This window comes from Arthrobacter sp. M4 (assembly GCF_020251205.1).
GTDB lineage: Bacteria > Actinomycetota > Actinomycetes > Actinomycetales > Micrococcaceae > Arthrobacter.
In genome coordinates this window covers 1-55,883 of sequence record NZ_JAIWYX010000019.1, presented here as the reverse complement: position 1 = coordinate 55,883, position 55,883 = coordinate 1, and the positions used below count along the sequence as shown (strand labels likewise).

At 63.7% G+C, this 55,883-nt stretch carries 58 protein-coding genes (1 of these 58 running past the window's edge); 19 read left to right on the top strand and 39 right to left on the bottom strand.

Annotated elements, in window-relative coordinates; translation table 11 throughout:
• The 11 genes from LD110_RS20690 to LD110_RS20640 form a co-directional block, all read right to left on the bottom strand.
• Window positions 1–1,260, bottom strand: the 5' portion of a protein-coding gene (locus LD110_RS20690) for a PH domain-containing protein (RefSeq protein WP_225501753.1). The gene continues 444 nt to the left of window position 1, outside the view; the window shows 1,260 of its 1,704 coding nt (coding positions 1–1,260); it begins with the start codon at window positions 1,258–1,260; its stop codon lies off the left edge, out of view.
• Window positions 1,257–1,769 (bottom strand): PH domain-containing protein, encoded by a 513-nt coding sequence (locus LD110_RS20685; RefSeq protein WP_225501751.1) that lies wholly within the window; start codon window positions 1,767–1,769, stop codon window positions 1,257–1,259. Before LD110_RS20685 ends, LD110_RS20690 begins: the two co-directional genes overlap by 4 nt.
• Window positions 1,750–2,271, bottom strand: coding sequence for a DUF3180 domain-containing protein (locus tag LD110_RS20680; RefSeq protein WP_225501748.1), 522 nt, complete (start codon window positions 2,269–2,271; stop codon window positions 1,750–1,752). The genes LD110_RS20685 and LD110_RS20680 overlap by 20 nt, the downstream gene beginning before the upstream one ends.
• Complete coding sequence (gene folK / locus LD110_RS20675; protein WP_225501746.1) at window positions 2,268–2,807, bottom strand: 2-amino-4-hydroxy-6-hydroxymethyldihydropteridine diphosphokinase; 540 nt, start codon at window positions 2,805–2,807, stop codon at window positions 2,268–2,270. Before folK ends, LD110_RS20680 begins: the two co-directional genes overlap by 4 nt.
• Window positions 2,804–3,163, bottom strand: a complete 360-nt coding sequence (gene folB, locus LD110_RS20670; RefSeq protein ID WP_225501744.1) for a dihydroneopterin aldolase — start codon at window positions 3,161–3,163, stop codon at window positions 2,804–2,806. The genes folK and folB overlap by 4 nt, the downstream gene beginning before the upstream one ends.
• Window positions 3,164–3,181: 18 nt before the next feature.
• Window positions 3,182–4,087 carry a dihydropteroate synthase gene (gene folP / locus LD110_RS20665; RefSeq protein WP_225501742.1) on the bottom strand — a complete coding sequence of 302 codons (906 nt, stop codon included), beginning with the start codon at window positions 4,085–4,087 and terminating at the stop codon, window positions 3,182–3,184.
• An 8-nt stretch (window positions 4,088–4,095) separates the two neighbouring features.
• Window positions 4,096–4,734 (bottom strand): GTP cyclohydrolase I FolE, encoded by a 639-nt coding sequence (folE, locus tag LD110_RS20660; protein WP_374200376.1) that lies wholly within the window; start codon window positions 4,732–4,734, stop codon window positions 4,096–4,098.
• Between the two features lie 10 nt (window positions 4,735–4,744).
• A complete protein-coding gene (gene ftsH, locus LD110_RS20655; protein WP_225501740.1) occupies window positions 4,745–6,805 on the bottom strand; it encodes an ATP-dependent zinc metalloprotease FtsH in 2,061 nt (686 codons plus the stop codon).
• Window positions 6,806–7,055: 250 nt separating this feature from the next.
• On the bottom strand, window positions 7,056–7,835 hold the full coding sequence (locus LD110_RS20650) for an ATP-binding cassette domain-containing protein (protein WP_225501738.1): 780 nt from the start codon (window positions 7,833–7,835) through the stop codon (window positions 7,056–7,058).
• A complete protein-coding gene (locus tag LD110_RS20645) occupies window positions 7,832–8,899 on the bottom strand; it encodes an ABC transporter permease (protein WP_225501736.1) in 1,068 nt (355 codons plus the stop codon). The genes LD110_RS20650 and LD110_RS20645 overlap by 4 nt, the downstream gene beginning before the upstream one ends.
• Window positions 8,900–8,913: 14 nt before the next feature.
• Entirely contained in the window at window positions 8,914–10,017 is a 1,104-nt protein-coding gene (locus LD110_RS20640; protein WP_225501734.1) for a substrate-binding domain-containing protein, read from the bottom strand.
• 166 nt (window positions 10,018–10,183) lie between these two features.
• Between LD110_RS20640 and LD110_RS20635 the strand changes: the two genes are divergently transcribed.
• Window positions 10,184–11,182, top strand: a complete 999-nt coding sequence (locus LD110_RS20635) for a LacI family DNA-binding transcriptional regulator (protein ID WP_225501770.1) — start codon at window positions 10,184–10,186, stop codon at window positions 11,180–11,182.
• A gap of 159 nt (window positions 11,183–11,341) precedes the next feature.
• Here LD110_RS20635 and LD110_RS20630 read toward each other — a convergent pair whose 3' ends face one another.
• The 8 genes from LD110_RS20630 to LD110_RS20595 form a co-directional block, all read right to left on the bottom strand.
• Window positions 11,342–13,789 carry a GH32 C-terminal domain-containing protein gene (locus LD110_RS20630; RefSeq protein WP_374200375.1) on the bottom strand — a complete coding sequence of 816 codons (2,448 nt, stop codon included), beginning with the start codon at window positions 13,787–13,789 and terminating at the stop codon, window positions 11,342–11,344.
• A gap of 513 nt (window positions 13,790–14,302) precedes the next feature.
• Entirely contained in the window at window positions 14,303–15,346 is a 1,044-nt protein-coding gene (locus tag LD110_RS20625; RefSeq protein ID WP_225501732.1) for a LacI family DNA-binding transcriptional regulator, read from the bottom strand.
• A gap of 136 nt (window positions 15,347–15,482) precedes the next feature.
• Entirely contained in the window at window positions 15,483–16,823 is a 1,341-nt protein-coding gene (locus tag LD110_RS20620; protein WP_225501730.1) for a right-handed parallel beta-helix repeat-containing protein, read from the bottom strand.
• A gap of 33 nt (window positions 16,824–16,856) precedes the next feature.
• Window positions 16,857–18,440, bottom strand: coding sequence for a glycoside hydrolase family 32 protein (locus LD110_RS20615; protein ID WP_225501728.1), 1,584 nt, complete (start codon window positions 18,438–18,440; stop codon window positions 16,857–16,859).
• Window positions 18,441–18,479: 39 nt separating this feature from the next.
• Complete coding sequence (locus LD110_RS20610; protein ID WP_225501726.1) at window positions 18,480–19,523, bottom strand: LacI family DNA-binding transcriptional regulator; 1,044 nt, start codon at window positions 19,521–19,523, stop codon at window positions 18,480–18,482.
• Window positions 19,524–19,573: 50 nt separating this feature from the next.
• The gene (locus LD110_RS20605; RefSeq protein WP_374200377.1) at window positions 19,574–20,497 is read right to left on the bottom strand and encodes a carbohydrate ABC transporter permease; all 924 of its coding nucleotides are present in this window, start codon (window positions 20,495–20,497) and stop codon (window positions 19,574–19,576) included.
• Window positions 20,498–20,523: 26 nt separating this feature from the next.
• Complete coding sequence (locus LD110_RS20600) at window positions 20,524–21,411, bottom strand: carbohydrate ABC transporter permease (protein WP_225501722.1); 888 nt, start codon at window positions 21,409–21,411, stop codon at window positions 20,524–20,526.
• 78 nt (window positions 21,412–21,489) lie between these two features.
• A complete protein-coding gene (locus LD110_RS20595) occupies window positions 21,490–22,770 on the bottom strand; it encodes an ABC transporter substrate-binding protein (RefSeq protein WP_225501720.1) in 1,281 nt (426 codons plus the stop codon).
• 482 nt (window positions 22,771–23,252) lie between these two features.
• Between LD110_RS20595 and LD110_RS20590 the strand changes: the two genes are divergently transcribed.
• The 3 genes from LD110_RS20590 to LD110_RS20585 all read left to right on the top strand — a co-directional run bounded on the left by LD110_RS20590 (window position 23,253) and on the right by LD110_RS20585 (window position 24,743).
• Window positions 23,253–23,441 (top strand): hypothetical protein, encoded by a 189-nt coding sequence (locus tag LD110_RS20590; RefSeq protein ID WP_225501718.1) that lies wholly within the window; start codon window positions 23,253–23,255, stop codon window positions 23,439–23,441.
• 97 nt (window positions 23,442–23,538) lie between these two features.
• A complete protein-coding gene (locus LD110_RS23975; RefSeq protein WP_308012466.1) occupies window positions 23,539–23,685 on the top strand; it encodes a hypothetical protein in 147 nt (48 codons plus the stop codon).
• Window positions 23,682–24,743 (top strand): NosD domain-containing protein, encoded by a 1,062-nt coding sequence (locus LD110_RS20585; protein ID WP_308012465.1) that lies wholly within the window; start codon window positions 23,682–23,684, stop codon window positions 24,741–24,743. Before LD110_RS23975 ends, LD110_RS20585 begins: the two co-directional genes overlap by 4 nt.
• Window positions 24,744–24,834: 91 nt before the next feature.
• Here LD110_RS20585 and hpt read toward each other — a convergent pair whose 3' ends face one another.
• The 4 genes from hpt to dacB form a co-directional block, all read right to left on the bottom strand.
• Entirely contained in the window at window positions 24,835–25,386 is a 552-nt protein-coding gene (hpt, locus tag LD110_RS20580; RefSeq protein ID WP_225501716.1) for a hypoxanthine phosphoribosyltransferase, read from the bottom strand.
• A 30-nt stretch (window positions 25,387–25,416) separates the two neighbouring features.
• Window positions 25,417–26,466, bottom strand: coding sequence for a tRNA lysidine(34) synthetase TilS (gene tilS / locus LD110_RS20575; RefSeq protein WP_225501766.1), 1,050 nt, complete (start codon window positions 26,464–26,466; stop codon window positions 25,417–25,419).
• Window positions 26,467–26,573: 107 nt separating this feature from the next.
• On the bottom strand, window positions 26,574–27,689 hold the full coding sequence (locus LD110_RS20570; protein WP_225501714.1) for a zinc-dependent metalloprotease: 1,116 nt from the start codon (window positions 27,687–27,689) through the stop codon (window positions 26,574–26,576).
• Window positions 27,690–27,755: 66 nt separating this feature from the next.
• Window positions 27,756–29,216 (bottom strand): D-alanyl-D-alanine carboxypeptidase/D-alanyl-D-alanine-endopeptidase, encoded by a 1,461-nt coding sequence (gene dacB / locus LD110_RS20565; RefSeq protein ID WP_374200374.1) that lies wholly within the window; start codon window positions 29,214–29,216, stop codon window positions 27,756–27,758.
• Between the two features lie 137 nt (window positions 29,217–29,353).
• Between dacB and LD110_RS20560 the strand changes: the two genes are divergently transcribed.
• From LD110_RS20560 to LD110_RS20530, 7 genes are all read left to right on the top strand, one after another.
• A complete protein-coding gene (locus LD110_RS20560) occupies window positions 29,354–29,842 on the top strand; it encodes an inorganic diphosphatase (RefSeq protein ID WP_225501712.1) in 489 nt (162 codons plus the stop codon).
• Between the two features lie 224 nt (window positions 29,843–30,066).
• Complete coding sequence (locus tag LD110_RS20555; protein ID WP_225501710.1) at window positions 30,067–31,044, top strand: WXG100 family type VII secretion target; 978 nt, start codon at window positions 30,067–30,069, stop codon at window positions 31,042–31,044.
• Window positions 31,041–31,820, top strand: coding sequence for a hypothetical protein (locus LD110_RS20550; protein ID WP_225501708.1), 780 nt, complete (start codon window positions 31,041–31,043; stop codon window positions 31,818–31,820). The genes LD110_RS20555 and LD110_RS20550 overlap by 4 nt, the downstream gene beginning before the upstream one ends.
• Window positions 31,821–31,847: 27 nt before the next feature.
• Window positions 31,848–32,495, top strand: a complete 648-nt coding sequence (locus tag LD110_RS20545; protein WP_225501705.1) for a hypothetical protein — start codon at window positions 31,848–31,850, stop codon at window positions 32,493–32,495.
• Window positions 32,488–33,147, top strand: coding sequence for a hypothetical protein (locus LD110_RS20540; protein ID WP_225501703.1), 660 nt, complete (start codon window positions 32,488–32,490; stop codon window positions 33,145–33,147). The genes LD110_RS20545 and LD110_RS20540 overlap by 8 nt, the downstream gene beginning before the upstream one ends.
• 140 nt (window positions 33,148–33,287) lie before the next feature.
• Window positions 33,288–34,025, top strand: a complete 738-nt coding sequence (locus tag LD110_RS20535; protein WP_225501701.1) for a hypothetical protein — start codon at window positions 33,288–33,290, stop codon at window positions 34,023–34,025.
• A 118-nt stretch (window positions 34,026–34,143) separates the two neighbouring features.
• Window positions 34,144–34,743, top strand: coding sequence for a hypothetical protein (locus tag LD110_RS20530; protein ID WP_225501699.1), 600 nt, complete (start codon window positions 34,144–34,146; stop codon window positions 34,741–34,743).
• A gap of 178 nt (window positions 34,744–34,921) precedes the next feature.
• On the opposite strand, the gene LD110_RS20525 is transcribed toward LD110_RS20530, so the two are convergent.
• Genes LD110_RS20525 through LD110_RS20515 form a run of 3 tightly spaced genes read right to left on the bottom strand, consistent with a single transcriptional unit; the run spans window position 34,922 to window position 36,884 of the window.
• A complete protein-coding gene (locus tag LD110_RS20525; protein WP_225501697.1) occupies window positions 34,922–35,485 on the bottom strand; it encodes a DUF3618 domain-containing protein in 564 nt (187 codons plus the stop codon).
• Window positions 35,482–35,922, bottom strand: a complete 441-nt coding sequence (locus LD110_RS20520) for a phage holin family protein (protein WP_225501695.1) — start codon at window positions 35,920–35,922, stop codon at window positions 35,482–35,484. Before LD110_RS20520 ends, LD110_RS20525 begins: the two co-directional genes overlap by 4 nt.
• Window positions 35,919–36,884 (bottom strand): hypothetical protein, encoded by a 966-nt coding sequence (locus LD110_RS20515; RefSeq protein WP_225501693.1) that lies wholly within the window; start codon window positions 36,882–36,884, stop codon window positions 35,919–35,921. Before LD110_RS20515 ends, LD110_RS20520 begins: the two co-directional genes overlap by 4 nt.
• A 169-nt stretch (window positions 36,885–37,053) precedes the next feature.
• Between LD110_RS20515 and LD110_RS20510 the strand changes: the two genes are divergently transcribed.
• Window positions 37,054–37,812 carry a GAF and ANTAR domain-containing protein gene (locus LD110_RS20510; RefSeq protein ID WP_225501692.1) on the top strand — a complete coding sequence of 253 codons (759 nt, stop codon included), beginning with the start codon at window positions 37,054–37,056 and terminating at the stop codon, window positions 37,810–37,812.
• Here the strand turns inward: LD110_RS20510 and LD110_RS20505 are convergent.
• From LD110_RS20505 to LD110_RS20495, 3 genes are read right to left on the bottom strand one after another with little or no spacing between them, the layout of a single operon-like run.
• On the bottom strand, window positions 37,809–38,192 hold the full coding sequence (locus LD110_RS20505; RefSeq protein WP_225501690.1) for a hypothetical protein: 384 nt from the start codon (window positions 38,190–38,192) through the stop codon (window positions 37,809–37,811). The genes LD110_RS20510 and LD110_RS20505 overlap by 4 nt on opposite strands.
• Before the next feature lie 13 nt (window positions 38,193–38,205).
• Complete coding sequence (locus LD110_RS20500; RefSeq protein ID WP_308012467.1) at window positions 38,206–38,805, bottom strand: GAF and ANTAR domain-containing protein; 600 nt, start codon at window positions 38,803–38,805, stop codon at window positions 38,206–38,208.
• Window positions 38,775–38,930, bottom strand: coding sequence for a hypothetical protein (locus LD110_RS20495; protein WP_225501688.1), 156 nt, complete (start codon window positions 38,928–38,930; stop codon window positions 38,775–38,777). The genes LD110_RS20500 and LD110_RS20495 overlap by 31 nt, the downstream gene beginning before the upstream one ends.
• A 446-nt stretch (window positions 38,931–39,376) precedes the next feature.
• Here LD110_RS20495 and LD110_RS20490 point away from each other — a divergent pair, with 446 nt between their 5' ends.
• Window positions 39,377–40,438 carry an aromatic acid exporter family protein gene (locus LD110_RS20490; RefSeq protein ID WP_225501686.1) on the top strand — a complete coding sequence of 354 codons (1,062 nt, stop codon included), beginning with the start codon at window positions 39,377–39,379 and terminating at the stop codon, window positions 40,436–40,438.
• Between the two features lie 4 nt (window positions 40,439–40,442).
• On the opposite strand, the gene LD110_RS20485 is transcribed toward LD110_RS20490, so the two are convergent.
• Window positions 40,443–41,492 carry an NAD-dependent epimerase/dehydratase family protein gene (locus LD110_RS20485; protein ID WP_225501684.1) on the bottom strand — a complete coding sequence of 350 codons (1,050 nt, stop codon included), beginning with the start codon at window positions 41,490–41,492 and terminating at the stop codon, window positions 40,443–40,445.
• A 141-nt stretch (window positions 41,493–41,633) separates the two neighbouring features.
• On the bottom strand, window positions 41,634–43,235 hold the full coding sequence (rfaE2, locus tag LD110_RS20480) for a D-glycero-beta-D-manno-heptose 1-phosphate adenylyltransferase (RefSeq protein ID WP_225501682.1): 1,602 nt from the start codon (window positions 43,233–43,235) through the stop codon (window positions 41,634–41,636).
• 126 nt (window positions 43,236–43,361) lie between these two features.
• Here rfaE2 and LD110_RS20475 point away from each other — a divergent pair, with 126 nt between their 5' ends.
• Complete coding sequence (locus LD110_RS20475; RefSeq protein WP_225501680.1) at window positions 43,362–44,519, top strand: glycosyltransferase family 9 protein; 1,158 nt, start codon at window positions 43,362–43,364, stop codon at window positions 44,517–44,519.
• On the opposite strand, the gene LD110_RS20470 is transcribed toward LD110_RS20475, so the two are convergent.
• The 7 genes from LD110_RS20470 to LD110_RS20440 form a co-directional block, all read right to left on the bottom strand.
• The gene (locus tag LD110_RS20470; protein WP_225501678.1) at window positions 44,485–45,195 is read right to left on the bottom strand and encodes an SDR family oxidoreductase; all 711 of its coding nucleotides are present in this window, start codon (window positions 45,193–45,195) and stop codon (window positions 44,485–44,487) included. The two genes, LD110_RS20475 and LD110_RS20470, sit on opposite strands and share 35 nt — an antisense overlap.
• A 63-nt stretch (window positions 45,196–45,258) precedes the next feature.
• The gene (locus LD110_RS20465; protein ID WP_225501676.1) at window positions 45,259–46,731 is read right to left on the bottom strand and encodes a PfkB family carbohydrate kinase; all 1,473 of its coding nucleotides are present in this window, start codon (window positions 46,729–46,731) and stop codon (window positions 45,259–45,261) included.
• Window positions 46,728–47,507, bottom strand: a complete 780-nt coding sequence (locus LD110_RS20460; RefSeq protein ID WP_374200373.1) for an SIS domain-containing protein — start codon at window positions 47,505–47,507, stop codon at window positions 46,728–46,730. The genes LD110_RS20465 and LD110_RS20460 overlap by 4 nt, the downstream gene beginning before the upstream one ends.
• Window positions 47,504–48,772, bottom strand: coding sequence for a glycosyltransferase (locus LD110_RS20455; RefSeq protein ID WP_225501675.1), 1,269 nt, complete (start codon window positions 48,770–48,772; stop codon window positions 47,504–47,506). The genes LD110_RS20460 and LD110_RS20455 overlap by 4 nt, the downstream gene beginning before the upstream one ends.
• On the bottom strand, window positions 48,769–49,839 hold the full coding sequence (locus LD110_RS20450) for a glycosyltransferase (RefSeq protein ID WP_225501673.1): 1,071 nt from the start codon (window positions 49,837–49,839) through the stop codon (window positions 48,769–48,771). The genes LD110_RS20455 and LD110_RS20450 overlap by 4 nt, the downstream gene beginning before the upstream one ends.
• On the bottom strand, window positions 49,836–50,924 hold the full coding sequence (locus tag LD110_RS20445; RefSeq protein WP_225501671.1) for a glycosyltransferase family 9 protein: 1,089 nt from the start codon (window positions 50,922–50,924) through the stop codon (window positions 49,836–49,838). The genes LD110_RS20450 and LD110_RS20445 overlap by 4 nt, the downstream gene beginning before the upstream one ends.
• Entirely contained in the window at window positions 50,921–51,454 is a 534-nt protein-coding gene (locus LD110_RS20440; RefSeq protein ID WP_225501669.1) for an HAD-IIIA family hydrolase, read from the bottom strand. Before LD110_RS20440 ends, LD110_RS20445 begins: the two co-directional genes overlap by 4 nt.
• A 109-nt stretch (window positions 51,455–51,563) precedes the next feature.
• Between LD110_RS20440 and LD110_RS20435 the strand changes: the two genes are divergently transcribed.
• Window positions 51,564–52,523: a glycosyltransferase family 9 protein gene (locus tag LD110_RS20435; protein ID WP_225501667.1), complete on the top strand. Its 960-nt coding sequence runs from the start codon at window positions 51,564–51,566 to the stop codon at window positions 52,521–52,523.
• Here LD110_RS20435 and LD110_RS20430 read toward each other — a convergent pair.
• Window positions 52,484–53,296 (bottom strand): sigma-70 family RNA polymerase sigma factor, encoded by an 813-nt coding sequence (locus LD110_RS20430; protein ID WP_225501665.1) that lies wholly within the window; start codon window positions 53,294–53,296, stop codon window positions 52,484–52,486. The genes LD110_RS20435 and LD110_RS20430 overlap by 40 nt on opposite strands.
• A 269-nt stretch (window positions 53,297–53,565) precedes the next feature.
• On the opposite strand from LD110_RS20430, the gene LD110_RS20425 reads away from it, so the two are divergent.
• The 4 genes from LD110_RS20425 (at window position 53,566) to LD110_RS20410 (ending at window position 55,792) form a co-directional block, all read left to right on the top strand.
• A complete protein-coding gene (locus tag LD110_RS20425) occupies window positions 53,566–53,862 on the top strand; it encodes a hypothetical protein (protein ID WP_225501663.1) in 297 nt (98 codons plus the stop codon).
• A gap of 72 nt (window positions 53,863–53,934) precedes the next feature.
• On the top strand, window positions 53,935–54,672 hold the full coding sequence (locus LD110_RS20420) for a GAF and ANTAR domain-containing protein (protein WP_225501662.1): 738 nt from the start codon (window positions 53,935–53,937) through the stop codon (window positions 54,670–54,672).
• A gap of 99 nt (window positions 54,673–54,771) precedes the next feature.
• Window positions 54,772–54,981, top strand: a complete 210-nt coding sequence (locus LD110_RS20415; protein ID WP_225501660.1) for a hypothetical protein — start codon at window positions 54,772–54,774, stop codon at window positions 54,979–54,981.
• Between the two features lie 55 nt (window positions 54,982–55,036).
• Entirely contained in the window at window positions 55,037–55,792 is a 756-nt protein-coding gene (locus tag LD110_RS20410; RefSeq protein ID WP_225501658.1) for a GAF and ANTAR domain-containing protein, read from the top strand.
• Window positions 55,793–55,883 lie beyond the last annotated feature (91 nt).

Below are 55,883 nucleotides of genomic sequence, written 5' to 3'. Positions count from 1 at the left end.
CGCGGTGAAAACCTCGTCCGGTTGCCCGGTTCCGGGGTCGGGCAGGACAAGGGACAGCATCGCGAACACGTCGTTCTTGAGCCCCACCGGAAGCAGCATCGTCCGCGAGCTGCTCTCGCTCGCGGCACTCGGGCCGCCGTACCCTGCCACGTTTACCTGCATCCGGTACCAGCCCAGCAGCCGCCATAGGGGTGGCTGGTGGATCTTGATCGCCTGGATACGTCCTGGCGGCAGCGTCTGCGCGCGGGTATCCAGGAGCCCGTAGCGGAGCCGGATGCCGTCGGGAGAAATTGCGGCCGTGAAGTTGAACCCCCGGTTGAACGAGCCCCAGTAATTCGCGGCGATACCCAGGATGGCGGGAATCAGGGCAAAGGCAAAAGCGACACTTTCAGTCAGCACCGACACCACCACGGAAGTCGCAGCGCCCAGGACGATGAAGACCGTCTGCTCGCTGAGCACGAGCGATCCCAAGAGGCGTTGAGGCGGCACAGTCAGCACACGCCACTCGGGGGCCTCACGTGGCAGGAGGGTCGGCGCAACACTGGCAGGTATCTGAGATCCAGGCAAGCCGGGACCCAACGACGCAGGAGCAGGTTCTGTCCCGCTCGCCGGGGCGTGGCCGGGCTCGGCCCCTGAACCGTCGATTCCGGCTAGGTCACCGTGGGGGCCAGCGGCACCGGGTGCGCCCTGTATGCGTTGAACGGCGGGCGGACCTGCTCCGATTACGCGAGCCGCCGTCGTTGTTTCTGCACCAGAAGCGCGGGCCAGGATGGTTGCCCTCAACTGCTTGGCGTCCTTCAACCTGAGGTAAGCCAGGCGCACGGCGGACTCGCCGGCGTCGGCCACTTCGAACTTCAGTTCCGCGAGCCCAAAGATCCGGGCCAGCAACGGTTGGACGATGTCGATGGCCTGGACGCGGTCAAGACGGGCCTGCCGGTGCTGGCGGAACAGCAGGCCGGAGGTGACTCGCACATAGCCGCCGGACACCTGATAGCGCGTGAAGAACCAGCTCAGCACGAAGCCCACCACGGTCAGGAGAAGCAGGGCCGCACCGCCCAATGCAAGCCAGAGCACGCGGGCGTTGAGGTAGTCATCGATGAGCGGCCTACCCTGGAGCATCCGTTCCAGGGTGTCGCGGCCGAAGAAGTAGGCAAACGCCGCAAGCGCGAACCAGCCGCGTACAAACGGCGAGGCGGGGTGGACACGCTGCCAGTCGTCGTCGGGCGCTGAACTGGCGGGCGTTGGGTTTGGTTCCGTCACAGTCCAGCCAGCCGGGCTTCGCCTCGGGCGGTCAATTGCTCACGCAGCCGTGCGCCTTCAGCGGCGGGCAGGCCGGGAATCTGTGCGCTGGTGGCAACTGAGGCCGTGTGCAGCTTGATGGTGCAGAGGCCAAGGCCCCTCTCCACCGGGCCAACCGAGACGTCGACATATTGCATCCGGCCATAAGGAACCACCAGGACGCGCTGGAAGAAAATGCCGCGGCGGATCAGCAGGTCGTCGTCGCGCTCGGCGTAGCCAATGGCCCGGACCTGGCGGGGAATAAGTACCAGCCGCCACAACGCCAGCAGGAACATGCCGGCGGGCAGCGCAACAGCCAGCCATAGCGGCAGCCACCTCCAGGCACCCAGCAGCACCAACAGCAGCGGAACACTGAAAAGTGCCACCGCCAGGAGGTTGCCAACTACCCACTCCACCAGCCGAACCGTAACGTATGTAGGAGATACCCGCAGCCACTGAATACCGGGAGGATCAATCGCCTCGGTAGGCATACTCCCCCTCGCCCTTGGACTGCCGCTGCGGGCCCGAGCGGCCTTGGCCCTCCGCATTGGTATCTTCCGGCGGGATCCGGCAGAACCGTTCCACAATCAGGCCCACAATGACCATCACCAGGCCACCGCTGCCCATTGCGACCGCCAGCCAGAAGATGTCCAAGTCGTTGCGGAGGTTCCAAACGCGCAGCAGGTCGAGGATGACGCCCGCGTGCCAGCCCAGCAGCACGGCTCCCGCATAGGCGCACGACTGGGCCAAGAGCAATGTGGTTACCGCGAAGAGCGGGTTGAGCAAGGTTTTCTTTTTAGCGGTCCGCCAACGCAGGATCCGCAGGCCCAGGATGAGTGTCAGCGCGGCAATAACGCCCATGGTGACCAGGCCCGACGGCGGAAGCACCGGCGTCGCCGCGCCGTAGCGCGTGCCGAGAAGCGTGGCCAGCCAGCCGCCCGCGGCGAGGATTACCGCGACGACTGCGAGCACCAGGATGCGCGTTGGTTTCATGGCTGCCCTGCCGAAGTGTTGGCTTGGGCGGGGTCTGCAGCGCCTTCAGTGACAGGGCGGATGTCACCCATGTCGGCCGCCTTGGCGGCGAGTTCAGCGACTTTCTGTCCGTCGAGTTCTGCGGACGGGTCCAGAAGCGACCACGGATACAACACAAACGCTCGCTGGGCCGCCCGGGGGTGCGGGAGCGTCAACTGGGGATCGTCGCTACGGACGTCGTCGTAAACGATGATGTCCACGTCGAGGGTACGCGGACCCCAGCGGACTTCGCGCATCCGGTGATGTTTCTGTTCCACTTCATGGCAGTGGGCCAGCAATTCCAGTGGCTCGAGGCTCGTCTGGATTGCGACAACCATGTTGAGGAAGTCCGGCTGTCCTTCCGGGCCGCCAACAGGCTTGGTTTGGACAACTGGCGACTCCCCCAGCAACTGGACCTCTGGCCGGGAGGTGAGGTCGGCAACGGCAGTGGCGAGGGTGTCGGCCCGCTCACCGAGGTTGCTGCCGAGGGCCAGGATGGCCTTGCGGTACGTACTCATGTTCGCTCCCGGTGGACGCTCACCGTGACGTCGCCAAACGGCACCTCGATTGGTGCCTTTGGCTTGTGAACGGTGACGTCAACGGCGGCCACGGAATAATTGGCCAAAACGTCTTCTGCAATACGTACCGCAAGGGCCTCGATGAGGTTCAGCGGCTCTCCCGTGATGTGCGAGGTGATGAGCTCGGCCACCTCGCCGTAGTGGGCTGTGTGCTGCAGGTCGTCGGTCTCCGCAGCCTTGGTGAAATCCGTGTACAGGACGGCGTCGACGACGAAGGGCTGGCCTTCGCGGCGCTCAAAATCAAACACGCCGTGGTGTCCGACGGCGGTGATTCCGGTCAGCGTAATTCTGTCCACGTGCGCGTCAATCCCCCTTTAGTGCCTAAGTCGCGCGGCGACCTTCACGGCGTCCAGGCTTGGACCGACGTCGTGCACCCGCACGGCCCACACGCCCTTGGCCGCGCTGATTGCGGTGAGGGCGGCTGTTGCCGCGTCCCTTTCCTCCGGTGCGGCGGCCTTGCCGGCCACGGACAGGAGGGTGCCAAGGAAGCGCTTGCGGGAAGCCGCAACGAGGACTTTGTGGCCGAGGTCCTGGAGCTGGTGGATGTTGCGCATCAATTCCCAGTTCTGCGCCTCGTTCTTGGCAAAACCAAGGCCGGGATCCACGATGATCTGCTCCGGTGCGACGCCGGCCGCGTAGAGCTTGTCACGGACACCCTTGAGCTCTTCCACTACGTCAGCCGCCACGTTGTCGTAATCCGTAAGGCTGTCCATGGTCTTGGCGTCACCCCGACGGTGCGTCAGGATGTAGGGCACTTTGGTGCGGGCCACCAGTTCAGGCATGTCCGGTTCGATGGTGAGTCCGGAGACATCGTTGATGATGGCGGCGCCGGCCTCGATGGCCGCGGCGGCGGTGGATGTGTGGGTGGTGTCGACGGAAACCAGTGCTCCGGCCTTCACCAGGGCGCGGATGACCGGGAGGATGCGGCGCTGTTCTTCCTCAGGTGTCACTTCCTCGGCGCCGGGGCGGGTTGATTCGCCCCCGACATCGATAATGTCTGCGCCCGAGTAGAACATCCGGAGTCCGGCCGCGATAGCCGAGTCGGTGTCCTTGTACTGTCCTCCATCGCTGAATGAGTCTGGCGTAACGTTGAGGATTCCCATTACCAGCGTGCGGTCCTTGGGGAGTCCTTCGAAAGTGGCGGCCGGGCGGGGTTTGCGGATAACCGGCAAGGGGCTCGTGGCGGGGCCGGTTCCGGGTGCTGCTGCGAGGGAGTCCATCGTTAGCTTTACCTTCCGAGTATGAGGCTCATGGCTTCGGCGCGGGTGGCCGGGTCATGGAGTTGTCCGCGGACGGCGCTGGTCACGGTCTTCGCGCCAGGCTTGCGGATGCCGCGCATCGACATGCACATGTGTTCGCATTCGACGACGACGATTGCCCCCCGAGGCTTAAGGTGCGTCACGAGAGCCTCGACGATCTGGGTGGTGAGACGCTCCTGGACCTGCGGGCGACGGGCATAAATATCCACCAACCGGGCCAGCTTGCTCAGCCCGGTCACGCGGCCGTCGTGCGACGGGATGTACCCGACGTGTGCGACCCCGTGGAACGGCACCAGGTGGTGCTCGCAGGTGGAGTAGAAGGGGATGTCCTTGACCAGCACAAGCTCCTCGTGGTCAAGGTCGAACGTGGTGGACAAGACGGCGGCCGGATCATGGTGCAAGCCGGCAAACACCTCGGCGTAGGCCTTTGCCACGCGCCGTGGTGTTTCCTTCAGGCCACTGCGGTCCGGATCCTCCCCGATCGCCAGCAGGATCTCGCGAACTGCTGCCTCAATGCGGGGGCGATCCACCTTATGGTGCCCATGGCCGTGGGCGTCGTGGGCAGGTTCGCCCACGACTTCCTGGAAGTCGTCGTCTAAATGAGTCACGCTTAGAAGCTTAGCCGTGGCGCCCGGTATCGGTCTCCGGGGTCCCTCGGAACGACTCCTGGCTGCCTACGCCCTGCGGGTGCGGGGGCTGTGCATCCAGCGGTTCGTCCCGCCGTGCGTCCCGGGCCTCCTCCTGCGCTTTGCGTTCCGCCCGTTCGGCAGGGCTTTCCACCGGCGGGATGGTCTGGACAGGACGGCTTTCCTTGGACAGCCAGATCTCGCGGAAGTCGCGCTTGCGGACGTCGGTGAAGATCTCGGCGATTTCCATCTGGTTCAGGGTCTCGCGTTCCAACAGCTCAAGCGCCAGGCGGTCGAGGATGTCCCGGTTCTCGGTGAGGATCGCGTATGCCTCGTCATGTGCCTGGTCGATCAGGCGGCGTACTTCCTCGTCAACGATGTAGGCCACGGAATCGGAGTAATTGCGTTCCTGGGCCATGTCGCGGCCAAGGAACGGCTCGCCGCCACCCTGGCCCAGCTTCACGGCACCGATGCGTTCGCTCATGCCGTACTGGGTAACCATCTTGCGGGCCGTGGCCGTGGCCTTCTCAATGTCGTTCGAGGCGCCGGTGGACGGGTCGTGGAAGACAATCTCTTCGGCCACACGCCCACCCATTGCGTAGGCCATCTGGTCCAGGAGTTCGTTGCGGGTGACTGAGTACTTGTCATCCTCCGGGACCACCATGGTGTAACCCAGGGCGCGTCCGCGGGGCAGGATGGTGATCTTGGTGACCGGGGCGGAATTCCGAAGCGCCGCTGCCACCAGGGCGTGCCCACCCTCGTGGTAGGCCGTGATCTTCCGCTCGAGTTCCTTCATCACGCGGCTGCGCTTCTGCGGACCGGCCATGACGCGGTCAATTGCCTCGTCCATGGCGCGGTCGTCAATGAGGTTGGCATTGGAACGCGCGGTCAACAGTGCGGCCTCGTTGAGCACGTTGGCCAGGTCCGCACCGGTGTAGCCGGGGGTCTTCTTGGCCACGGCCTTGAGGTCCACGTTGTTGGCCATGGGCTTGCCCTTGGCGTGGACGGAGAGGATCTGTTCACGGCCAATAAGGTCCGGAGCCTCCACAGTAACCTGGCGGTCGAAGCGTCCGGGGCGCAACAGGGCCGGGTCCAGGACGTCGGGACGGTTGGTGGCGGCGATCAGGATGACGTTGGTCTTGACGTCGAAGCCGTCCATCTCCACCAGCAACTGGTTAAGTGTCTGCTCGCGCTCATCGTTACCGCCGCCAATGCCGGCACCGCGATGACGGCCTACGGCGTCGATCTCATCCACGAAGATGATGGCGGGAGCGTTGGACTTGGCCTGCTCGAAGAGGTCGCGGACGCGGGACGCACCCACGCCTACGAACATTTCAACGAAATCAGAACCGGAGATCGAGAAGAACGGCACGCCCGCCTCGCCGGCAACCGCGCGGGCCAGCAGGGTCTTGCCGGTGCCGGGAGGACCATACAGCAGCACGCCCTTGGGGATCTTGGCACCCACCGCCTGGAACTTGGTCGGCTCCTGCAGGAACTCCTTGATTTCCTGCAGCTCCTCCACGGCCTCGTCAGCACCCGCGACGTCGGAAAAGGTCACCTGTGGCATGTCCTTGTTGACCATCTTGGCCTTGGATTTGCCGAACTGCATAACCTTCGAGCCGCCGCCCTGCATGCGGGACAGGAGGAACCAGAAGAGCACGCCAAGCAGCAGTACCGGAAGCAGCAGGGAGAACAGTCCGGAGAACCAGTTGTTCTCTACCGGCTGGTCCGTGTAGCCCTTGGACGGGTTGGCGTTGGTGACGGCCTTGACCACGTCAGGGCCGCGATCCGAGACGAAGAAGAACTGGACGTTCTTGCCCTTGTCCTGGCCGTCGATGACCAGGTTGTCCTTCAGGACCAGGTCCACACGATTCTCAGCATCGAAAATCTTGGCCTGTTCCACCTTGCCGCTCTCGGAGAGCAGCTGAAGGCCCTTCACGGTGTCGATACGGCTGGAGCCGCCGGGCGCCAGCGTGGCAAAAGCGAGCAGGAGCATGGCGACGACGACAACAATCCAGATGCCCGGGCCCTTGAAGAAATTCCTAGCTTTCATCTGATCCGGGGGCAGGCCCCGTCCCTCCTGGTAGTGCTGCACGGCGCCGTGCTGCGCGCGTGTGGTGCTTCATCAGCTTCTAGCTATACACCGTTCCGAGAGATTCACGCACAGTTAATGGGAAAAGTTCCCTCTCGGCGTAGTGGGATATGCCAGGGACCATTGGGCCGGGCAGAAAAGGTACGACGACGGCGCAAGCTGGCGTGCGCCGTCGTCGTACCTTAATACGCTGCAGGGGGTGCGGTGACCGCTAGGCGGCTGCAGCGCCGGTCATGATCGCCACGGCATCGGTCATGCTGTGCGTTTGCGGCGTGATGGTAGCCGCGCATTTGCCGAGGCGCTGCACGTGGATGCGGTCGGCCACATCGAAGACGTGCGGCATGTTGTGGCTGATGAGGATGACAGGAAGGCCTCGGTCCCTGAGGTCCCGGACCAGCTGCAGGACCTGGTTGGACTCGCGGACGCCGAGTGCCGCCGTCGGCTCGTCCAAAACCACCACCTTGGAACCGAAGGCGGCCGCCCGGGCCACCGCAACGGCTTGGCGCTGGCCGCCGGACAGGTTCTCCACCGGAACCGTGACGTCCTGGAGGGTGGAGATGCCCAAGCGGGTGAGCTCCTCGCGGGCCTTGCGGCGCATACCCTTGGTGTCCAACACGCGGAGGACGCTGCCGATCGGCCCCGGGACCCTCTCCTCACGGCCCAGGAAGAGGTTGGAGGCCACGTCCAGTGCGGGCGATACCGCCAGGTTTTGGTAGACGGTCTCGATTCCGTGGGCGCGGGCATCCTGTGGGCGCTTGAAATGCACGGGTTGGCCGGAAACGAGGAGTTCGCCGGAATCCGGGACCTCGGCGCCAGTGAGGCATTTGATGAGCGTGGACTTTCCGGCCCCGTTGTCGCCGATGATGGCCAGCACCTCGCCGGGGTACAGCTTGAGGCTGACGCCATCAAGGCCCACAACACGGCCGAAGGTCTTGACCAGGTTCCTGGCCTCGAGGATCGGTTGACGGGTTGCCGTTTCTGCCGCGGTCATGACTTCACCTTTCGGATCCACTGGTCGATGGACACTGCGAGGACCACAAGGATGCCCACCGCGAGGGTCTGGTAAAGCACGTCGAGTCCGGCGAGGGACAGTCCGTTGCGGAACACACCCACAATCAGCGCGCCCAGGAGCGATCCCCACACCGAGCCGCGGCCGCCAAAGAGGCTGGTCCCGCCGATCACGACGGCGGTGATCGAGTCGAGGTTGAGGTCCACGCCGGCGTTGGGGCTGGCCGCGTTGCTGCGGCCGATCTGGATCCAGGCGCCGATGGCCAGCACGGCGCCGGCCACGAGGTACACGCTCATGAGGACCCTGTTAACAGGAATACCGGCCAGCCGCGCGGCCTCCTTGTCGTCACCGACGGCATAGACGTGCCTGCCCCAGGCGGTCTTGTTGAGGACAAAGGCCACAATCACATAGAGCAGGAGCATCACCAAGACACCTGTGGAGATCCGGACGGGGCCAAGGGGGAAGGTGCTGCCCAGCAAGGTCAGGATGGACGGCATAGCCGAGCCCCGGACCGTCGAGCCGCCGGAATACAACAGCGTCAGGGCCACAAAGATGTTCAACGTTCCCAAGGTGACAATGAACGGCGGCAACCGCAGCTTGGTGACCAGGAACCCGTTTAGGGCCCCGGTGGCAAGTCCGACGGCGAGGCCCGCCACGAGTGCCAATCCGCCCGGCACACCGTTTTGGACTGCGAGCTGCGCCACCACCATGGAGGACAAGATCATCACGGCGCCAACGGAAAGATCGATCCCGGCGGTCAGGATGATGAGCGTCTGTGCGATGGCCAAGGTCCCCACCACGGCCACCTGCTGCGTGATGAGTGACAGGTTCTCCACCCTGAGGAAGCGATCGTTCAGCAACCCGAAGGCAACAACCGAGATGACCAGCACAATGGCCGGGCTGAGGGCGGGATAGCGGTGAAGTACATTGCGGATGCGGCTCAGCGGGGTCTGGCGGTCGAGGAATTCCTCAGCCAGGTCGACGTGCTTGGCCGTTCGTTCCTGCTGTTGCGCCTGCGTAGGTGGGCTTTCAGCTTGCTGCGTCATGCTTTTCTCCACTCCTACTTGCCCCAGCAGATCTTGGACGCAGCTGCGGTGTCGATGCTCTTGACCCCCGTGGCCGCTTTGTCCGTCACGAGTTCTACGCCGGTGTTGTAAAAGTCCAGGCCTTCGGAGACGCTGGGCTTCTTGCCGCTCTTGGCGAGGTCAACAATCGCCTGGACGCCGAGCTCGGCCATTTTGACCGGGTACTGCTGCGCCGTGGCTCCGATAACGCCGGACTTCACGTTGTTGACGCCGGTGCAGCCGCCGTCCACCGAAACGATTAGAACGTCCTTGTCCTTCCCAGCCGACTTCAGGGCCTCGTAAGCACCGGCGGCAGCAGGCTCGTTGATCGTGTAGACAACGTTGACATCCGGGTTGTGTGAAAGCAGTGTTTCCATCGCCGTCCGGCCTCCGTCCTCGGCACCCTTGGAAGCCTTGTTGCCGACGATTTGGTAGTCGCCGCCTTTGCCGCCGGTGTACTTGCCGGTCTTGGCCTCGTCGCCATTCTTCGCCTTGTCCTTGACGTCGATGCCGAGGCCGCTGAGGAAGCCCTGGTCCCGGTTGTAGTCAACGGACACGATCTTGTCGTCGAAGAGGTCAATGAGGGCGATGACAGCCTTTTTGCCGTTCAGTTGCGCGGCGGTCCACTCGCCAATTGCCTTGCCTGCTGCGAAATTGTCCGTGGCAAAGGTGATGTCCACGGCATTTGCCGGGTCCGGCGGCGTGTCGAGTGCGATGGTGTAGAGGCCTGCGTCGCGGGCTTTCTTGAGCGCATCCACGACGGCGGGGCCGTTGGGCGTGATGAGGATGCCTTTGTCCCCCTTGGAGATGGCATTTTCGATGGCCTGGATTTGGGTGTCTTCGTCGCCGTCGGCTTTGCCCGCGGCGAGTTTGAGGTCGATGCCGCCGGATTCAGCGGCTTTCTTGGCCCCGTCCTGCATCGACACAAAGAACGGATTCGAGGTGGTTTTGACGATCAGCGAAACGCCGATCTTCTCTGATGAACCAGAGTTTCCGGAACCCGAAGCCGGGCCACCGCACGCGGTCAATCCCAGGCTTCCGATGGTGAGGACGGCTCCAACAGTGAGCAGGCGCAACGTGCGCGAAGGGGTCAAACTCATCTTTGAATCTCCTGTCGTGATCGGGCACCCAGCGTGCCTGACAACGTTGTCAAGATCCTGTGTAATCGAGATCACACGATATAGTCAAGGGGGTTTCACAAGGAGGAGATGAAACTTGACAACGATGTCGAATCGTTACCCATCCGGACCACCTGCCCGCCCAACGATGCGGCACGTAGCGGCGCTGGCCGGCGTCGGGATCAAGACCGTGTCCCGAGTCATGAATGACGAGCCGGGGGTGTCTGAAGCCACCCGGCAGCGCGTACTGCAGGCCACCGAACAACTGAATTACGAGCTTGACCTGAACGCCGGCAACCTGCGCAGGACTGGACGGAGGACCCAGTCCATCGGGCTGTTGCTTCCGAGCGTGGCCAACCCCTTCAGTGGCGAGATCCACCGCGCCATCGAGGATGCCCTGGCGCCGCGCGGAATTGCGGTGTTTGCTTCCAGCCTGGACGACGACGCTGACCGCGAGCGCGCCTTGGTTTCCGCCTTCCTGCGGCGGCGCGTTGACGGATTGGTGCTCACCATTATCGCCAGGAGCCAGGCCTACCTAATGCCCGAGACCGCCCGGCAGCTCCCGCTGGTTTTCATTGACCGCGAACCAGTGGGACTGGACGCCGACGCGGTTGTCACGGACAACGCGGAGGGAGCAGCGACGGCGGCCCGTCATTTGCTGCGGCACGGTCACCGAAAGCTGGCCTACCTTGGTGACCGGCCGGACATCCAGACTGCCCGCGAGCGACGTCGCGGATTCCTCGAGGCCTTGGGTCACGAGGGAATCGCTACGTCAACCATTCCCGCCGTCGACGGCCTTCATGACGAGGAGTCGGCGCGTCAGGCAGCCCTGGCTTTGCTGCAGTCGGAGGACCCACCCACGGCGATCTTCTCCAGCCAGAACCTGGTGACCTTCGGAGCCATGCGGGCACTCCGGGAAACCGGGCGCGGCCATGAGGTTGCCTTGGTGGGCTTTGACGATTTCAAGCTGGCTGACATGGTTGAGCCGGGGATCACGGTGATCGCCCAGCATCCCGACCGCATCGGGGCAAAGGCAGCGGAGCGCATCCTTGCCAGGATCGATGGGGATCGGGAACCCGCCGAACGGTACGTGGTTCCGTCGGAATTGATCGTGCGGGGTTCCGGGGAGATTCCGCCAGCAAACTAAAGCGGCTGCAGCCGCCGCCAGTTTGTGTACGGTTTGTCCCCTTATGGTGCGATTTTAGGGGACCGAGCTGTACACAAACTCGATGCGGAGGGCTACAGCCGCCTTGCCTGCTGTTTCAGCTACTGTTTCAGCTACTGTCGCTTTTTCAGCCACCCATGTTTAGGGCTGAAACATGGCCGCTGCCAAGGGCGTGACCGTCAGGGATTTCAGCTGGGCCGTGCCGCCGGTGGCAAATAGGGCCATTCGGTTTGCACCCGCCACGGGGAAGACCTGGTCCGTGATGGTGTGAGTTCCGCCTTGAGCAAAGACCTCCACGGATGATCGGTCCAGGTAGATGCGGAGCGTAATGTCGCCATTCGCGTCTCGGGCCACTGCAGTCGATTCCACCGATGGGAACGCCGAACTGAAGGACGTATTGCCCGAGTTCCTCCGGTCGACGAAAAGCTTGGCCGTTCCGGCGTCGTAACCGATCACGGTGGCGTTGGCTCCGTCGTCGTCCATCACCCTAAGACCCGCGGTGGCGGCGGTCCCGGGCGAGAAGGTGATGTCAACCCGCTGCGTTTGGCCCCACGACGACGACGGCAGCGGCTGGGTGCCAGCCGTCATCGGCCCGGCGCCTTGCGTGTAGGACGGCGGTCCCGCCAGGGTGGCCATCTGGTCCACTGCCTTCTGGACGAGGCGCGGACCAGCGGGCGTCTGGGCCAGCGACACTTCGCGGGGCAGTGCCATCGCGCTGCGCCAGGGGCTGGTGGGGATACTTTGGCCGTAATCCCAGTTGTTCATCCACCCGAGCATGATGCGCTTCCCGTCGGGCACGTTGTTGAACGAGACCGAGGCGTAGAAGTCTCGGCCCCAGTCCAGCCATTCGTAGTTCTCAAGGCCCTTCCTCGCAGGCTCCGGACTCGCGAAGAACTCGTCCGCCAGGATGTGGCCCCAGCCGAAACGGTTGTTATCCACAATGGTGATCTTCGCCTGTCGGCCCGTGAACTCGGCAACGTCCCACGATGCCCAATCCAGGACTTCACTGTCAGAACCGGTGGCCGTGCGGACAACTTGGCCATCCACCACGAGGTTCACCGTGGTTTCGTCCGAGCGGGGCACAGCCGACTGGTCGGTCAGCATAATGTGATCCAGGGTCAAGTGGCCCCAAGGTCCTGTGGCCTGGTCCACAACCCGGATGCGCGCCTGCTGACCAAGGAACTGGGACACGTCCCAGCCCTTCCAGTTGAGGGCCCCTTGGTTGTCCCCCGCCAGTGTCCGCACCACGTTGCCATTGATGAGTAGTTCGACCTGCAGGGTCTGGCCGGATTCAGGCGAACGGTTTCCGCCGCCAACCAGCATGCTCATGAAGTTGCGGGTCACCGTGAACTCGGGAGAAGTCAAGGTGCCTTGACGATCGTCTCCCGGCGCTCCCCCGGTCTCATAGGTGTTCACCCTCTTGGCGCCAATGTAGTAGTCGCCGCCAACGGTGGCTGGCTGGAAGTTCGGGGCCAGGTCCGCAGTTCCGGTCCACCCGGCGTTGGCAAGCGTTGTGCCGTCCGGCACCTCGAAGCCGTTGAACAGGAGGTCGCCGGCAGGTGGATTGTTGTCCAGCTTGTTGGAAATCCGGGGGTGTCGGCCGCCGCCCACCAGGAAGTTGATGTATTGGCTGTTGACAGTGAACGACGGCGATTCCATCCGTCCCAGCGGCCAGTCGCCGTCGACGAAGGAATTCACGAGTCCGGTTCCAGCGAAGCCGGATACCGGGTTCTGGTTGGGCAAGGTTCCGGTTGCCGGGGCCGAGCCAAAGGGGCCATTAAGCCAGTTGCCGGGCTCGTTGCTCACCGTCCACCCCTGGTAGTTGCCGCCGTTGAAGTCAGCGATCCGGGTTCCCGCTGGCAGCGGGTCACCGTTGTAGCTGGTTTCAGAGTGGAAAGTGGTTCCGTCGAAAGTGCCCACAAAGTATTGGCCGGCCGAACCTCCTGCAACGCCGCCAGGGTTGATGTTCACCGTCATCACCCACTTCGTGTTGGCGGGGTTGCCGTCCACTGGAAGGGGGAAAAGGTCCGGGCATTCCCACTGTCCACCCGTGGCATTTTCCGGACCGAAATCGCTCAGATAGTCCCAATTCTTGAGGTTGGTGGATTTGTAAAGCAGAACTTTGTGGTCCATCGCCTCGACTGCCACCATGACCCAATAGCCACCCTGGGGTGAGTCGTACCAAAACACTTTAGGGTCGCGGAAGCTGGGTGTATTGCGGGTGAGCACAGGATTTCCTGAATACTTGGTCCACGTTTGGCCATTGTCCAAGCTGTAGGCCAGGGATTGTGCCTGCGTGCCGTTCCGCGGTGATGGAGCCTTGTAATTGCTGGTGAAAATGGCGACCAGCGGAGTTTGGCCCGGGCCACCCAAGCCGGAGGTGTTGTTGGTGTCAACCACCACGCTTCCGGAGAAAATGTCCTGCTCCACATCGTTGGGAATGGCCAACGGTTGCTCCTGCCAATGCAGCAGGTCCGTTGAGGTTGCGTGGCCCCAGGACATGTTGCCCCAGGTATTTCCGAATGGGTTGTATTGGTAAAAGAGGTGGTAGAGGCCGTTGTGGTAAACCAGCCCATTGGGATCGTTCATCCAGTTTTGCGCCGGCGTGTAGTGGTAGGCTGGCCGGTATTGCTCATCGCCCGGATTTGCGGTGGCCGCCGGGGCTGCCGCAAAAAGGCCTGAAAGAACCAGGCCGGTTGCTGTTATGGCGGAGAAAACGCCTCTCCTAATGCGTTTATTTTTGTATTTGAAACTCGATGTTCCGTTGGGTGTTTTTCTTGAAAGGAATGTCAATTTCAAATCATGCCCGCCCTTCTTCGCACGCGCCCTCAGAGAGAAGACAACGTTGTCAACGCGAGGAAATTAGGACATGTCCAGCGGACAAGTCAACGCTTTTTGAAGCTGATTGAGGGGCCAAAATGTTTGGCCTTCTTACAGGCCACATTGACCTGTTTGTTTCATTGGAATGGCTGCCCTTGTTGGGTGAAGCCAAGTTCGCAGTGCTAGTTTCGGCGGTGCTGATTTGGCGGTGCTAGCTTCGCGGTGCGGTGCTAGCTTCGCGGTGCGGTGCTAGTTTCGCGGTGCGGTGCTAATTTCCCGGTGCTAGTTTCGCGGTGCGGTGATGGAGTCGCGTTCCACGAGCGGGCAGTCAAGGATGGTGGGGTGGGACGCCAGGAGTGCAAGGTTGGTTTTGCCTTCGATGGCGTCGATGAGGCGTTCCGTGGCCCAGGCGCCCATTTCATAGTGGGGCAGGGCCACAGTGGTCAGACCTGGGTTGATGTTCGCGGCGATGAGCTCCTGGTCGTCGAAGCCCACCACTGACAGCTCCCCGGGGATGGTGATTCCCATTTCGGCAGCTGCCCGGTAGGCACCCATCGCCATACGGTCGTTGTAGCAGAACAGTCCGGTGGGCCGGTCGGGACGCCTGAACATGCGAAGCGCGGCCACGTAACCGCCCTGCACCTCAGAGTGCTCGGCCTCGACAGGTGCGTTGTCGCCGTCGAGCCCTGCCTCGTTCAACGCCGCCCGGAAGCCGCGAAGACGCTCGTGCGTGGCTGGAACGTCGTCGGTGTTGTTGAGGAAACCGATCCTGGTGTGTCCGGCGTCCAAGAGGCTACCGACCGCAATGCGGGCGCCGCCCTCCTCGTCCGGGACAACAGAGGTGACGTTTCCTGAAAGGCTTTCCGAGTCCACCAGGACGGCCGGCACGGAGGACAGGTTGTCCGGCAGGGTGATCTTCCGGTGGTACATGGTGGCGTACAGGATGCCGTCCACGCGCCGTTCCAGTAGGGCCTCGACGTCGGCCCGGCGGGATTCCAGGCTCGCAGCCCCTGAGGTGTTGATAATCATCAGGTTGTAGCCGCGCGCCCTGGCCGCCTCATCGGCGCCCAGAATGATCCGACCCGCATGCGGCGTGGTGGCGATCTCCTCGCTGATGAGGCCGAGCATTCCGGTGCGTTGCGTGCGGAGCGCCTGGGCGAGGCGGTTGGGTCCGTAGCCCAGGCGTTCCGCCACGGCCTTCACCTTGTCCCGGGTTTCCGGGGATACACGGGCGTATGCGACGTCGTTCAGGACGTGGGAGACGGTGGTGACGGACACACCAGCGGCAATGGCTACGTCTTTGATGCCTATGGTCTTGTTCGTCAACGGTTCTCCCACGTCCTTGTAGTCGTCCTGCGTTCCTCCACCGGGGCAGCTCATCGTGATGGGCGTGCTAACCAGTCTGATACCAGTAGGCTACCGACGAATAGTCATTCCAACGCGCGGGAGTCCGTTGTGCGGCCTAGGAACCGATCGTGGGTGTGGCCCTAAGCGCGTTAACAGCCCTGTCTGCGATAACTTGGGCGTCACTTCCGGAATCAAGGATGGTGTTGCGAGCTGATTCGGAATCGACCATAACTGCCGTAACGGCGAGGCCGTCCGAGGCCTCCGTCGTCAACAGTGCATCAACCTGGGCCGAGAAGCAGGAATCACTCGTCTTGGAGTCAACGTCCATCGCTACCACGTGATTGTTGGAGACGAAGTTGCCAACCCCAGCCATCAGCCGAATGATGACAGGCGTGGCACCTTCCGGCCGGATGCTCTGTGAGTCGATGATCTGGGAGAAGTGGTTGCTGACTACAGAGTTGTTGCTGCCGCTGACACAGAGAAGTCCGTTGAGGTCGTCCAGTCCGTTGTCCACTCCCAGGAAGGGCGTCCAAGGCTCATGGTCGCGCAAGAAGTGATTCGTAGCCACGAGGTTTTCCGAACTATTCGCCGCGAGAATCACCATCCCGGGGTAGAACGAATGCAAACGGTTGTTGGTGACGCTTGAACGCGTGACGCCTTCGAGGTGGACGCTGCTCTTACCACGGGGGAACACGTTGTTCGCGGTGATCAAGAGCCCGCCGTGGTTCTCGGCGTAGATGGAGTGGCCCTTGAAGCCTGCTCCCACCAAGTTGTCGGTGATCTTTGATGCCTGTCCCCACCCGCGAAGCTCGATGCAGCTTCCGCATTCAGCGATGAAGTTGTCGTGGACGGAAAGCGCATCCGCTTTGTAGATAGTGAGGGCGTTCTCAAGGTAGACGAACCCCATGCCGGCTACGCGGAAGGAGTCATTGGCGCTGGCGACATAAATACCGGTCTTGCCGTTGACGTAGGTGTTCTCCGGTGGCAGCCCCGAGCCGTCCGAGTCGAAGTGCAAGCCGTCGATGCAGAAGTTGGAGAACTCTACTGAGCTGATCCGCGGGCTCCCGCTTCGCTCAACATAGAAGGCGGCCCCCTTGGATGGGTCCCCATCTCCGCCGAGGGGAAGGTCGACGAGAATGCGACTCCCTCCGGGCCACAGCTCATGCAGATCGGGCCATTCGTCTTCGGGAACGTTGAACCGGATGCTCGACGACGTAAAGCCATGTCCTGAGCCATGGATCCTGAGGAAGCTGACATCGATCACCACCTGCGTGCGAAGGTGGTAGTCCCCGGGCGGAATGTAGATCACCGCGCCTGGCTTTCCTCCGTTGTTCGCATCGGTGGCGGTCTGCCGATCCTTGATGTCAGCGATGATGCTGTTGATTACTTCACCGATGTCCTCGGACGGATTGCCGACGGGCCACTCAGTAACGTCGTAGTGGTTGTTGCTTGACATAGCTTCTTCCCTTTGTGGTGTCCTGTCTGCGGCTTAGGTGAGTGTTGAGACCGCGAGCTTCAGTATTGTTGCTGAGCCTTCCACAGCTGATAGCCAGTTCTCCCGGTTTTCGGTTTCGGGGAAGATGAGGTCAGTCATCACGACCTTGCCGCCCTGGGCGAACACTTCAACCGAACTGTGGTCCACGATGATGACTAATTTGAGCACACCGTCTTCAAGCTCAACCGGTGCTGACTCGACCGAGGCGAATTTCCCGTGGAAGCCGGTGTTTCCTGATTGCCTGCGGTCAAGGATGAGCTGGGCACTGCTTGTGTTGTAGCTAAGAATGGTGCCCTTGCTCCCGTCACTGCTTGCGAAGAGCTGGAAATCACAACGTTCGGCGCTTCCGGGCAGTATCTCCGCCTCGATGATTTGGGCGCTCCCGGGTACCGCATCCGGCAGTTGGAGGGCTGAATTTCGCAGCTCAAAGCTGCCTGCGCTCATTTGGTCCTTGGCAGTAGGCAAATCTTCTCCTGCGCAAGGCTCGGCCAGGACCGGTTGCTGGATCAGACGCGCGGAGCCGTTGACCGCTGTGAGGCACAGTTCGCGGGCGAGGGTCATCGATGACCGCCAGGGGGCGGTGGGCAGATGGTTGGCGTACTCCCAGTTGTTCATCCAGCCGATGATGATGCGGCGGTCATGCGGGGCGTTGCTGAAGGATACTGAGGCGTAGCAGTCGCGTCCCCAGTCCAGCCACAGGCATTGCTGCAAGGCTGCAGAGCCCGCCTTGGGGTCTTGGAGGGAGGTCAGTCCTGTTGGCGCCGCGAGTGAACCGGCGTCCGGGAGGAACCGGGCGCCGTCGAAGTCCCCGATGAAGTACTGACCACCGGAGCCTCCTGCCACTGCGCCGGGGTTGACGTTCACGATCAGTACCCATTTGATGTTGTCCGGGTCCCCGTCCACAGCCAGGGGAAAAAGATCGGGGCACTCCCAGTCGCCGGCGTCGGCGTTGGCCGGGCCGAAGTCGCTCAAAAAATCCCAGGATTTGAGGTCTTCCGAACGATAGAAGACCACTTTTTGGTGATGAGCTTCGACGGCGACCATGACCCAGCAGGCACCCTGGTCCCCTTGATAGCGGAAGACTTTGGGATCGCGGAAGTTCGCGGAGTTTCTGGTGAGGACAGGGTTTCCCTCGTATTTCCGCCACGTCATTCCTGCGTCTGTGCTGTAGGCCAGGGACTGGGCCTGCGTACCGCTGTGCTCGGACGCATCTTTGTAGGCACTGGTGTAAATGGCTACGAGGGCAGGTGCGTCCGCTGTGCCGAAACCGGACGTGTTGCCGTGATCGACTACAACACTCCCTGAGAAGATGTCCTCTGCCTCGTCGCAGGCAATGGCAACAGGGTGTTCCGTCCAGTGCAGCAAATCACGGGAGGTGGCGTGGCCCCAGGACATGTTGCCCCAGACGTTGCCGAACGGGTTGTTCTGGAAGAAGAGGTGATACAGGCCGTCGTAGAAAACCAGGCCATTGGGATCGTTCAACCAGGTATCCCTTGCCGTGAAGTGGATGGCAGGCCGGAACCTGGAGGTTCCGGCCTGGGCTGCTTCCGGGCGTGCGGCATCAAGGCAACTGGACATATCTGGCGATCCTCTGGGGAAGTAGAAGGGGCTGGCTGCCTATAGCCGGGGTGCCGTGACGGAATCACGGCGCACCAGGGGGCAGCTCAGAATGGTCGGATGAAGTGCCATGAGGGTAAGGTCTGTCTTCCCCTCGACGGCGTCAATCAGGTGCTCGGTGGCCCAAGCACCCATCTCGTAATGAGGCAGGGCCACGGTGGTGAGGCCCGGGTGAAGGTTGGCGGCGATCAATCCCTGGTCATCGAAGCCGACGACGGAAAGGTCAGCGGGGATGGTGAGTCCCAACTCGGCAGCGGCGCGGTAGGCCCCCATCGCCATCCGGTCGTTGTAGCAGAACAAGCCGGTGGGCGGGTCCTCCCGTCCCAGGATCCGCCGGGCCGCTTCATAGCCGCCCTGCACCTCGGAGACATCGGACTCGATAGGTGCCGCGCCGCCGTCGAGCCCTGCTTCAGTCAGCGTGGACCGGAAGGCCTGGAGCCGCTGACGGGTTGCGGGCACATCATCGGTGTTATTGATGAAGCCAACCCGGGTGTGGCCCGCTTCGAGGAGCGCGCCCACGGCGGCGCGTGCACCACCTTCTTCGTCCGGGACCACGGCTGTGATGTTCCCGCCGATGGCCACCGAGTCGACCAGGACGGAGGGCACGCTGCCGAGGTTGGCTGGGAGCTCCACGTTGCGGTGATACATGGTGGCGTAGAGGATTCCGTCTACGCGGCGTTCCAGGAGCGCCTCGACGTCGGCTTGCCGGGATTCGAGGCTGGCTGAGCCGGAGGTGTTTATGATCATGAGGTTGTACCCTCGGGCTTTGGCCGCCTCCTCGGCGCCGAGGATGATCCGGCCAGCGTGGGGCGTGGTGGCAATATCTTCGCTGACCAGGCCCAGCATGCCGGTCCTCTGGGTGCGAAGGGCCTGGGCAAGGCGGTTGGGGCCATAGCCTAGTTGTCCCGCAATGGTCCTGACCTTGTCCCTGGTTTCGGGGCTGACTCGAGCGTAGGAAACCTCGTTGAGGACGTGGGAGACAGTTGTCACGGAGACGCCAGCGGCAACGGCCACGTCCTTGATGCCGATGTTCTTGTTGCTCATCCGTCTCCCACGTCCTCCGATGCGGCTTGTTGCTGTTCGTTGTTGATGGTCTAGCCCTTGACAGCGCCGAGGGTCATGCCGGCGACGATCTTGCGCTGCAGGAGCAGCGTGAGCAGGATGACCGGGATCGAGTAGACGGCGGCAAGTGCAGTCATCGATCCCCAGTCAAGTCCAAACTGGGTCTGGAAGTTGGCGATCACAACGGGGGTGGTCTGCGAGCGGATGGCGGTCATCAGCAGGGCGAAGAGGAACTCGTTCCAAGAGGCCAGGAAAGCGAAGATCGCAGTGACCGCAATACCCCCTGAAACCACCGGAACCACCACCCGCCACAGGGCGCCCAGCCGGCTGCAGCCATCCACGGTGGCGGCTTCCTCCAGGTCCCGGGGCACTGCCTCGAAGAAGCTCGACATGAGCCAGATCGACAGCGGCAGGGAGATGGTGGTGTGGGCGATGGCCAGGGCGATCGGCGTGTCGGACATGCCCACGGAGGCCATCATCGAGGCCAGTGGGATGCCGATGGCAACCGGCGGAACCATGCGGGTCACCAGGGCGGCCATGATAAACACTCGCCCACTGAGGGTCTTGTACCGGGTGATACCGTAGGCCGCCGGGACCGCCAGGAGCAGTGACAACAGTGTGCTGATTACCGCCGTCTGGACGCTGTTGATAATCGACGCCACCACACCGCCGCGGCCCAGGGCGTTCATGTAGTTCACCACCGTCCACTCCTTGGGCAGGATGGTGGGTGGAACCGCGATAGTGTCGATCGGTGTCTTGAACGACGTCAGCAGCAGGTACACGAAAGGGAAACCATAGAGGACCAGCGACGCCGCCAGCAGGATCCACAGGATCGTCCGCGTGCTGCGCTTGCCGGCCTCCAGGCCTTCACGGTTGACGCCACGCCGGGGTCCGCCCCCAGGTGAGGTGACCGCCGTCGGCCGGGCCGCCGTCGTCGTTGTTATGCGCGTTTCCATGGTGGTTTCCTTATGCGCGATGCTCATCAGTTGTCCTTTCCAGGCCGCCAGATGGTTGCCACGGCGACGAAGGCAATGCCGAGCATGGCCAGGAGGTACAGGGTGCCCATGGCGCTGGCCAGGCCGGGATCGCCGAAGCGGATCATCGTCCGGTAGATGAGCAGGCTCATGGTTTCCGAGGCGGACTGCGGGCCGCCGTTGGTCTGGATGAGGATGGTGTCGAAGGCCCTGGCGGCGTCGATTCCGCGGACCACCAGCGCGACGGCGATAACCGGCCGCAGCAGCGGGAGGATGATGCGGAAGAGCAGCGACGCGGAACGGGCGCCGTCAAGCCGCGCTGCCTCGATCAGATCACCCGGGATGTTCTGGAGTCCGGCGAACAGGACCAGGCACATAAACGACGTCGTCAGCCAGATGTCAGGAATCGCCACCGAGAAGAGGACGATGCCCGGGTCCGACAACCAGCCGATCTGGTTGGGGTTATGCAGGATTCCGATCTGGGTGAGCAGCGTTCCGATGAGGCCGAAGTTGTCTATCATCAGGAACTTCCACAGGAGGCCTGCAACGATCGGGGCGATCATGAGTGGGTAAAGGAACACAGTCCGCCAGATCTGGGACTTGTTGCCCAGGGTGGTGAACAGGAGCGCCATGCCCAGGCCGAGCGCGAACTCGAGTGTGACCACTACCAGGGTGTAGGCGAGGGTCCGCCAGCCTGCGCCGATGAACGCCTCATCGGTGAAAGCCCGCACGTAGTTGTCCAAGCCCACAAAATCGCGTGGACCGCCCACAATCGGGGAAATCTTGAAGAAGCTGTCCGCCACCAGGCGGAACAGCGGGTAGGCCACAAAAACGGCCAGGAACAGCGCCGCCGGGGTCATCAGGTAGAGGGCGAAGCGGCGATCGGTGATACGCACGGGATTCTCTTCCGCTGGTTGGGGCCGCGGCCGGCACCGCATCCTGCTGTTGGGATCGCAGGTGCCGGCCGCGGAGTCTTACTTGAGGAGGGCCTGGACCTTGGTCTTGGCCTCGGCCAGAAGGGCTGAGCTGTCTCCGCCGGCCACAGCCTTCTGGAGGGTCGGAGTAAGGACCGTATCAACAATCTGCTGCCACTTGGCCGTTGCCGGACGGGTTGCCGTGGCCTTGGCGTTGAGCGTCTGGATCAACGGCTTGAAGCTCTCGTAGCCGGGCTTGTCCTGGTACTTCTCGAAGGCCGAGATGCGGGCGGCGAGGCCCAGCTTGGACTCGATGCCCAGGTCGTTGTGGTCGTAGGCGCACTTGATGAACTTCTTTGCTGCATCCGAGTTCTTGGTGGCCTTGGGGACGGACAGGTACCAAGGTCCCGGGACACCCGCGACGCCGGCCGAACCGCCGATCATGGGGGCGGCACCAACCTTGCCGAACACCGCGGCGTCCTTGGGGATCTGCCGGTACGCATGGGCCCAGAACCGGGTCATGGCGGTCTTGCCCTGGTTGAAGAGGTTCTGCGCGGCGGCCCAGTCAACCTGCGCGGCACCGGAAGGAGCGGACTTCACCAGGCTGGTGTAGAAGTCCAGGGCTTCTTTGTGCGCGGCGTTGTCGATGACCACATTGTTCTTGTCATCCAGGACCATCGGGGAGCCGGCCTGCAGCACGTGGGCCAGCCATTCGGTTTCGACGGCGCCCTTTACGTCGGTGCCGAACATGCCGTCCTTGGTGAAGAACTCGGAGATGTCCTGGTACTGCTTCCAGGTGGTGGGGGCGGCAAGTTCGTAGCCGTACTTGGCCTTGAAGTCGGCCTTGTTCTTAGCGTCTTCGAAAAGGTCTTTGCGGTAGAGGATGATCTCCGCGTTGGTCCAGGCGGGCATGCCGATGAAGTGGCCGTTGACGTTGGCTTCCTTGACGAGGGCCGGGAAGATGTCCTTCTTGGCCTCATCGGTGAAGAGTTCGTCGATGGGCTGTACGGCGTCCTTGAAGCTTGGGATCCACACGGAGTCCAGTGCGGCGACGTCGAAGGAAACGTTGCCGGAGGAGAACTCACTGGACAGGCGGTTGAACAGGCCTTCGTAGGGAAGCTCCACGAAGTTGGCCTCGATGCCGGTCTCCTTCTTGCACACATCGGCCACGCCGGCCAGTTCTGCGTGGCCACCGGCCTCGACCAGGACATTGATGGTGTTGCTTGCGGTGCTGCCGGACGCTGCCGGACCCCCAGCGCCGCATCCGGTTGCGGCCAGCACGACGGCGGTGCAGATGCCGCCGATGGCGACGAGCCTTGAGATGGTCTTTCGAGAGGACATCGCTGTCGGCTCCCTTTCTCTTGCGGAACGGATTCAATCGGAACGGAATAGCAAAACTTGGATGGGGATTGACAAATCGTTTTGCCAAAACGACTTGGCACGACATTAGAACCTCAACGAGCGACATGTCAACCATCGCAAGAGAAAAAGTTTTCCTCTTGACGGCGCGGATTTTTGGGCCCTAAAGTGATGCGCGCCACGATGCAAAACCGTTTTGGCACTTTTTGGCGGATTTGGCAAGTTTTTGGCAGCGCTAGTTGTACGGCCGTGACCATCGGAACCCGGGGCACGGGTCATTGAAACTGCAGGCGGCTTCCTCGGGCCGGAACCCGCTTGATCTGCTGAATTGATGCTCCTCCTGGTGGTGGCGGCCCGTTCCAAACCCGACCAGGGTCCAAACCCAACCAGGGTCCAAACCCGATCCCGGTCACGTCCAAGTTCCGAGTTCAAAGTTCCAAGTTCCGAGTTCAAAGGAGAATCATGTGAAGCCCACCCCTACCTTGAGCAGGCGGAGCATCCTTCGCGGGCTGCCCGCGATGGCGCTGGCGGCGGCCGCCGTCGTCGTTTCCGCCAACCAGGCAGATGCGGCGAACCGCGGCAGCCAAGCGGCAACCGCACCTGACAGCGCCCCACAGCGGCCAGGCCATCACCGGATCATCGGAGTCCTCTAGGCAAACCACGAAAATCCTGTGCGTCACCGTGGCAAGTGATCGCATTGTTCGAACGCGCCTGCACTACCCAAGCACCCCAAAGAAGTGAGGAGAAGCTTTGACCACCGTGTATGACGTGACCACTTGGTCCGTTCCCGGAAATCCCTCGGCCACCCCGTACAACGACATCGGACTGATCATCAACAGCATCATCGCCGACGTCAAAAGCCGCAGACCAGCCAAGCCTCCAAACCCGGGGCCGTGATCTACATTCCTCCGGGAGACTACTCACTTAAGACCCGCGTCAACGTCGACATCAGCTTCCTGACGATCCGCGGCTCAGGGCACGGCTTCACATCGCTGAGCATTCGATACAACGCCGGCAACACGTCCAGCTGGAACGAGATCAACCCGGGCGGCAGCCGAATCCGGGTCGAAAACACGGACGGCAACGCTGAGGCCTTCCGCGTTTTCCGCACCGGCGACCCACGCCTCAGCTCCATCGTCTTCCAGAACTTCTGCCTGGACGGCGTCTCCTTCGGCACCAACCAGAATTCCTACGTCAACGGCAAGACCGGCATCAAGTTCGACTCCGCCAACGATTCCTGCCGGGTGGAGGGCATGGGCATGGTCTACCTGGAGCACGGCCTGGTGGTTCGCGACACGGACGCCCTCAGCGTGAGCGGCAACTTCCTGGCCGAGTGCGGTTCCTGCATCGAGCTCACTGGTTCCGGGCAGGCGTCCAAGGTCACCGACAACCTGATCGGCGCAGGCTACGTGGGCTTCTCCGTCTTTGCCGAGGGCCACTTTGGACTGCTGGTGTCCGGGAACAACATCTTCCCGCGTGGCAAAAGCAGCGTTCACTTCAAGAACTGCACACGGTCCTCGATCACAGCCAACCGCCTCCACGCCTTCTACCCCGGCATGGTGAACTTCGAGGGTGCCTGCACGGAGAACCTGGTGAGCGCCAACCACTTCCTCCGCCAGATGGAACCATTCGATCCGCTCAAGCCCTACAACAACGGGCTGGACGACCTCTTTGGGCTGGTCCACATCGCCGGCAGCAGCAATACGGTGACCAGCAACCATTTCAGCTACGACGTGCCGCAGGCCTCCGTGACCCCCTCCGGGCAGACGCCAACCATCATCCTTGTGGCGTCCGGAAACAACAACTACATCGCCACCAACAACACTGTTTCCGGGATCGCCGTGCACACCGTGGTGCTGGATGTATCAACATCCGGCTGCAAGGTGCTGGACAGCGGCGACAGCAACCAAGTGGTCAGCTACGCCAGCAACTACGCGTTCCGGGCTACTCCATAGCCCACCCCACCTCGCCGAGTTGGCATTAGATGGCAATAAATCCGCGAAACATTGCTATCTAATGCCAACTCGTGCGCAAGAAAGAAGGGGGCTACTCGTAAACGTGCGGGGCCAGGGTGCCCACGAAGTCCAGGTTGCGGTACTTCTCCGCGTAGTCCAGGCCGTAGCCCACAACAAACTCGTTGGGGATGTCGAAACCGACGTACTTCACGTCGATCTCCACCTTGGCGGCCGCGGGCTTGCGGAAGGCCGTGCAGATCTCAACGCTGGCGGTACCGCGGGACTCGAGGTTGGTCTTCAGCCAGGACAGGGTGAGGCCGGAGTCGATGATGTCCTCGACAATCAGCACGTCTTTGCCCATGAGGTCCGTGTCCAGGTCCTTCAGGATCCGCACCACGCCGGAGGACTGCGTACCGGAGCCATAGGAGGACACAGCCATCCAGTCCATGCTGACGTGCGTGTGCAGGGCCCGTGCGAGGTCTGCCATCACCATTACGGCACCCTTGAGGACACCAACAATCAGGAGTTCGCGGCCTTCATAATCCTTGTCGATCTCTGCCGCCAGTTCGGCAATCCGACCCTGGATCTGGTCCTTGGTGTAGAGAACGTGCTTAAGGTCTGCCTGGACGTCGTGTGAATCCACCGATTGCTCCTGTAGATGCGTTGGGTGCGGCTAAGGTTGGGGCGATGTGAGCTGCCGGAATACTAGCTTCCCACAGCGGGCGCGATCACCCACAAAATTGGCATCGTCAAGCTTGTCCACGGTGGCCCGTTCACGCTCCAATTCCGCCAGCGACACGCGATACACACTGACTCCCCCGGGCAGCTGAACAGGCCCGGCTGAACCTCGCCGGCGCAGCAGGGCCTCGGCGGCCTGGAGCCTGCCGTGGCTGGGCTGTTGACCTCCGACGGCGGCAGCGGCCTTGGCGATCACGCGGAACCTTAAGGCGGGAGGCATCTCCCGGACGTCATCCTCGGGAAGCCACACGCCGTCGTCGGACTTCACGGCGAGCTCCCCATAGCGAGCTTCTGCCAGCTCGTCCAGGAAGTCCGCATCCTGTTGGAGGATGGACGCTGTCCGGGCCAGGGATTCGGCGACGCCGGGGCCGAGCTTCTCTTCAAGGATCGGCATGACTTCCACGCGGGTCCGCGAACGGGCAAGCGACGTGTCCGCGTTGCTGGGATCATGCCAAGGCTCCAAGCCCTCCACCGTGCAGATTTCGAGCGTCTCGGAGCGTCGCAGGCCAAGGAACGGCCTCAGCAGGCGGCCCCGCAAGGGGCGCATGCCGGAGAGGGATCGTGTCCCGGAGCCGCGGGCGAGCCCCAGCAACACCTGCTCGGCCTGATCGTCCAGCGTGTGGCCAAGGAGTATGAAGCTACAGTCGAGCTCGTCGGCGAGCCGATCAAGTGCGGCGTGCCGGGCGTCGCGTGCGGCTGCCTCGGGCCCGAAACCGGTTGACGCGACGTCGACGGCCCGCACCACAACGGGCGACAAGCCGAGGTCGCCAAGGATCCCGGCCGTGCGCTCGGCGACAGCGGCTGAGCCCGCCTGCAGTTGATGATCGACGACGGCGGCCGCCACCGCGATGGGGTGGCCGTCAACGTGCCCCCGCCGGGCGAAGTAGGCGGCGACGGCGGCAAGGGCCAAAGAATCCGGCCCGCCGCTGCACGCAACAAGGATTCGCTGCGGATAGCCAACGCTTGCCAGCGCGTCCTGGAGCATCCTGCGGGCCTTGCCGACCACCGGCGACAATCGTCCCGGTGCGCGCCGCCCGCGCCGCGAAACGCCGTGCGACGCCGCGCCGTCGGGCAGCAGTGCCGACTCTGGCGTCACAGCCCCATCCGCTCAAGCCACTGCTTGGGGTTGTGGATTTCAGTTTCGGTGGGCAGGTGGTCGGCAGATTCCCAAACGCGGTTGAAGCCCTGCATCCCAGCCTGGTCCACCACGGCCCGGACGAACTTGGCGCCATCCGTGTACTGCCGCATTTTCGCGTCGAGCCCCAACAGGTTGCGGATGAACTTCTCCACGATGCCACGGTCCTGGCTGCGGGCATTGAAGCGCTGGCGAATGGTCTTGACCGAGGGAACGATGCTGGCATCCACTGCATCCATAACCACGTTGGCGTGACCTTCAAGGAGGCTCATCACCGCGGTCAGGTGCGAGATGGACTCTTTCTCCTCCGGCCCCTGCAAAAGGTCAAGGATGGCGCCCCGGCGCGGCATGGTGCCGGAAGCGGAGCGGTCCCGAAGGGACTTCGCGGCAGCGGCTGCCCGTTCCATCAGCGTGTCCACGTTGCCCACCAGGTGCTGGCTGAGCTTCTCGACCTCGGCGAGCATGTGGTGACGGAGCCAGGGTGCCGCGGCGAACTGTACGCGGTGGGTCTGCTCATGCAGGCAGACCCAGAGACGGAAGTCGTCCGGATCCACGTTGAGTTCCCGTTCAACGGTGATGATGTTCGGAGCGACCAGGAGGAGCCGCCCTGCCGGCGGGACCTTGGCCTCTGGTGCAAGCGCCGCGAAGGGGTCGTACTGGCCCAATACTTTGCTGGACAGGAAGGCGAGGACCGCGCCAAGCTGGCTGCCCGTGATGGCTCCGCTCACTGCTGCCGCGGCGGGAGTGATTGCAGGCCCGCGCCGTCGAGCCAGGAGTTGCTCCAACGCTGGCTTCATCATGACGGCGAAGCTTTGCGTATTGGCCTTGGACCACGTTGCCCTGTCCACCACCAATACGTGGGAATCACGCAGGTCCCTGGCACTTTCAAGGCCAGTGATCTCATGGACGTGCGGCACGGACGCGTCAGCCATGTGCCGCAGATTGTCCACGGCCATGGAAATCTCCGTGGGCGACAGCGCCGGGCCGGGTGGGGCAAGCCGCGCCGCAGTGGAGGCGGCCAACTCCCAGTTGATGAGGGACGGGGCCTGTTCTGTGGTCTCCATAGCTTCCATCAGATCACAGGCGGCTGGGCATGCGCTCTTAAGTTCGCTCCACGCGGAGGAATCTCCGGCCCGCGCCTACCGGCACCCGCAGGAGGCCAGCACCGACGCCGCCTTGTCCAGCGCCTGCTTGTTCCCCGCCGCACCTGGAGTCAGCCCATTTCCGATGAAGGAGAAGACCAGCAGCCTGCCGTCCGCGTCCACCACATAGCCGCTCAGCGCCAGGACAGAGTTCAACGTGCCCGTCTTCGCCCGGACCAGCCCGGCACCCTGGGCGGTTGCAGCATCCAGGTACCGGTCGCCCAAGGTTCCGCTGAGCCCCGCCACCGGGAAACCCGCCAGGGCAGCGCGAAGCCGGGTGTCTTGTCCAGAGGTAATGGCGCGCACCACCTCGGAGAACTGCAGCGCTGTCACTTGGTTTCCAAGGGACAGCCCCGAAACGTCGGCCAGCTGGAGCTTCCCGGTGGCGATGCCCAGCTTCTCCAACTGGTCCCGTACGGCCGCCGTGGCGCCGTCGTTGCTGGCTGGCAAGCCTGCAACGTGTGCTGTCATCCGGCCCAGCGTCTCGGCCAGGTAATTGTCGGAGACCTGCAGCATGTGGTCCACCTGCTGGCTGACGGGAGCCGACTCCGCTGCCGCCAGCACAGTGTCCGGCTGGCCTTTACCGCGTTCGACGCCGGGAGCAACCGACAGCCCTGAGGCGGCACCCACCGTCGCAAGCTGGGAAGCAAAGGCTTGGGCGGCGGAAAGGGCGGCGTCCTGCGGCCGCGGACCTGTGGTGGATCCCGGATCGGTGCGGGCCGAGTTCAGGGCAATGGGGAACAGTGGCGCCGTCTCCCCCGCAGCGACGTCCTCGGGGCTCCATGCGGGGTTCAACGCCGGGCCGCTGTACAGGGAATCGTCCACTTGTACCGTGATCTGTCCTGTGACTCCGCGTGCGGCGAGCGCCTTGACGGTTCCCTCGGCCAAGGTCGCCAGCCCGGCGTGTCCAAGCACGGCCTCGGGCTTCGAGGCACCAGCACCCAGCAGCACGTCGCCTCCGCCCGTCAGGACCACAGTCTTCCCGTCACCGCCGGCCAGCACCTTGGTGGTGAAGACTGCGTCAGGACCCAGGGCCCGCAATGCTGCGACGGCGGTGAGCAGCTTGGTGTTCGACGCCGGCACGCGGTTCTGGTCGCCCCCGCGGTCGAACAAGACGGCGCCCGTCAGCGCGTCCTGCACAACACCGGTGAAGCCGCCATCGCCGTCGGGCGTTAATAAAGGTGTGATTAGTCGGGTAACCGCTGCGGCGTCCGGCACGGGCGCGGAACTGCTCAAAGGCGCGACGGCGCTGGGCTGGGCGAGTGCCGCAGGAGGCAACTGCCAGGCCGGAATAGTAGGGGTCGGCGAGGCCGCCGGGCCGGTGAAACCTGGGGCGATCGCCATACCGAGCGGCATAAGCAGGCCAGCGAGAACGGCCAGCAAAAGCACCGGCAAAAGATACTTGGCGAGAACCGCTGCGAGCGGGCGGCCGGCGTCCCGGCTATAGTCGCGCGTCATGCAGCACTGGTCCTGTCAGTCTTGAAATATCCCCGCCGTTTCAAGAAACCCGGGCCTGTCCCTATATCCTCAATAGTAGTCGGCGGCGCCGGCTGGTCATTTGCCGCGCCCATGCCAATACCGTCAAGGAGCATTCCATGAAGCACGACGTGACCATCGAGATCCCCAAGGGATCGCGAGTCAAGTACGAGGTTGACCACGAAACTGGCCGCGTCCGCCTGGACCGCGTCCTTTTCACCTCCATGCAGTACCCCACCCACTACGGCTACTTCGAGAACACGCTGGGCGAAGATGGCGACCCGCTGGACGCACTGGTGCTCCTGCAGGATTTCGACCTGCACCCGGGCGTCATCGTCGAGTCCCGCCCGATCGGCGTGTTCAACATGACCGACGACGGCGGTGGAGACGCCAAGATCCTGTGCGTTCCGGCCGACCCGCGCTTCGACCACATCCAGGAAGTCTCCGACGTCAACGAATTCCTGATCAAGGAGATCGAGCACTTCTTCACCCGCTACAAGGACCTGGAACCGGGCAAGTGGGTCAAGGCCGAGGGCTGGGCTGACCGCGCAGCTGCCGAGGCTGAGCTGGAGGCTTCCATCAAGCGCTTCAAGGCCGAAGGGCACTAAGGCCCGCAACCTCCTGCGCGGCCTTCCTGCGCGGCCACCGCCTCCGGGAAGTTTGACTTGCACGACGGCGGCTGGTGCGGTTCCATGTGAACCGCACCAGCCGTCGTCGTTCTTTAAGCGCTGGCCAAATCTCATGGGGACCGCTCCCCATCGCGGGGTTTGTGGCACGCACCTAGGCTGTGGACAAGACTTTTCATCCATTTGCACGCGGGGGGATCATCCACATGGCCGGTTTCTACGGCGCCGACGTCGCTCAGTTGCGCACCCTTGCCGGGGCCATGGGCAAGGCCGCCGACGTCATCAATATGCAGAGCACGCAGCTGTCCAACCTGATCAACATGAATAACTCTTGGAAAGGCCAGGACGCCGCCAATTTCAAGAGCGATTGGAATGGGCAGCACCGGCAAAGCCTCATGAAGGCGGCCAGCATGCTCCGGTCCAGCGCCCGGGAGCTCAAGGACCATGCTAATCAGCAGGAATTCGCCAGCCACAAGAGCGGCGAAAGCTCAGTGGGCGTCATGATGGACGTGTACGAATCCGGAACGGCCGTCAAGGACTTCGGTGCGCAGCTGTGGCAGGCCTACAAGCTGGGCAAGTTGGGATGGCAGGAATTCGCCAAGACCAAGGAAATCCTCACAAACTGGCGAGCCGGCGGGACCGTACTGCGGGAGGCCTTGGACCAGTTGCGGAATGGCGGCAAGATCACCGACGTCATCACGGACCTCAAGGCCAACATCCCGTATAGCCAAGCTTTCCAAGACGCGTCGAAGTTCTCGAAGGGCCTGCGTGTGGCCGGTGCCCTGGCGGCGCCGCTGAACATCGTGGGCGGTATCAGCGACATGGTCAACCCCGAGCACGATGGCTGGCGCGGAACCGGTGACAGGGTTGCCGGCGGCCTGTCCGTGGTGGGCGGTGTGGGAAGCATCATGCTGATGACCGCGGGCGGCGCTGCCGTGCTCGGCCCGATTGGCGCACCGATTGTGGTGGGTGCAGGTTTGGTGGCGGCTGGCTGGGCAGTCGGCAACCTGATCGCGGACAACTGGGATTCGATCAGCAACTTTGCCCGGAACCCCGGCAGCTACATCGCCGACGGAGCAAGGGAGGTGGCCGGGTTCGCCAAGAACGTGGGAAGTAAGGTGGCAGACGGGGCCGGAAAGGCCGCGAAATCTGTCGGGAAGTTTATTGGAGGGATTTTCGGATGAGCACCAGCACCATGAAGTGGACTGAACGGGACGTGCAGTGTGCCGCGCAGGTCCTGTCCCAGGCGACGTCGGAGGGCACCGTCCTGACCACCCTGACAGATGAGGAAGTGGTAGCCCTGGACGGCGTCCAGCACGAGCAAGTCGCGGCAACTCCGTGGCTGTCGTCGCAGGACACAGCCCAACGCGACCTTCTGGCCGCCGTCGCGCTGCGCGGGCTCCTGGCCAAGGAACTCGTGTACCCGGTGATCTTCGAGGGCGAGGCCGAGCCGTCCCGACTGCACGCCATTGAGGAAATCACCGGCTCGCTGACCCTACGCCGCAGCGGTGATGCGATTGTGTCCGTGGAGCGCACCGTCAGCTCCGGCAAGCGCTGGCTGTACGCCTACGTGCACGTTGAGGGCGTGCTGCTCGAGGAGGTGGATGAGGGCGGCCTCCACGGTTTCACGGTGGTCAGCCGGGAGAAGGCTGCCGCTCGGCTGGCCGAGTTTGTGGACCCCGAGCACGCTGCGGCTCGCGACACCGAGCCTGCGACATACACGGAGCCGGCCTTCGAGGAGCACGCTGCCTCGGCGCTGGCCGACACCCGCGCGGCTTCGAACGTGGTGGCCTTCAGCACGGCATCCGACGACTTCCCCACTGTCACCATCTACACGGGGCCCTCCGGGGTTCACCTGCTCACTCCCCGCGTGGAAAACGACGCGGTGTCCCTTGAATTGCAGGAAGCATCCAGTGCCACGCTGGAGTCCGTGTTCAACGGGCTTGCCAAGATTTCCTAGCCAACAACCGCCTACCAGAAGGGCATAATGAGCCGCTCCACACAACCATCCTCAACAGGGCTGATCGACGCCGCGAATGCCCGCCCGGTGTTCCAGCACCCGAACACCGGCGAGTACTACGTTCGTAAGGCCGGTTGGGCGCATTTCTGGGGCCGAAGCTTGGATGCGCTGGTGGTCCTGGTGGTGGCCGGGGTCCTGATCGGTGCGGTCAATGCGGCCAACCAGAACTTCGCGTTCGGATCGCTCTCCATGGCAATGTTCTCCAGCACCGGAGTGTATGTGGGTGTCATGGCCGCGATCTGGTTCGGCGTGCTGTTTGTGTACGGACTCGTCTTCGGTGCCCTGGGCAGCCTGGGCGATCTGGCAGCGGGCATGAAGTCCGTCCGGATCTCCAACGGTCAACGCTCCGGCGCTTGGCTGGGCGGTTGGCGGGCAATCTGTTGGTCCTTCGCACCGCTGTACTTGGTGCTCAGCGTAGCCGCGATCTTCAGCGGCAGCGGCGGCGACAGCTTTGAGGCCAAGTTCACCGCCGTTGACCTGCGCTCTGGGCTGGCTCAGGGCCAGGCGCCCGTGCCGGATCCGAAGATCGCCGAGCAGGCAGCCAAAGAACAGGCTGATGCGACTAAACGGCAGGAGCTTCCCGGCCTCTATGAGAACAAAGGACAGAATGGCTGACGCTGTTCCATCGGGCTTAGACGGGCGGACTTGGCTGGTTCGCCGGGCCGAGGGTCGCCTTGACCCGGAACTGGGACGCCTGAGGTTCATCGCGTCGTCGCGCCATATCTACTGGAAGGCGCTGCTGCCCTGCCTGGTTGCCGGTTTCCTGTTGGGTACCATCAACGAGTTCGTCACTCCCGGCCGCTCCGCCCGTGAACCGGGCCTGTTCCAGGATTTACCGCTATTCCTGCTGATCAGTGTCCTGACAGGCCTGGTTCTGTGGTCGCTGACGCTGCTGCGCAGCTTCCGCAAGTTGTTGGTGTTCGACGGCGGATTGGTTACCGGATTCTCGCAGCCGCAACTCACCAAGATCTTCCGCTGGTCCGACGTCGATGCCACCTCCGTCCGAGCCGTCACCGCATCGTCCGGGCCCGGTCCGTCGCGCCTGCTCAAGGCCAGCTCTATGACGCCGCTTGGCGCGGGCGGGCGCAATGCGTTGGTGTTCCGCTCGGGGGCGGCGTTCTACGTGTTCGAGAGCGACGTCGATCCCGCTCCCCTTGTTCTTGCGCTCCAATCCGCGATGGTGGACGCCGGCGTTGCGGGCGCGGAGGGCATTGCATCCAAAGCGCTGCCACCAACGCCGCTGACGGGCGCGACCCGGCTGGACTGACCCACACTCATTTAGTAAGCACCCTTGCTAATTCCTCGCATGCAGTGGTTAGGTTGATTTGAGACCAAGCTACGGTTCTGCATTTTGTGGTGCCGGATTCACCAAGGAGTCCGGTTGGGCCAAGGAGAGCGAGGTTCCAGATGAGTAGCGCAGTAGGTCCCTTCAGGAGGCGTTTCCACCGCCGCCACGAGCACCAGCCGTACGAGCCCACGACGACTTCCGACACAACGGAAACCCGTGATGAAGGAATGCGCGGCGAGCGGACGGTCGATTACAGCACCACGGCTCCCGTCGCCGAAACCGGCCAGGTCGGTCGAGAAACCGTCGTTGCCCGTGAACATGAGGAGTATGGCGGCATCAAGGTTGGCTCTGCCTTCTTTGGCTGGCTGACCGCAACCGGCATGGCAGTGCTATTGACGGCGCTGGTTGCCGCAGCGGGCACCGCCGTCGGCTTGGCGACGCGGACGGACGTCAGCCAAGCTCCACCTGAGACGGTAGGCATTGTGGGCATTGTGGTGCTCCTGGTGATCCTGCTCGTTTCCTATTACGCGGGCGGTTACGTGGCCGGACGCATGGCACGGTTTGACGGAGCCAGGCAGGGATTCATGGTGTGGCTCTGGGCGCTCATCGTGGCCGTGCTGGTCACTCTGCTGGGCATGATCGCAGGCCAGCAGTACAACATCCTGGCTAACCTCAACAGCTTCCCGCGGATCCCGATGAACGAAGGACAGCTGACTACCGCCGGAATTATCGCAGCGGTGGTCGTCGCGGCAGTGGCACTGGTAGGCGCAATTCTGGGCGGTATAGCTGGAGTGCATTACCACCGGAAGGTCGATCGGGCCGGCTTCACGGCCAGCGAGACATACACCGAGGAATAGCGAAAGCCAGCCACAACACCCGGCGGCCTTTACCGCCGCGAGGCCCCTTGCCGACGTCGGGAGCGAATTGCAACGAATTCACTGAACTGACAGACGGCAGCCGGTAGGCTGTGGTCCAATGTTCACCCTTACGATCAATCAGCGTGACGTCCGCCGCGACGGCGACCAAGTGCCGCAGCTCCTGAAGGATCTGCGGCACATCCCTGCGCTGCTTGACTTCGACCGCTCGGTGGAGGACGAAGTCCAAGGGATTGTGGACTCCTCCCATCAGGCCGTCGATGCCGCGCTCATCGCCCTCCGGAACGCGAAGTGGTACGTAGGAATCGGCGTGGGACCGGTCAACGAACCCCTCCCCAACCAGATCAGGCTCGCCACAGGACACGGGCTGGTCTATGCGCGTCGGGCGGTTGACAGGCTGCGTTCGGGGCCGGACCGGGTACCGGTGGCCGTCGAGGGCCCACTGGCCAAGGAAGCAGCGCAGGCAGAAGCGGTACTACGACTCCTAGGCCACATCATCCAGCACCGCACCATCGCCGAATGGCGCGTCCTGGACCTCCTTACCCCCGGCGTTCGTGGGCAGCAGAAGGAAGTGGCGCATGAACTCGGCATCACTACCCAGGCGGTCAGCAAGGCAATCGCCCGCGCGCAGTGGGTGGACGAACATGCCGCGCGCCCGGCGGCGGCGAGGCTTCTGGAGCTGATTCTCGAAGTCCGGTAACGCTCGCGCACGACGAGGTTTCGGCAAACGACGGTGACGTAAAAGGCCGACGGCGGAGGGCTGCCGTCGGCCTTTCAGGTCACCGCGGCCGGTGAGCTGCGAAGGCGACCCACCGGCGCGACCACCGGCGCGACTCACCGGCGCCACCCACCGGCCTGGGGCCTCAAATCGTTGGCCCCTATTGATCCTGTACACGGTCACGCGCAACCTCGGCGCGTTCCCGGACTTCAGACGCGGCCGATTCACCCTCGGCCTTGACGTGCTGTGCTGACTCCGTGGCCGAGTCCCGTACATTCTGCGCGGCCTCTTTTGCCGGTTCACGCAGATGATCCGCGACCTCGTGGGCAGCTTCGCTGACACTCGAGGTGACAGGTTCGGCGGCTTCCTTCACGGCCTGCGCCGCTTCACGTTCCTTCTCCGAAGGCGGGAACAGGGCAGATACCAGCAGCCCCGCGCCGAAGGCGATCAGGCCAGCCGCTATTGGACTCCCCTGCGTCTTCCGGGCCACCACCTGAGGGACATCGCCGACGTCGGACATCGCCCCCTGTGCCCGGTGCGCTGCCGTGCGGGCGGAATGTTCAACGTCGTCGCGGGCGCCGAAAACGGCATCCCGGACCCTGTCCATCTTTCGCTGAACTATATGCGAAGGTGTGATCTTGTCTGCGACTGCGTCCACGTCAGTGCTGAGCCGCCGACGTGTTGCCTCAATATCGGCGCGGAGGGCTTCCGGGTTCTGGGTCATCGTCTCTCCTGGGTGTTCGGCTTGAAGGTTGGAGGTATTTCACGCACCGTCTCGGCAGTGCGGGGCAGGCCGCTTATCGACGTGATCTCCTTGCGGCCGCGCATTGCGAGGACCGCAGCGACAATCCCCCAGATAATCGCGACTACCAAGGCCGACCAGCCAAGGCCAATCAGCAGTCCAAGGGCGAACCACACCGCCAGCGACAGGAACACGGTGGCCAAATGCCCGGCCCACGCCGCACCGGCAAGCATTCCCGCGCCCTTTCCGGCCCTTGCGGCGGATTCCTTGAGCTCCGCCTTGGCGAGATCAACTTCCTGGCGCATCAAGACGGAGACGTCGCTTGTGAGGTCGCTCAGCAACTCAGACAGGGATTGCGACTCGGCCTTGGCATGCGCCGCCGTGCTGGCTGTGGTGGGAGGAAGGTCCTGGTTGGTCATCTGTTACCTCCAAAGGCTCCCCAGTTCGGGTCAGTACGGTCCGAATCGTCACTGCGAGGCCTGTCCAGGCCCGGGACGTTACGCTCGGGGTCGCTGTCGGGGTCAGGGCCGCCGTCGTAGCCGTCAAAGGGATCCCCTTGCACTTTGGCGGGACCGGCTGGACGGCTTACACCAGCGGTTGTGGCGTCTGGACCAGGCAGGTCCACCGGTGGAAGTGGTACGGCAGTTCCGGCAGCCGGGCGGTAAGCGCCACTCGCCATGTCCGGGTCCGAACCCTCTATTCCGAATTCCCCGGGACGTCCATCCTCGGTTACGGGAGCAGGTGCCTGAGGGCGCCGGGCGGTTGTCGCGGCGGGCTCGGCGCCACCGGCAAGGCCACGCCCCAGTCGTCCGGCGACCACCCCGGCTCCAGCAGCAAGCAGCAGGAAGGCGCCAGGCCGGCGTCGTGCGAAGCTCTTCACCTCGTCCAGGACGGAGCCAGGATCCCGGTTACCGAGCCAGTCCGCAACCGAGGCGGAGCGCTGGGCAGCCTCATTGACCAGGTCTGCCGCCACTCCGTGCTGGTCGGATGCGGAGGCCATGGTGCTCAATTCCGCGGAGAGGGCGCGCAAGCCATCAGCGACTCGCTGCTGCTGGGTCTCTGCCTGCTCATACAGTTCTGAGCGGGTCTGATGGTACAGCTTCTGCGCGTTCAATTGCACGTCCTGGGCGACGTGGGCTGCCTCGGTTTTGGCAGTTTCCATCACGCCCTCGGCAGCTTGGCCAGCGGTGCTGGCAACCTCCGCCGCTTCATGCTTCGTGGCGTCGACTTTCCCTTCGCCCCCGGTTTGGGCGGCGCCTGTTTGCGCAGCGCCTGTTTGGGTGGCGCCTACTTGGGTGGCGCCTGATTGGGTGGCGCCTGTATGCGTGGCGCCTGCTGGTGCCGCAAAGCGTCCGTCCTGCGGCGATTGGCTCTCATTCATTGTGCTCTCTTTCCACAGTTGGCAGGCTGCGGGCAGCAGCCGGGATAGTAAGCATGATTACTATCAATTGCTCCGTACCCTCCAGAACGACCTTCAATCACGAAAAGGAGCCAGCTGATCCCGAGGCCAGGCCAGCCCGCCCCAAGAGGGACGAGCGTAGACTGGCCTTATGAGGGATCCGGGCATACAGCCCACGGGGGATCCCGGAGGCGCGTCATCGATCATCCAGTTACAGGAATTGATCCTCGATACTCGCACCGTCAACGATTTCCTCGATGAACTTGCTGGCCTGGCGGCTAGCACGGTGTGTTCTGCCGTCGGGCATTCCGTGGATTGCTCCGTCACGCTGCGCCGACCCGAAAGGCCACTCACTGTAGGCGGCAATTGCTCAGAGGCCCGCGCCGTCGATCACGCCGAATTGGACCTTGGCGGCGGTCCTTGCCTTACGGCCATGGATACGCATGAACCCGTGGTGCTGGAGGACGCCCACAACAACAATCCCTGGCCCCAACTGGAAGAGGCTTTGGAGCGCAACGGCTATGAGTCGGTCCTCGGCGTCCCCATGGTGCTCGACGACGGCGCTGACGCCGCCTTGAACTTCATGGCACCGGAGCCGCAGGCGTTCGATTCGGTGGCTGTTGATGCCGCAGAGGACTTCGCCAAAGTGGCCTCGGATGCCCTCAGGATTTCCGTCCGGATAGCTACTGAGCAACTGCTGGCCGAAAACCTCCGCGTAGCCATGGCGAGCAGGACCACTATTGACATGGCGTGTGGCGCCCTGATGGCGCAGCACCGGTGCAGCGCGGAGACTGCTTTTGCGATCCTGGCGCGGGCATGCACTGATCGGAACGGCAAGCTTCATGCCGTGGCCCGGGACATTCTGGGAGACCTTACCGGGCACGGCGGCCAGACTCTGTTCGACAATTAGGAATCGGACCGCCAGTCGCTGGCTTCATCGTCGTCCCGAGGGCTCGGGCCGTCAGCATCGGCTGTGGCGTCATCGGCTATTGCGTCGAGGTCTGGCTTAGTAGGGTCGTCCTCACGGCCAAACACTTCGTGGCTGTAGCTTGCGTGGTAAGTGTCGAGTCCCAGTTCGTCCAAGGTCTCGTTCAGTGCATGCGCCAGAAGGTCCCGTTCAAGAGCAGGCAACCTCAATGCTCCATGAACATATGCCTGGACTTCCATGAGACCGGACATTCCACCGATGCCAAAGTAGGCCATCCAGACCTGTTCCAATGCCAGGCCCGCGGCCTCGAATGCTTGCCGGAACCGTCGGCGTTGTTCGTCCTCTTCCCCTGGGAGGGCCATGGTTCACCTTCGGCTATGTGGCAGGTGGAGCCATGGACTCGATGACTTCCTCAGCCACGTCCCGCAACGTCCGGTTCTCGTCGCGGGCCTTCGTCATCAAATGCCTCATGGCAGCTTGCTCACCGAGCCCTTGACTGGACATAGTGATTCCTTTGGCCGTGCCAATAACGTCGCGCTGCGCAAGCGCACTCTTCAGTTGCTCGCTCAAGGTCCTCACGCGTTCCCTCGCCTGGACATTGACCAGGAAGATGGCAGCCTGTGCGGCGAACAGCTCCATGAGCCGCACCAGCCGTGGAGTGATGACCATCGACTTATCCCAATAGACCTTGATGGCGCCGAAGGCGAGGCCCCCAGTCAATAGTGGAACACTCACGCAGGCTCGGACACCTAGGGGTTCAACAGCAGTCGACCACTCCGGCCAGCGCAGATCGGCGCGCACATCTTCCACCGCGACGGGCTGGCCGGATGCCCAAGCACTCAAGCAGGGCCCTTGGCCAAGTTCGTATTGCAGCGCATCCGCCGCCGCTGAATCGGCATTGGTGGAAGCGGCGCTACTGCGTCTTCCATCGGGATCCACCAGCGTCACACCGGCACCTGCCAGTTCATCGTCCACAGCCACAACCGCGGCCTGCGTGATGAGTTCCAGTGCTGTGGAACAGTTTCCTCGCTCAGGAGCATGTTGGTGGCGCGGGCAAATACGGCTGTCAATTCGTCGGCCAGTGGCAAATCAGTGTCCATGACCGCTCCAATCCCTGCCAGATGAAAGGTACCGGGTCGGTATGCCCTTTCTCTCATCTCAGCACAAATCCTTCCGCACCACCACAGTGCCCCGCCGGGCCGCATCAAGCCTTTTCAGCGGCAGGCTTCGGGCGGATCCTCGGGAGGACATGGAAGCGGGAATGGCAGGTGGGGAACGGTATGTTCGTAGCTTTGTATGGCCGTAATCGCACATGTTGCAGGCCGCCTTGTCTAATCGACAGCTAAATCGGATCGCGGGCGGACCCGTGGCTTATCCGATGGCGTTCTGCTTCACCTAGTACCTCTTCCCCCATTCACCTCTCACTCAAGGTGGATGTCAAGGCACATCACGCTCAACGTGGGCCTTGGATCACCAATTCCCGACTCGACAGACTCCCTGAGGGCGGGCTAGCTTGGGCCATACCCGTCTGAATGAAACCTGTTGCATGAATTCCGTTAAATCAGCCATTCGGCACGCATTCTCCGGACACCGCCTAATGTTCGCCGCCAAAACTGCAACTGCGGCAGGACTGGCCTGGGTGGTGGCACCCCTTATGCCCGGTCCGGCGGCGGCCTACCCGTACTACGCTCCGCTGGGCGTGCTGGTGAGCATGCACCCCACCGTGGCGGCGTCCGCTAAGCACGGACTGCAGAGCCTTTTGGGGCTGTTGCTCGGGATTGGCATGGCCTTTGGCGTGGCGGCCGTGGCACAGCCCTCAGCTTGGGCCGTGGCATTGGTGGTTGGCCTTGGCATCCTGGTCGGAGGCCTGCCTCGACTTGGAAGCGCGTCGGAGTGGGTGCCCATGGCAGCGCTTTTCGTGCTGGTGCTGGGTGGCTCAAATGCGGAGGGCTTCTCCATCGCGTACGTGCTCCAGATGGCCTTGGGAGTCGGCCTCGGCTTCGCCGTGAATTGGCTGGTCTTCCCACCGTTGCACCTGGATGCCGTCGAGCCGGCATTCGCGGGTCACCAGCGCGCCCTGGCGCAACAGCTTGAGGACATGGCGCAGGCCATGGTGGAGTCCTGGCCACCGGACCACGAAGAGTGGGCCAGCCGCACCGAGGAACTGGAGAAGACCGCGTCCGATGTGCGACAGGCCGTCAAGGACGCGGAACTCAGCGCCAAGGCCAATCCGCGCTCCCGGCGTCGAGCGAGCAAATTGGCGCGGCATCTGCGTGGGGTCCGGAGTGTAGAGCGGCTGACGTTCCACGTGGAAGACGTCACGGACGTCCTGGCGAGCGCCATTTGGGAAAAGAACGCCGGCACCGTGATTCCCGAAGGCGTGGCCCGCACCCTCTCCGACGCGCTGCAGGAGATCGCCGAGCTCGTCAACGACTGGCGCGAAGAAACCGTGGACGCTGAAAGGCTTGCCAAAGCCAAGGAGGTAGTCGCGGCACTGAGCCAGACCATCACCGACGTTGCGACGGGCCAGGCCTCCGTCAATGCGGCCGCCTCGGTGGCAATGAGCCTCCGCCGGATCATCACGGTCATCGCGGAGGACGTGAACTAGGGCCCTAGAAGCGAGACCTCCTGGGAAGCAGGGCCGGTGATGCCGCCTGTCCGGCGCCCGAGCCCATGCCTTCCATTACCTCGCTAATGGCCTGAAGGGAGGAATGCCGCGGCGACCAGCCCAGCACCTCGCGCGCCCGGGTTGTGTCCATGACAGGCGCGCCGGCAGCCATATCGATCCACCCGGCGTCGGTCACCTGGAGGCGCAGCCGCCAACTGAGGTCGACGGCGGCGCGCAGCACGGGAAGCGGCAATGGGAACACCCTGCGGGCGTTGAGCAACCAGCCAAGTGCGTTGGGGTCGACGACGGGTTCGGCCGCTATGTTGAACGCGCCGGCGGCGCGTCGGTCCAGGACGCGCCAGTAGGCGTCAGCTACGTCGTCGGCATGGACTGCCTGGAAGACCAGCTGTGTTGGGACGGGAAGCAGCGGCAGGCGGGGCTTCCTGGGAACCAGACGGGCCAGGAGGCCACCCAGGAAGTACCGGCCAATCTCGCTGCCGGCCTGGCTGTTGAACGTTAGCCCGGGACGCAGCCGGGCCACCATTACATCCGGATTCTCCTTTTCGAATTGGTCGAGGAGACGTTCTTGTTCAGCTTTGTGGACGCTGTAGTGGGAGCCCGGAATACCGCGCGTTGGCCATTCCTCCGTGGTCCTCTTGTCCTTGGGGGCTGCGGAGTACGCACCCACGGACGAGGCACACACAATGTGCTGCACTCCGGCTGCACTGGCCGCCATCAACATGTGCTCCGTTCCAGTGACGTTGGTCCGTCGCAACAAATCCAGTTCGCGGTTCGGTTGGATCAGCCAGGCAAGGTGCACCACGGCGTCCGTCCCGGCAAGGACGTGCTCCAAGGCGGGGAGATCATCGGGGTCACCCACATCAAGGCTGTGCCACTCCACGTCCCGATAGGGTGCAGCGAACGGATCCGGTTTGCGCCGGGATATGCCCACGAGCTCCAAATCGGTGCGGCCTTCCTCGGAGCGGGCATACTGCAGCCTCCTCAACAGGGCAGTGCCAACATTCCCGGTTGCTCCAATGACAACGATGCGCATTCGCATTCTCCTTACGAACGGGGGTGGGCGTGGCTGGCTGCTTGCCGCCAGTCCTTGCTGGCAGTACTGCGGATGGCTTCCCCCAGTCCAACGGTGCGACATCTTCCCAAACACTTCAAGCGCGCTCTTGTCCAGGGCTGGCTAGCCATCGACGACGGCCGCCTCCCCCTCTCCGTCAGCAGTACCGGATCCTTCACCAGCCGTTCGGATACGTTCCAGGACCGCGGTGGTGGAGTGCTCCGGCACATAGTCCAGAATGGCCACGGTTCCGCCGTAGCGCTCCACAGCCTCTGTCTCGGCAAGCATTTCCGGTGTGTAATCGCCGCCCTTGGCGTAGACGTCGGGTTGCAGAAGGTCGATGAGCGGGATGGGAGTGGGCGTATCAAACACCGTCACGTAGTCCACGCAACTCAGGGCTGCGATGACGGCGGCACGGTCAGCCTCCGGATTCACCGGCCGGTCCGGTCCTTTGAGCTCGCGCACGGAGGCGTCGCTGTTGATTGCAACAATCAGGACATCACCAAGCTGCTTGGCTTGGTTGAGGTAGCGGGTATGGCCCCTGTGCAGGACGTCAAAGCAGCCATTCGTCAGCACAATCCGGTGCCCGTCGCGGCGGTGCGCCTCGATCTGCTGTTCCAGTTCCCCGGCCAGCAATGCCGTTTCGGCGAATTGCGCTATGTGGCGGCAGAGTTCCTCGGTGCTGCATACCGATGTCCCCGGTCGGTGGACCACTACGTCGGCTGCCGCCTGGGCAAGGTCAAGGCTGGTAGTGAGGGGTAGTCCGACCACCCTGGCCATCGTTAGCGCGGCGACGAATGTGTCACCGGCACCGCTCGCCTGCTTCTCCACCTCCGGGCGGGCCCAAGTCCTGTGTGCGACAACCGCCCGGTGTGTAGCAACCGCCTGGCTGGACCCGCTGGCGCGGTGTTCGGCCTGGTGAGTTCCGTCGGCGGCGGTTAGGGTTATGGTTCCGTCCCGGTCCAAGGTGACGACGACGGCGACCGCCCCGCTTGCGTCCAGCAGCTCAGTGCCGCGCGACTCGACGGCCGAGCTCCGCTCCGGACCGGAAGGCCACTTGGTGCCCAGCAACTGCGCGGCTTCCCGAGCATTCGGCGTTGCGAGGTCGGGCCGGAGCTGCGACCACCGGGCGGGATCATGCGCGTCCACGACCAACAGCATTCCGTCCCGCTCGGCCAAGGTTTCCAACAAACGGGCGCGGACCTCGCCATCCAGGGCCCCCGCCGCATAGTCGCACAGGACCACAGCGTCGCTGGTGGCCACGGCACCTGGAACCATGGCGCCCAGCTCATCAAGGGCACGCGCCGGAATTTCGGAAGCAGCGTCGTCGAGCCTTAACAGGAGCTGTCCACCGCTGCTGATCCGGTATTTGGTACTGGTCACCATGTCGGCGTGCGTCACCAAATAGCGGGTGTCGACGCCGGCAGCAGCCAAGCGGGCGGTGAGCTCCCGGCCGGCGGTGTCCTCACCGATGATGGACACCAAGCGCACGTCGGCGCCCAGCGCGGCGAGGTTCATGGCCGTATTGGCGGCACCGCCGGGGGCGAAGTCCCGGTGCCCGATTTCCACAACCGGGGCGGGTGCCTCTCGGCAAAAGCGTTCAATGAGTCCGTCCCACCATCCGTCCAGGATGGCGTCCCCGATCACTGTCACCACAGGGTGTTCTTCGGCCAGGCTGCGGGGAAGCCACTCTGCCAGGCCTTCTTGATTGGACAAGCGCGTCATGGGGTACCTTCCGGGTGAAGCGGAGCGGGTCCTGTTTTGGGTCCGTACCCCTCCGCCGCCTTTTCACACGCGGGTAGCGGCATTCCCTGTGCCCCCGCGGCCGTTCCGGGACCGAAAGGAGCACGCATGGCAACCAAGACACAGCATCCTGAGGCGGTCCAGTACGCGGGCCTGGGACCGGTCCTCGCGAAGTTCAATGACGTCAAACGGATCGCCGTCCTGCGGGGAGGCGGGCTGGGCGACCTGCTCTACACGTACCCGGCGCTCCATGCGCTCAAGGCTGGGTACCCGGAAGCCGAGCTGACCCTGCTGGGAACCGAACTCCACGCTGCCCTTGCCGCCGCGACCGATGGTCCCGTGGACGGTGTGGAGCTATTGCCCTTCGCCAAGGGCGTGCACGAGGGACATGGCGGCGATCCCGTCCAGCTGGACGACTTCTTCCGGCGCATGCAGGAGCGTGCGTTTGACCTCGCTGTCCAAATGCACGGCGGCGGCCGCTACTCGAATCCGTTTGTGCTGCGCCTTGGAGCCCGCCACACCGTCGGAACCCGCACGCCGGACGCCGCGCCGTTGGAACGAAACCTGGACTATGTGTACTACCAGTACGAGCCCGACCGTTGGCTCGAACTGGCAGGCTACGCCGGTGCACCGCCGGTGCCGACCCCCCGTTTGGTGCCGATGGAGGAGCACCGGCAGAATGTTGCCGGCTTGCGTGACTCCCGACGGCGGGCCCTCCTTGTGGTCCATCCCGGCGCCACGGACCCCCGGCGGCGATGGCCGGCGCCGTACTTTGCGGAGGCGGCCGCAGCCGCCGTCGGGGAGGGCGCGCAAGTGCTTGTGATCGGCGACCACACGGAGAAAGCCCTGGCGCAGGAAGTGGTTGAACTGACGGCCCGGCGGGTTCCGGAGGCGGCCGAATTTGCCCGATCACTGGCCGGAGAACTCAGTATCGGCGACCTCGCAGCGTTGCTGGGCTCCGCCACGGTGATGCTCGCCAGTGACAGCGGGCCGCGACACTTGGCCCAGGCCCTCGGAACACCTACCGTTGGCATCTTTTGGTTGGGGAACGTCATCAACGCCGGACCGCGGGGCAGGGGAATGCACCGGGTCCATATGTCCTGGGTGACCCGGTGCCCCAGCTGTGGCATCGACGTCACGCAGGTGGGGTGGACTGCTCCGCACTGCGGGCACCAAGATTCGCTGGTGGCCGATGTTTCGCCGCAGAAAGTCACCCAGGACGTTCTGGACCTTACGGCCACGAGCCTTCTTCCGCGGGGCAGATGAGCAATTCGCGCACTTCGCTGCCAAATGGCTGGGAAAGCGCGAACACCACGGCTTGGGCCACGTTGGCCGGATCGTTGAGCTTGGAGTCGTCCTGCGGCTTGTACTGTTCATCGCGGTCGTCGAAGAAATGGGTTTTCATGCCGCCGGGTATCACCGTGGTAACTCCGATCTCGCCTCCAGTTTCGGCAGCGAGGGCCCGGCTGAAGCCGATGACGCCGAACTTCGAGGCGCAGTACGCAGTGGCGTCAGGCAGCGCCCGCAGGCCCAGGGTCGAGGCGATCGTCACGGCCCGGCCGCGGGATTCCTTGAGGTAAGGCAGGGCGGCGCGGATTACGGATACCGTGCCCAGGAGGTTCACGCCTATCACCCGTTCCCACTCGGCCGCGGGCACGTCCGCGAGTTTGCCACAGCGGTCAATTCCTGCGGCCGTGACCACCGCGTCCAGGCCACCGAGCGTCTCGGCAGCCTCCCGGACGGCAGCCTCAACTGCCTCACGGTTGGAAACGTCCACTTCCAAGGCCTTGGCTTCGGAAACGTTGCTGACGTCGCGGTCCAGGACAAACGGCGTGCCCCCGGCGTCCCGGATCGCCTGCACTATGGCGGCCCCAAGGCCGGAACCTCCCCCCGTCACGATGACGCGGTTGGCACGGAAGGACAGCTGGTTTTGCGGGTTCATGCAGGTTCCTTTCGTTGGATTGGGCTTTTCTTTTGTGGGCGGGTCTGCCAAAGGCAACGTCGCCTAGCCGACCCTGGCCAAGGCCTCAGCCAGGCCACTTGTGGAACGGGCCGGATGGTAGGGAACGGTCAGGCAACGGCCACCCCAGCTGGCCAGGAGCCGGCTTTCCGGCAACTCATCGGCGTTGTAGTCGCCACCCTTTACCCAAAGATCGGGCTGAAAGCGGCTGAGGCAGGCTTCGGGCGTGTCCTCGTCGAAAAGGATCACGGCGTCCACGCACTCCAGGGCAAGGAGGAGTTCGGCCCGATCCTCCTCGCTGACTATGGGACGACGCGGCCCTTTGAGCCGGCGAACCGACGCGTCTGTGTTGAGGCAGACGATGAGGCAGTCCCCCAGCTTGCGCGCTGCCGCCAGTGTCCGTGCATGACCGGCGTGCAATAGGTCGAAGCAGCCGCCCGTCGCGACGACGGTGCCTCCTGCGGCCCGTACCGCACTGGCGAGGGCAACGCCGTCGGGAACTCCCGCTCCATGCTGCCCATCGCTCCGGTGAGAGTTCCCGGCGCGTTGGCCGGAAGGGCCCCAAAGCAGAGGGAGCGTTGAAGCCGCCTGAGCCGAAGGGGCGGCCGGTGGGGCGGCCTCACCGGCGAGCGCGGCTGCACCGCCTGCGGCCAGGAAGCCTGATGCCTCCGCGACCGCCAGGGCTGCCGCCTCCACCAGGCTGCGGCGCTCAGCCAAGTAGATAGCCAGGCTCCCAGCCAGCCGGTCCCCTGCGCCACATGGGTCGTCTACGGTGGTTTTCGGAGCGGGTATGGTGACGGCATCCCTCGCCGAGTCTTTCCCCTGCACCAGCACTGCGCCGTCCTCGGCAACGGTGACCAGAACAGCGTTGCTGCTCCACAAGTCCTTGAGGTGACGGGCTGCCGCGGCCGAAGCAGGCCGGACTGGCCCGTCCGACGTCATGCCGGCGCTGGCCAGCGCCTCGGACAGGTTGGGCGTCACGACGGCGACGCCAGCAACGGGCTGCGAGCCGGAAGGATGCGGGTCCCACACGATAGGCACTCGGGAAGCGACCTCCGCCAGCGCCGCACGAATCTCACGGTTCGCGGTAATCCCCCGCCCGTAGTCGGCAACGACGATCGCTTCCGCAGAAGCAATGGCGGCCAGCATCTTGGCCGTGCAATCCGGGACCGGGGCCGGCGCACAGCCTTGGTCGTAGCGGACCACCGGGCGCTGGCCGTTGCGCACGCGCGTCTTGGTGGGTGTGGGCGCCAAGGGCCGCCCAGCAAGGACTGTCACGCCGCTGCCTGCCAGGATGCGCCTCAAATGCAAGGCGCCGGCGTCGTCGGACAGCGCTGTGACCAGTCCGACGTCGTGCCCGTCCTGGGCTAGCAGCGTGGCCACCAATCCGGCCCCACCGGCCCGACGGCGGACCTCGTCCACGTCGACAACTGGCACCGGCGCGTCAGGGCTGAGCCGCGTTGAGCGGCCGTTGATGTCTACATCCAGGAGGACATCCCCCACCACTGTTACCCTCACTGCGTAGCACCGCCCGGAGGCGTCGCTTCCAAAGCGTCCCGGCGCGATCCGCTCCGGAGGGATCTGCTCCGGTTGGATCCGTTATTGCCTAGGCCGTCTTCCCGCGCGTGACCCTGCATGACCGACTGCCGCCGGGCCACTTCCGCGTCGAAGGCGCGGCACACGGCGTGGACGGCGATCAAGTGCCCTTCCTGCGCGTTGGCAGCAAGGGCGTCCACGGTGATGGCCTCGTGGCAGGCGGCGGCAAGCGGGTTGGGTCCTGGGCCTGTCAGTGCCCAGGTTGTGATGCCGCGCTCCGTCGCGGCGCGGACGGCGTTCAGCAGGTTGGGGCTGTGTCCGCTGGTGGAGAGCAGCAGGAGGACGTCTCCTGCGCGGCCGTGTGCACGGACCTGCCGGGCGAACAATTCCTCGTAGCCGTAATCGTTGGAAATAGCCGTGACAGCCGAAGTTTCCGCATGCAGAGCGATGGCAGAGAAAGGTGCCCGTTCGTCGTCGAACCTTCCCACCAGCTCAGCGGTGAGGTGCTGGGCCTCCGCCGCGGAACCGCCGTTGCCGGCCACAAGCAGCCGCTGGCCAGCCAGCAGGCGGACGGCGAGTTCGGCTCCCCAAGCCGACAGTCGGTCCGCCTGGGAGCGCAGGGACTCCAACGCTGGCATCACGTTGTCGAGGTGCCGGGCAACATCGGCCGACACGCCCTTCGCGGGCGCCCCCCGGAAGTGCGGGGAACCGGTCCAACCAGCGGGGACGGTGTCTGGGACCGTGTATTCGGTGGTCACAGGGCTGCTCCTTCCAGCGGCTCCAGGCCCTCCCCGGAACTTTGCGAGCGGTGGGTGGCAAGGAGTGTGCGGTACGCCTTTTCGGTATCGGAAGCCACCCGCTCCCACGAGTAGCGTGACTGGGCGCGGCGGGTTCCGGCCCGTCCCATGTCTGATCGCATTTCCGGGTCGGCGAGGAGGCGTGCCAGGGCCGCTGCGATGGCCGCTGGATCTCGCGGCGGAACGTGGAGTCCAGTTTGCTGGTCTACCACCGTTTCCCTCAGTCCGCCGACGGCGGCAGCCACAACGGGAACTCCGCAGGCCATCGCTTCGAGCGGAACAATGCCAAAGGGCTCGTACCAGGGCGTGCACACAACTGCGTCGGCGCTGCGGAAAATACCGGGCATCGCGTTGCGGGGAACCTGTCCGCGCATGCTCAACTGGTGTTCGACGCCGATCTGGCGGGCCAGCGACGTGAGGCGCCGGGCTTCCGGGTCGTCCTCGAGCGTCAAAGCGTCGCCCGAGCCGCCCACCACCATAAGTTCGACGTCGGCAAAGCCCGCCTCCGAGAGCAGTGGCAGCGCTTCGATGACCAGGTCCACACCCTTCCGTGGCACCAAGCGACCGACGCTGAGGATCCGGTGCGTCCTGGTCCGGGGCTCGGCTGCACCGGTCCCGGGGAATAGATCGAGGTCCACGCCGCAAGGGGCAATGGATACCTTGGCCGGGTCTATGCCCAAGGCCTTAAGCTCAAAAACTTCGTCGGGGCAGGTGGCGATGACCCAATCCGCAGCGCGTCCCACCCACGGTTCCAGCCATGCCCGGGCAACGGGACTGGTGTCCGCGCTGCCCTGATGGCGTCGCTTCACCGAACCCAAAGCGTGAAAGGTTTGCACGACGGGCACGGGGTTGGCTGGATCGGTTCGCCGCGAAGCCTGCAGTGCCGCCAGTCCGGACATCCAGAAATGCGCATGCACCAGGTCCGGGGCATGCCGTTTCCAGTCCCGGCGCATACCCTCCGCGAGTTCCCCCATAAACGGCAGGAGTTGGTCTTTGGGTATCTGCCTGGGCGGCCCTGCATCGATGTGCACTACGGCGAGGCCGGGAGCGACTGCAACCCTGGCAGGAAGATCGGGGTCGTCGCGCCTCGTGTATACCGTGACTTGGTGGCCGCGTTTGGCCAAGGTCGAGGAAAGCGCGGCAACATGGACGTTTTGTCCTCCGGCATCAACGCCTCCCAGTGCGGCAAGCGGACTCGCATGTTCGGAAACCATGGCGATCTTCATGGATACGTCCTCTCAGTGACTTGGCCGTGCGTCGTGAGCTGGCCCTGCGTCGGCCCTCGCGCGGCGGTCCCCGCTGCCGCCCCGGGCGTTCCGGAATGGAGATCGGCCAGCAATTCGTTCCAATTGGCCAGGAAACGCTCCAGCCCGTACCGCTCCAACGCCACCTCCCGGGCGATCCTCCCAATGGTGCGGGCTTCCTCGGGATCGTCCAGAAGCCTGCGGGCAAAAACCTGCAGAGCCGCAATGTCGTTGGAGACCACTCCAGCCCCGTCCGGAACCGCGCGGCCGGCTTCCGTGGTGTCGAGCGCCAAGACGGGCATGCCAAGGTGCATGGCTTCCAGCAAGGACAGGCCAAGTGACGTCCAGCGAAGCGGGTGCACGTAGAGCCGGCAGCGGGCCAACTCGGCGTGCAATTGACTTGCGGGAAGGTCTCCGGCGATCCTGAGCCGTTCTTCGCTGAGCCCCGTGGCTTTGAGGTTCAGGGCTTGAGGCAGCTCTTCAGTGCCCATGCCAAAGACTCGGATGGGCCCCACCGCGGCGAAGTCGGGAAGGAGATCGGTCCCCGTGACCCGGCCTCGACGGACAGGCTCGTTGACCACCACGCCAAGTTCTTCGAGTTCGCCCGTGTAAAGGTAGCCCGGGTCCGGAACGCCGTGCTCAATGACCACCGTGGGTGTCGATCCTGTGTCCCAGAAAAGCCGGTTGAAGTGCGTTACGTGCACCACAGGTATGGCGTGCTGGTCTGCGAAGGGATGAACCGTGTAGGGGACATCGACTTTGGGCGTGTTGTGCTCGACATAGACGGCGGGAAGTTCAAGGCCCGGGCGGCGTCCAAGGGACCTGGACACGGCGGCATTTTCCTCAGGCCGCTGTAGGACCACCACGTCGACACTGTCCGCGTCCAGCGTATCCAGTTCCACTTCCTGCACGGATGCGGGCCAGTCGCGCCCGCCCTTTCCCAAGCCCCACGGCCCTGCGTCGGGAAGGACGGGGACCAGGTACTCATGCGGCCCACGGACAAAAGCTTCCATCCATCCGCCGTGGACATGCCAAACCAGAATTCTCATGGCTTCCATACCTTCCGTCGAGTGGTCAGCGAGGAGACTCCCACCAGCAGCCTCTCCACGGCTTCGAGGACCTGTTCCGGCGTCACCGTGCTGAGGCACGGGTGACCCGGCACCGGACAATCCCTGGCCCTGGTGTTCCGGCACAGCGCCTCCTGATCCCCCAGCAATTCGAGCGGGACGCCGTAGGGCGCCCACCGGATAGCTGGAACCACCGGCGCAAAAAGGCATACAACGGGCGTGCCAACGGCGGCCGCCAAGTGGGCTGGCCCGGTATTTCCGGTAATTACGACGCCGGCCCCCGCCAGTACGGCGGCCAAGGTCGGGAGATCCGTCCTGCCGCCCAAGTCATGACCGGAAGGTCCCGCAACAGTTGCCGTCAGGGATGTTTCGCTGGCCGATCCAGTGATCACCACGCGATGCCCGGCAGCTTCCAACAGTTCCACGATTGCGGCGTGGTGCAATGCCGGCCAGGCCCGCGCAGGTGCCGTGGCGCCGGGATGGACCACCACATAGGATCCCTTGCCCACCGCATCGGCCACCACGCCAGTGGGTTCCGGCACGCCCCTAAGGCGAAGTTTGCCGTCGTCGCCCTCGGGAAGGGCGAATCCTGCCGCCCGGGCAATACCCAGCGCCCGCGCTACTTCAGGCTGGTCCTCCGGGAAGTCCTCCCCGGGACGCAGCCGAACGTCCAACAGGGAACCTGCGTAGTCCGTGGATGCCCCTGTGATCCGCCGAACTCCCGCCAGGCGAAGCAACAACGCCAACGGCAGCGGCGACTGATGAAACGACGTGAGAATGACCGCTTCCTCGATCCGCGAACTACGGACGAAGTTAATGAGGCCATCCGTGAGGGAAGAATCCACCGCGGGAGCTGGATTGACTATCCAGGGGCACGGCCAAGTGTGCACTTCCGTGACGCCCGGCAACATCTCCGCTGCCGCCGCGCCCTCGGGGCCACAGAGCAGCACCACGTCGTTGCGCTGGCGGCCGTCGGGCCCTAAGCCATGCGCCACGGCCCGTACGGCGGGCCCGGCGAGGAGCACATCCCCCATGCTGTCCAGCCGAGCCACCAAGACCCGGCTCATTCCCTGGACTCCAGCAGGAGTGCCACGGCATGCTCCAAATCCCGAGCCACGACTCTGGCGGCCGACACCTCCTCCGCCCGCGTTTGCGCGGTGGGAACCAAAACTGCTGGTGACCCAGCCGCCGTCGCCGCTTCTATGTCGGCGCCGATGTCCCCAATGAGCGCCGCCTCGGACGGTTGGATTCCCAGCCGCTTGCAGGCATTCAGGATCATCCCTGGCGAAGGCTTCCGGCACTTGCAGCCCTCATCCGGTCCATGCGGGCAGACTTCCCAGACATCGAACGGGCCTAGAAGAGCGTCGATCCGATCGTTGACGGCCCGGACCTGCTCGAGTGTCAGCATGCCGCGGGCCACGCCCGACTGGTTGCTCAGGACCCCCGTGGCCAATCCGGAACTGCGGACGCGGTCAAGGGCGGGCTGTGCTGCGTCCACAGGCTGCACCAGTGCCGGGTCACCGTTGTAGGGCACATCAACAACCAAGGTTCCGTCGCGGTCGAAAAAGACCGCCTTCAACGTTCCGGTTCCTCCCATAGTCGAAGACGTTCCCGATTCCCCACAGACTAAACATCAGCTTGCTGATTACTTTTTGTGCTGATTTCTTCTCCCTGCCCGCAGCTAGACTCCTGAAGCGGGAGGACTAATGGAGAACCCTGCAAGTGACGGACGGCCCCTGCTGCTGGTCTTGCGCGCCCTGAAACTCGGCGATCTCCTGGTGGCTGTGCCCGCCTTGCGGGGCTTGCGGCGCGCATTCCCCGGGCACCGCATGATGTATGCCGCGCAAAGCTGGCTCGCGGAAGCGCTGGAGTTGGTGGGCGGAGACATCGAGCTATTCCCCACTCAGGGGCTCGACGACCCAATCGACCTTCCGTCCGGTTCGGTGGACGTCGCCGTAAACCTGCATGGCGGAGGGCCGGAGAGCCGGCAACGCGTCGCAGAACTCAAGGCGCGGCGGGTCATCGCGCACAACGGTCCGGGAATGTCAGGACCGGAATGGCAACCCAGCCTCCACGAGCGCGTCCGCTGGACGCGGCTGCTGCAATGGCACGGAATCGCGGCCGACCCATTGGACTACCGACTCGAAACACCCACCGTCAGCTCCCCCGTACCTGGCGCCACCGTGGTTCACGCCGGAGCGGCATACGGGAGCCGCCTGTGGCCGGTGGAGCGCTTCGCCCAAGTGGCGGCCGAACTGTCAGCCGCGGGCCACCACGTCGTACTGACCGGCGGCGCAGCAGAGAGGCCCCGCGCCTTGCAGACGGCCGCCCTCGCAGCGCTCAGCAACAGCGCAAACCCCGACGACGGCGCGGTGCTCGCTGGGCGGCAAACGCTCGCTGAATTCGCGGCAACCATCGCCGAAGCCAAGCTGGTGGTCTCCGCAGACACTGGCGCAGCCCACCTCGCCTCGGGGTATGCCCGACCCTCCGTAGTACTCTTCGGACCAGCGTCGCCGTCGGAATGGGGACCGCCACCAGGTCCGCACATAGTTCTGACCGACGAGGAACTCCGGCGGGGCGACATCTTTGCCGCCGATCCGGACCCTGCGTTGCTGGCGGTGAGTGTTCAGGATGTCCTTGATGCAGTCTCGCGACTGTCCCGCTGAGGTTCCTCTGCGAGCAGTTGTTTCTGCAGGGCGACGAGGATCTTTGCCAGCCGGCGCGACACTTGCATTTGAGACATGCCCAGAGCCTCAGCTATATCCTGCTGCGTTTCTTCGCGATAGTAGCGCCGGTACAAAACATGCCGATCCTCGGGACTCAAAGAGCGGATGGCGTTCCGCAAGGCAATGACGTCTTCAAGGTGGTCCGTCCTGCTCCCAGCCGCAGCCAACGTTCCTGCCAGGCCTGGCGAACCATCGGGACCCGGCGCATCGATCGAATCCGGACGCTTGCTGCTGCCAGCCGCAAGGGCCTCGCGAATCTGGCTGGACTCGACGTCCAAATCGGAGGCCAGTTCTTCGTCTGTGGGTGACCTGTGCAGCGCCTGTGCCAGTTCCTCCCGCCTGGCCAGCACGCGGCGCCGAATGTCCTGCACTGTCCTGGGCGGCCGCACCATCCAGCAGTGGTCACGCAGGTACCTCTTTACCTCTCCCGAAATGGTCGGCGCGGCGTAGGCCGGGAAGCTCTCGCCCTTGGCTGGATCGAAGCCCCGGGCGGCCTTCACAAGGCCCATGTAAGCGACCTGCCTGACATCCGCCAAATCGTGGGTACGGGACGAGTACCTAAGTGCTATGGCTTCCGCCAAGTCAAGGTGGTCCATGACCAAGTCGTCCCGGAGGCTGCGTCTGATGGCGCCTTGCACGGGCGACGAATAGTGGGAGTCGCGCTCCACTGGACGGGCGTGGCGGGTGAAAGACAGTCTGGTGTCCTGCAGCATAGACATTCCCCTGGGATCGGACGCGGCAAGCCCATTGCAAGACTCACAAAAAGAGAAGCATACTTACTATCTCTTTGGCAACAGTCTCGTAGGAACTCTGGACGCTTGTGATCTTCGGGGCATTTCGGCCGGGCACTATGGGCTTTCCCTCGCCCGAACACGTCAAGATTTCCCGATGGACGGGGACGCCTCTAGGGGATACATTGGCAGAATAATCCGCTGATGCAGACCGGCGGGCTTGACCGCCAAAAATGTTAGGAAAACCCAAAATGGCCAAGCCACCCATCGGCGATTTTCTGCGCGATTGCACCACCCGGGATGACACTTTCACCGGACTTGACCCTGATCAGCTCTATGGCCTTTATGTGAGCTGGTGCGCCCTAGGCCAGCGCCGTCCAGTCACGGACGTGACCTTCCGGACAGAACTTGCGAGGCTGAATATCCATCCGGCGATCGTGTCGGATCGACTGGTTTACCCAGGGCTGGCAATGATTGGCCCGGCGGCCACGGATTACATAGTCCACAGCAGCCCCGACCCGCTGGATGAAGGCGGCATCCCCGCCTGACCCAACAAACCCATACCGTGGACACGGCGCGGCGGGAAGATCGGCCTCGCGGCGCCAATCTGGAGGTCCCGCATGGAACAACAAATCAACGATCAGCACCCGGTGCTAGCTGACGTCCAGGATCTCCTCTTGGAAACGCCGGACGTCGAAGACTTCCTGACGGAACTCGCACGCCACTCGGCGGGCCGGCTCAGCGATTCGAGTGGTCCTGTCTTCTGTGGAATTACGCTGCTTCGCCATAGGCGAGCGGCTACCGTCGCGTACAGTGACCACCACGCGCTCTTGTTGGACGAGCTTCAGTATCAATTCAAGGAAGGCCCGTGCCTCACCTGCTGCAAAGAGCAGGTGCTGGTCCACATCCCGGACCTGGAGCGTGACAACACCTGGCCCGAATACAACCAGGTAGCTCGCCAGCAGGGCGTTCGCTCTATCTTGGCGGTTCCCTTTGCCATGCCGGAGTCCACGGCCAGGGCAGGGCTCAACCTTTATTGCGAGCGCCCCCGGGGCTTTGACCAGTTGGCAGTACAACGCGCCACCGAATACGTGGAACAGGCTTCCAAAGGGCTTCGTTTGGCCGTGCTGATAGCCCAACACAGCCAGACGGCTGCGGATCTGCGGGCGGCAATGGAATCACGCACCATCATCGATATGGCAGTGGGCATCATCATTGCCCAGAATCGTTGCAGCCAGGCCGACGCTCTGGAACTAATCAAGAGGGCCTCCAGCAACCGCAACGTCAAACTCCGTGACGTGGCAGCAAGCATAGTGGAATCCGCCGGCGGCGGGTCCGTGAGCACACATTTCACCTAATGGCGGCTTCCACAGGGCGCGCCAAGAAAATTCCACAGCTAACAGAAGGCGATCCGCTGGTTGCCCCGTTGCCTTGAGATACAGGAGGGGTGGTGAATAATGACAAATGTGCAGGACCCCCAGGTTATGGCAAGGGATCTGCTGCGAACAACAGAGATGACCTTGATGGGCCTCTGGTTGCGATTTTGGGGTTACGGCGGCCAAGCAGGTTACATGGAGTTCGACGCCTACATTCACGGTGTCGGATCCATGAGTCCCGGCGACATCGACCTTCTGCGGCGCGCCATCGAAGATCTGGCTGACGAGTAATCCGCCTAGCGCTGAAGTCCTCCCGGCCCTGCCTGCCCCGGCGTAGCATGAATCCATGAGGAGCAGCGGCTTCGATTCCTCCCTCCAGCGCCTTCAGGAAATGATCCTCCAATCGACCAACTTGGACGATTTCCTTGACGGACTCACAGCAATTGGCGTGGAAGCCGTAGCTTCGGCAGTGGGCTGTCCGGTAGATTGCTCCATCACCCTGCGGCGGCGCAAGCGGGCCTTGGCTGTGGGGGCAAATTGTGCAGAGGCGCGGAACGTCGAGGAGGCAGAAGCGGAGCTGGGCGAGGGACCCTGCCTGGACGCGCTGGATCGTAACGAGATCGTGGTCCTCAACGATGCTGCCCACGACCATCGTTGGCCCCGTCTCACTGAGGCCATGGCGCTCAACGGTTATGCTGCCGCCATAGGCATGCCATTGGATATTGGCTCCGAAGCCCAAGCCGCAATCAACTTCTTCGCCGCCGTCCCTGATGCCTTCGGCCCGGAAGCAGTCCAGGCGGCCGAATCGTTCGCATCCCTCGCCTCAACATCACTGCAACTAGCGGTTCGCATCGGAGCCGAGAAACTCCTAGCCGAAGACCTGCGCGCCGCTATGGTCAACCGTGCCGCAATCGATATGGCGTGCGGCGCCATCATGGCCCAGAACCGCTGCTCCCAGGAAGAGGCCTTCAACATTCTGGTACGTGCATCAAACAACAGGAACCAAAAACTACATGCAGTGGCCGAGGAGTTCCTAAGGAAGGTGTCTGACCGGCGCGGTCGCGGCGGGGGCAACGGCGGGCACCGAAGGGCCGGGGGCTGAGTCAACGCGAGGGGCCCGTTGCCTCATTGCAATACCTCCGGCAAAAGTGATTCGTTGCCTCATTTGAAAACCTCCGGATAGGTGCATCGTT

Coding starts and splice junctions, on each gene's coding strand:
- LD110_RS20605 (WP_374200377.1), bottom strand. CDS start 20,497: ATGGAAACGCGCATAACAACGACGACGGCGGCCCGGCCGACGGCGGTC.
- LD110_RS20450 (WP_225501673.1), bottom strand. CDS start 49,839: ATGAGAATTCTGGTTTGGCATGTCCACGGCGGATGGATGGAAGCTTTT.
- LD110_RS20470 (WP_225501678.1), bottom strand. CDS start 45,195: ATGAACCCGCAAAACCAGCTGTCCTTCCGTGCCAACCGCGTCATCGTG.
- LD110_RS20555 (WP_225501710.1), top strand. CDS start 30,067: ATGGCCGGTTTCTACGGCGCCGACGTCGCTCAGTTGCGCACCCTTGCC.
- LD110_RS20420 (WP_225501662.1), top strand. CDS start 53,935: ATGGAACAACAAATCAACGATCAGCACCCGGTGCTAGCTGACGTCCAG.
- LD110_RS20495 (WP_225501688.1), bottom strand. CDS start 38,930: ATGGACACTGATTTGCCACTGGCCGACGAATTGACAGCCGTATTTGCC.
- LD110_RS20530 (WP_225501699.1), top strand. CDS start 34,144: ATGTTCACCCTTACGATCAATCAGCGTGACGTCCGCCGCGACGGCGAC.
- LD110_RS20415 (WP_225501660.1), top strand. CDS start 54,772: ATGACAAATGTGCAGGACCCCCAGGTTATGGCAAGGGATCTGCTGCGA.
- LD110_RS20510 (WP_225501692.1), top strand. CDS start 37,054: ATGAGGGATCCGGGCATACAGCCCACGGGGGATCCCGGAGGCGCGTCA.
- LD110_RS20685 (WP_225501751.1), bottom strand. CDS start 1,769: ATGCCTACCGAGGCGATTGATCCTCCCGGTATTCAGTGGCTGCGGGTA.
- LD110_RS20445 (WP_225501671.1), bottom strand. CDS start 50,924: ATGAGCCGGGTCTTGGTGGCTCGGCTGGACAGCATGGGGGATGTGCTC.
- LD110_RS20455 (WP_225501675.1), bottom strand. CDS start 48,772: ATGAAGATCGCCATGGTTTCCGAACATGCGAGTCCGCTTGCCGCACTG.
- LD110_RS20505 (WP_225501690.1), bottom strand. CDS start 38,192: ATGGCCCTCCCAGGGGAAGAGGACGAACAACGCCGACGGTTCCGGCAA.
- LD110_RS20620 (WP_225501730.1), bottom strand. CDS start 16,823: ATGTCAAGCAACAACCACTACGACGTTACTGAGTGGCCCGTCGGCAAT.
- LD110_RS20545 (WP_225501705.1), top strand. CDS start 31,848: ATGAGCCGCTCCACACAACCATCCTCAACAGGGCTGATCGACGCCGCG.
- LD110_RS20410 (WP_225501658.1), top strand. CDS start 55,037: ATGAGGAGCAGCGGCTTCGATTCCTCCCTCCAGCGCCTTCAGGAAATG.
- dacB (WP_374200374.1), bottom strand. CDS start 29,216: ATGACGCGCGACTATAGCCGGGACGCCGGCCGCCCGCTCGCAGCGGTT.
- LD110_RS20630 (WP_374200375.1), bottom strand. CDS start 13,789: ATGAACGATCCCAATGGGCTGGTTTACCACAACGGCCTCTACCACCTC.
- LD110_RS20610 (WP_225501726.1), bottom strand. CDS start 19,523: ATGAGCAACAAGAACATCGGCATCAAGGACGTGGCCGTTGCCGCTGGC.
- ftsH (WP_225501740.1), bottom strand. CDS start 6,805: ATGAAAGCTAGGAATTTCTTCAAGGGCCCGGGCATCTGGATTGTTGTC.
- LD110_RS20680 (WP_225501748.1), bottom strand. CDS start 2,271: ATGAAACCAACGCGCATCCTGGTGCTCGCAGTCGTCGCGGTAATCCTC.
- rfaE2 (WP_225501682.1), bottom strand. CDS start 43,235: ATGACGCGCTTGTCCAATCAAGAAGGCCTGGCAGAGTGGCTTCCCCGC.
- LD110_RS20650 (WP_225501738.1), bottom strand. CDS start 7,835: ATGACCGCGGCAGAAACGGCAACCCGTCAACCGATCCTCGAGGCCAGG.
- LD110_RS20540 (WP_225501703.1), top strand. CDS start 32,488: ATGGCTGACGCTGTTCCATCGGGCTTAGACGGGCGGACTTGGCTGGTT.
- LD110_RS20520 (WP_225501695.1), bottom strand. CDS start 35,922: ATGACCAACCAGGACCTTCCTCCCACCACAGCCAGCACGGCGGCGCAT.
- LD110_RS20635 (WP_225501770.1), top strand. CDS start 10,184: ATGCGGCACGTAGCGGCGCTGGCCGGCGTCGGGATCAAGACCGTGTCC.
- LD110_RS20570 (WP_225501714.1), bottom strand. CDS start 27,689: ATGGAAGCTATGGAGACCACAGAACAGGCCCCGTCCCTCATCAACTGG.
- LD110_RS20560 (WP_225501712.1), top strand. CDS start 29,354: ATGAAGCACGACGTGACCATCGAGATCCCCAAGGGATCGCGAGTCAAG.
- folP (WP_225501742.1), bottom strand. CDS start 4,087: ATGGACTCCCTCGCAGCAGCACCCGGAACCGGCCCCGCCACGAGCCCC.
- LD110_RS20595 (WP_225501720.1), bottom strand. CDS start 22,770: ATGTCCTCTCGAAAGACCATCTCAAGGCTCGTCGCCATCGGCGGCATC.
- LD110_RS20640 (WP_225501734.1), bottom strand. CDS start 10,017: ATGAGTTTGACCCCTTCGCGCACGTTGCGCCTGCTCACTGTTGGAGCC.
- folK (WP_225501746.1), bottom strand. CDS start 2,807: ATGAGTACGTACCGCAAGGCCATCCTGGCCCTCGGCAGCAACCTCGGT.
- LD110_RS20485 (WP_225501684.1), bottom strand. CDS start 41,492: ATGCGCATCGTTGTCATTGGAGCAACCGGGAATGTTGGCACTGCCCTG.
- LD110_RS20490 (WP_225501686.1), top strand. CDS start 39,377: ATGAATTCCGTTAAATCAGCCATTCGGCACGCATTCTCCGGACACCGC.
- LD110_RS20435 (WP_225501667.1), top strand. CDS start 51,564: ATGGAGAACCCTGCAAGTGACGGACGGCCCCTGCTGCTGGTCTTGCGC.
- LD110_RS20475 (WP_225501680.1), top strand. CDS start 43,362: ATGGCAACCAAGACACAGCATCCTGAGGCGGTCCAGTACGCGGGCCTG.
- LD110_RS20525 (WP_225501697.1), bottom strand. CDS start 35,485: ATGACCCAGAACCCGGAAGCCCTCCGCGCCGATATTGAGGCAACACGT.
- LD110_RS20615 (WP_225501728.1), bottom strand. CDS start 18,440: ATGTCCAGTTGCCTTGATGCCGCACGCCCGGAAGCAGCCCAGGCCGGA.
- LD110_RS20515 (WP_225501693.1), bottom strand. CDS start 36,884: ATGAATGAGAGCCAATCGCCGCAGGACGGACGCTTTGCGGCACCAGCA.
- LD110_RS20440 (WP_225501669.1), bottom strand. CDS start 51,454: ATGGGAGGAACCGGAACGTTGAAGGCGGTCTTTTTCGACCGCGACGGA.
- LD110_RS20430 (WP_225501665.1), bottom strand. CDS start 53,296: ATGCTGCAGGACACCAGACTGTCTTTCACCCGCCACGCCCGTCCAGTG.
- LD110_RS20425 (WP_225501663.1), top strand. CDS start 53,566: ATGGCCAAGCCACCCATCGGCGATTTTCTGCGCGATTGCACCACCCGG.
- LD110_RS20645 (WP_225501736.1), bottom strand. CDS start 8,899: ATGACGCAGCAAGCTGAAAGCCCACCTACGCAGGCGCAACAGCAGGAA.
- LD110_RS20550 (WP_225501708.1), top strand. CDS start 31,041: ATGAGCACCAGCACCATGAAGTGGACTGAACGGGACGTGCAGTGTGCC.
- LD110_RS20535 (WP_225501701.1), top strand. CDS start 33,288: ATGAGTAGCGCAGTAGGTCCCTTCAGGAGGCGTTTCCACCGCCGCCAC.
- tilS (WP_225501766.1), bottom strand. CDS start 26,466: ATGCTCCAGGACGCGCTGGCAAGCGTTGGCTATCCGCAGCGAATCCTT.